At 40.0% G+C, this 57,671-nt stretch carries 38 protein-coding genes and 2 pseudogenes (2 of these 40 running past the window's edge); 13 read left to right on the top strand and 27 right to left on the bottom strand.

The annotated features are described in order from the left end of the window. A protein-coding gene (locus tag ACRWSG_RS15405) for a response regulator (protein ID WP_054553654.1) crosses the window boundary here: on the top strand, window positions 1–35 show its 3' end. The gene continues 955 nt to the left of window position 1, outside the view; the window shows 35 of its 990 coding nt (coding positions 956–990); the start codon falls outside the window, past its left edge; it ends in the stop codon at window positions 33–35. Window positions 36–67: 32 nt separating this feature from the next. On the opposite strand, the gene ACRWSG_RS15400 is transcribed toward ACRWSG_RS15405, so the two are convergent. The 3 genes from ACRWSG_RS15400 to ACRWSG_RS15390 all read right to left on the bottom strand — a co-directional run bounded on the left by ACRWSG_RS15400 (window position 68) and on the right by ACRWSG_RS15390 (window position 7,234). Further along, entirely contained in the window at window positions 68–1,381 is a 1,314-nt protein-coding gene (locus ACRWSG_RS15400; RefSeq protein WP_300544620.1) for a DUF3472 domain-containing protein, read from the bottom strand. A 57-nt stretch (window positions 1,382–1,438) separates the two neighbouring features. Continuing rightward, complete coding sequence (locus ACRWSG_RS15395) at window positions 1,439–4,315, bottom strand: discoidin domain-containing protein (protein WP_462166663.1); 2,877 nt, start codon at window positions 4,313–4,315, stop codon at window positions 1,439–1,441. A gap of 72 nt (window positions 4,316–4,387) precedes the next feature. After that, window positions 4,388–7,234 carry a TonB-dependent receptor gene (locus tag ACRWSG_RS15390; RefSeq protein ID WP_462166662.1) on the bottom strand — a complete coding sequence of 949 codons (2,847 nt, stop codon included), beginning with the start codon at window positions 7,232–7,234 and terminating at the stop codon, window positions 4,388–4,390. Window positions 7,235–7,668: 434 nt separating this feature from the next. Here ACRWSG_RS15390 and ACRWSG_RS15385 point away from each other — a divergent pair, with 434 nt between their 5' ends. Beyond that, a complete protein-coding gene (locus ACRWSG_RS15385) occupies window positions 7,669–8,142 on the top strand; it encodes a hypothetical protein (protein WP_462166661.1) in 474 nt (157 codons plus the stop codon). A gap of 5 nt (window positions 8,143–8,147) precedes the next feature. After that, on the top strand, window positions 8,148–10,796 hold the full coding sequence (locus tag ACRWSG_RS15380) for a glycoside hydrolase family 2 TIM barrel-domain containing protein (protein WP_462166963.1): 2,649 nt from the start codon (window positions 8,148–8,150) through the stop codon (window positions 10,794–10,796). A gap of 49 nt (window positions 10,797–10,845) precedes the next feature. Here ACRWSG_RS15380 and ACRWSG_RS15375 read toward each other — a convergent pair whose 3' ends face one another. The 3 genes from ACRWSG_RS15375 to ACRWSG_RS15365 all read right to left on the bottom strand — a co-directional run bounded on the left by ACRWSG_RS15375 (window position 10,846) and on the right by ACRWSG_RS15365 (window position 14,184). Next, a complete protein-coding gene (locus ACRWSG_RS15375; RefSeq protein ID WP_462166660.1) occupies window positions 10,846–12,840 on the bottom strand; it encodes a DUF3472 domain-containing protein in 1,995 nt (664 codons plus the stop codon). Between the two features lie 302 nt (window positions 12,841–13,142). Next, complete coding sequence (locus tag ACRWSG_RS15370; protein WP_054553660.1) at window positions 13,143–13,535, bottom strand: VOC family protein; 393 nt, start codon at window positions 13,533–13,535, stop codon at window positions 13,143–13,145. Between the two features lies 1 nt (window position 13,536). Next, a complete protein-coding gene (locus ACRWSG_RS15365; protein WP_054553661.1) occupies window positions 13,537–14,184 on the bottom strand; it encodes an HD domain-containing protein in 648 nt (215 codons plus the stop codon). A gap of 135 nt (window positions 14,185–14,319) precedes the next feature. On the opposite strand from ACRWSG_RS15365, the gene ACRWSG_RS15360 reads away from it, so the two are divergent. Beyond that, window positions 14,320–15,510: a class I SAM-dependent methyltransferase gene (locus ACRWSG_RS15360; RefSeq protein ID WP_339982077.1), complete on the top strand. Its 1,191-nt coding sequence runs from the start codon at window positions 14,320–14,322 to the stop codon at window positions 15,508–15,510. Here ACRWSG_RS15360 and ACRWSG_RS15355 read toward each other — a convergent pair. From ACRWSG_RS15355 to ACRWSG_RS15325, 7 genes and pseudogenes are all read right to left on the bottom strand, one after another. After that, the gene (locus tag ACRWSG_RS15355) at window positions 15,507–15,803 is read right to left on the bottom strand and encodes a PilZ domain-containing protein (RefSeq protein ID WP_054553663.1); all 297 of its coding nucleotides are present in this window, start codon (window positions 15,801–15,803) and stop codon (window positions 15,507–15,509) included. The genes ACRWSG_RS15360 and ACRWSG_RS15355 overlap by 4 nt on opposite strands. An 8-nt stretch (window positions 15,804–15,811) precedes the next feature. Next, entirely contained in the window at window positions 15,812–16,225 is a 414-nt protein-coding gene (locus ACRWSG_RS15350; RefSeq protein ID WP_283235040.1) for a response regulator, read from the bottom strand. A gap of 72 nt (window positions 16,226–16,297) precedes the next feature. Next, window positions 16,298–20,188 (bottom strand): ATP-dependent RNA helicase HrpA, encoded by a 3,891-nt coding sequence (hrpA, locus tag ACRWSG_RS15345; RefSeq protein WP_462166659.1) that lies wholly within the window; start codon window positions 20,186–20,188, stop codon window positions 16,298–16,300. A gap of 69 nt (window positions 20,189–20,257) precedes the next feature. Further along, a pseudogene (locus ACRWSG_RS15340) lies at window positions 20,258–21,135 on the bottom strand (peptidylprolyl isomerase). Window positions 21,136–21,226: 91 nt separating this feature from the next. Then, the gene (gene tamB, locus ACRWSG_RS15335; protein WP_462166658.1) at window positions 21,227–24,913 is read right to left on the bottom strand and encodes an autotransporter assembly complex protein TamB; all 3,687 of its coding nucleotides are present in this window, start codon (window positions 24,911–24,913) and stop codon (window positions 21,227–21,229) included. Between the two features lie 6 nt (window positions 24,914–24,919). Next, window positions 24,920–25,192, bottom strand: a complete 273-nt coding sequence (locus ACRWSG_RS15330) for a BamA/TamA family outer membrane protein (RefSeq protein WP_462166961.1) — start codon at window positions 25,190–25,192, stop codon at window positions 24,920–24,922. Next, window positions 25,162–26,640, bottom strand: coding sequence for an autotransporter assembly complex protein TamA (locus ACRWSG_RS15325; protein WP_462166656.1), 1,479 nt, complete (start codon window positions 26,638–26,640; stop codon window positions 25,162–25,164). Before ACRWSG_RS15325 ends, ACRWSG_RS15330 begins: the two co-directional genes overlap by 31 nt. A gap of 171 nt (window positions 26,641–26,811) precedes the next feature. Here ACRWSG_RS15325 and ACRWSG_RS15320 point away from each other — a divergent pair, with 171 nt between their 5' ends. After that, window positions 26,812–27,144: a ribonuclease E inhibitor RraB gene (locus ACRWSG_RS15320; RefSeq protein WP_054553668.1), complete on the top strand. Its 333-nt coding sequence runs from the start codon at window positions 26,812–26,814 to the stop codon at window positions 27,142–27,144. Between the two features lie 25 nt (window positions 27,145–27,169). On the opposite strand, the gene ACRWSG_RS15315 is transcribed toward ACRWSG_RS15320, so the two are convergent. The 10 genes from ACRWSG_RS15315 to ACRWSG_RS15270 all read right to left on the bottom strand — a co-directional run bounded on the left by ACRWSG_RS15315 (window position 27,170) and on the right by ACRWSG_RS15270 (window position 46,815). After that, entirely contained in the window at window positions 27,170–28,915 is a 1,746-nt protein-coding gene (locus ACRWSG_RS15315; RefSeq protein ID WP_462166654.1) for a DEAD/DEAH box helicase family protein, read from the bottom strand. 68 nt (window positions 28,916–28,983) lie between these two features. Continuing rightward, complete coding sequence (locus ACRWSG_RS15310) at window positions 28,984–29,289, bottom strand: H-NS family nucleoid-associated regulatory protein (RefSeq protein ID WP_462166652.1); 306 nt, start codon at window positions 29,287–29,289, stop codon at window positions 28,984–28,986. 110 nt (window positions 29,290–29,399) lie between these two features. Continuing rightward, a complete protein-coding gene (locus ACRWSG_RS15305) occupies window positions 29,400–30,344 on the bottom strand; it encodes an Hpt domain-containing response regulator (protein WP_462166651.1) in 945 nt (314 codons plus the stop codon). Between the two features lie 17 nt (window positions 30,345–30,361). Then, window positions 30,362–33,598 carry an ATP-binding protein gene (locus tag ACRWSG_RS15300; RefSeq protein WP_462166650.1) on the bottom strand — a complete coding sequence of 1,079 codons (3,237 nt, stop codon included), beginning with the start codon at window positions 33,596–33,598 and terminating at the stop codon, window positions 30,362–30,364. A 277-nt stretch (window positions 33,599–33,875) separates the two neighbouring features. Beyond that, window positions 33,876–36,698 (bottom strand): TonB-dependent receptor domain-containing protein, encoded by a 2,823-nt coding sequence (locus ACRWSG_RS15295; protein WP_054553672.1) that lies wholly within the window; start codon window positions 36,696–36,698, stop codon window positions 33,876–33,878. A 707-nt stretch (window positions 36,699–37,405) separates the two neighbouring features. Beyond that, complete coding sequence (locus tag ACRWSG_RS15290) at window positions 37,406–40,177, bottom strand: TonB-dependent receptor plug domain-containing protein (RefSeq protein WP_054553673.1); 2,772 nt, start codon at window positions 40,175–40,177, stop codon at window positions 37,406–37,408. A 397-nt stretch (window positions 40,178–40,574) separates the two neighbouring features. Then, entirely contained in the window at window positions 40,575–40,958 is a 384-nt protein-coding gene (locus ACRWSG_RS15285; protein WP_462166648.1) for a hypothetical protein, read from the bottom strand. A 19-nt stretch (window positions 40,959–40,977) separates the two neighbouring features. Then, on the bottom strand, window positions 40,978–41,460 hold the full coding sequence (locus tag ACRWSG_RS15280) for a class I SAM-dependent methyltransferase (protein ID WP_462166647.1): 483 nt from the start codon (window positions 41,458–41,460) through the stop codon (window positions 40,978–40,980). A 117-nt stretch (window positions 41,461–41,577) separates the two neighbouring features. Beyond that, complete coding sequence (locus ACRWSG_RS15275) at window positions 41,578–44,226, bottom strand: TonB-dependent receptor domain-containing protein (RefSeq protein WP_161804355.1); 2,649 nt, start codon at window positions 44,224–44,226, stop codon at window positions 41,578–41,580. 240 nt (window positions 44,227–44,466) lie between these two features. Next, entirely contained in the window at window positions 44,467–46,815 is a 2,349-nt protein-coding gene (locus tag ACRWSG_RS15270; RefSeq protein ID WP_462166646.1) for a DNA polymerase II, read from the bottom strand. Window positions 46,816–46,965: 150 nt separating this feature from the next. Between ACRWSG_RS15270 and dinG the strand changes: the two genes are divergently transcribed. The 8 genes and pseudogenes from dinG to ACRWSG_RS15230 all read left to right on the top strand — a co-directional run bounded on the left by dinG (window position 46,966) and on the right by ACRWSG_RS15230 (window position 53,065). After that, window positions 46,966–49,041 carry an ATP-dependent DNA helicase DinG gene (dinG, locus tag ACRWSG_RS15265; protein WP_462166645.1) on the top strand — a complete coding sequence of 692 codons (2,076 nt, stop codon included), beginning with the start codon at window positions 46,966–46,968 and terminating at the stop codon, window positions 49,039–49,041. Then, window positions 49,041–49,817: a TSUP family transporter gene (locus ACRWSG_RS15260; RefSeq protein WP_054553678.1), complete on the top strand. Its 777-nt coding sequence runs from the start codon at window positions 49,041–49,043 to the stop codon at window positions 49,815–49,817. Before dinG ends, ACRWSG_RS15260 begins: the two co-directional genes overlap by 1 nt. Next, window positions 49,818–50,426 (top strand): primosomal replication protein, encoded by a 609-nt coding sequence (locus tag ACRWSG_RS15255; protein WP_235374120.1) that lies wholly within the window; start codon window positions 49,818–49,820, stop codon window positions 50,424–50,426. Then, window positions 50,423–51,316 (top strand): histone deacetylase family protein, encoded by an 894-nt coding sequence (locus ACRWSG_RS15250; protein WP_462166960.1) that lies wholly within the window; start codon window positions 50,423–50,425, stop codon window positions 51,314–51,316. Before ACRWSG_RS15255 ends, ACRWSG_RS15250 begins: the two co-directional genes overlap by 4 nt. A 46-nt stretch (window positions 51,317–51,362) precedes the next feature. Further along, on the top strand, window positions 51,363–51,635 hold the full coding sequence (locus tag ACRWSG_RS15245) for a late competence development ComFB family protein (protein ID WP_138602087.1): 273 nt from the start codon (window positions 51,363–51,365) through the stop codon (window positions 51,633–51,635). Further along, entirely contained in the window at window positions 51,632–51,790 is a 159-nt protein-coding gene (locus tag ACRWSG_RS15240) for a YbaM family protein (protein WP_082389283.1), read from the top strand. Before ACRWSG_RS15245 ends, ACRWSG_RS15240 begins: the two co-directional genes overlap by 4 nt. Window positions 51,791–51,862: 72 nt before the next feature. Further along, window positions 51,863–52,751 (top strand): annotated as a pseudogene (locus ACRWSG_RS15235) (DMT family transporter). A 71-nt stretch (window positions 52,752–52,822) separates the two neighbouring features. Further along, window positions 52,823–53,065 carry a hypothetical protein gene (locus ACRWSG_RS15230; RefSeq protein ID WP_054553683.1) on the top strand — a complete coding sequence of 81 codons (243 nt, stop codon included), beginning with the start codon at window positions 52,823–52,825 and terminating at the stop codon, window positions 53,063–53,065. Between the two features lie 15 nt (window positions 53,066–53,080). Here ACRWSG_RS15230 and ACRWSG_RS15225 read toward each other — a convergent pair whose 3' ends face one another. The 4 genes in view from ACRWSG_RS15225 to ACRWSG_RS15210 are tightly spaced (at most 5 nt apart) and all read right to left on the bottom strand, a layout consistent with a single transcriptional unit that may run on beyond the window. Then, on the bottom strand, window positions 53,081–53,737 hold the full coding sequence (locus ACRWSG_RS15225; protein WP_199529077.1) for a tRNA (adenine(22)-N(1))-methyltransferase: 657 nt from the start codon (window positions 53,735–53,737) through the stop codon (window positions 53,081–53,083). Beyond that, the gene (locus ACRWSG_RS15220; RefSeq protein WP_462166959.1) at window positions 53,737–54,666 is read right to left on the bottom strand and encodes a class I SAM-dependent methyltransferase; all 930 of its coding nucleotides are present in this window, start codon (window positions 54,664–54,666) and stop codon (window positions 53,737–53,739) included. The genes ACRWSG_RS15225 and ACRWSG_RS15220 overlap by 1 nt, the downstream gene beginning before the upstream one ends. Before the next feature lie 5 nt (window positions 54,667–54,671). After that, window positions 54,672–56,666, bottom strand: coding sequence for an excinuclease ABC subunit UvrB (gene uvrB / locus ACRWSG_RS15215; protein ID WP_054553686.1), 1,995 nt, complete (start codon window positions 56,664–56,666; stop codon window positions 54,672–54,674). Then, on the bottom strand, window positions 56,663–57,671 hold the 3' portion of the coding sequence (locus tag ACRWSG_RS15210; RefSeq protein ID WP_462166641.1) for an MATE family efflux transporter. It continues 371 nt past the right edge of the window; the window shows 1,009 of its 1,380 coding nt (coding positions 372–1,380); its start codon lies off the right edge, out of view — the gene reads right to left on this strand; it ends in the stop codon at window positions 56,663–56,665. Before ACRWSG_RS15210 ends, uvrB begins: the two co-directional genes overlap by 4 nt.

The following is a 57,671-nucleotide window of genomic DNA, read 5'->3' as shown; positions in this document are numbered from 1 at the left end:
CAATTATAGAAATAAAAAATACATTCACTCGATAAATAGAGCCTCCTATCTGGAGGCTCTTTTATTACTAAGGTAAAGACTTAAGATCTATTTTAGGAATGTCTGTAGGGCTTCTTTCAAACTCGCTGCCATAAGCAGTGGGAGCGGAAAAAAAGCCTGTATTTTTTAGGTAAAACCCTTTCTCTGTCGTACCGCCTTGATAGTCAAAACGCGCATTTTTTTTGGCTGTGGCATCGTAAGTAAATTTAGCTTGGGTCACTTCTTGCCATTCCCCTCGCTCAGGTTTAGCCCATTGGTTTGTATAAATTGCACGACGTTCAAATTGCCCTGCCCCAGGTATGAAGTTCTCTAAAAATGAATAGGTGCCTTGATGATATATACTCGTCTTTGGGCGCCTGAAACTTGCAATTAACTGCCATTTTTCAACCATAGGATCATAAAAGTATGCCGTAAAATCAGTACTTTCAGTTCCTTCAACTGGCCTAATGTGAGTTAGAAAACCATATCGCGTGTCAGCTTTCCAATCGTATCGCATATAGCTTTGTCCGCCAGAGCCTTCATTGCCAAATTTACCTACATGCACATTTTTACCATGCTTTAAGGTCTGTATTCGGTACTCAGGTGGAATTAATGAAGGATCATCTGTTGAAAATGGACTCCAAATAGAAAATAACACTCTGCGCTCACTATCAGAGTTTACTTGTATACCAAAATAGCCCCCATCAAAACCATTCGCCATGTAATACGAGCCTATTGCATCGGCTCCTTTTGGCACTTCTATTTCACTATAAAACCACGGGTAATTCATCGTTTGAGAAGGCAACGAGTATTGCAAGTGAACCGAAGGACCTCGACGTCCCCAGTAAAAGTCATCTTTAACATAACTAACTTTACCTAAAGCCACTTCACCACCGATTTTAATCTCACTTATGGCTGGTAAAAGCGTTTCTGCTTGCTCTAATCCCGTGATGGTCAACTTTTGATAACCTAATTCATCAAGGTTAAATGTACCAACAGGTACGCTCATTGGTTGATTATTTTTTACTGTTACAATTTTGCTTTGCCCTGCTATCGAAACTTCAATTGTTGCAGGTTTGTCTTTCACAAAGGTTTGCAAAGAAACGGCTAACTCTCCTGTTTTAGATGTGTAAAAATAAGTGCTTAAACTGCCTTGTTCCGCAAACCAATGGGTCACACCACTCTTGTCTATCAGCTTATCTGACAGCTCAATATTATTATCAATCCAACTGTTTCCTGCCACTGGAATACTGAGCGTTGTTTCTATCTTTTTATCTTCTAACTGTAACTGCTGATTTCCACATGCGACCAAGGAGGTCAAAAAAAGCGATAAAACAGCCGTTTTTATTCTGTGATTGTTCATTTTCTTTCCCACAAAAAAGCACTATCCGTAATAACGAATAGTGCTCCTTAAAACAGTTTATGGATTTATACGAACAGAGAACTCTGCCGCAGATGCCCAAGCACCACCACCTTGCTCCTCAAGAGCAACAAATTTAACGTAACGCCCATTTGTCGCTGGAAGAATGGCTGATTTTACATCACCATTTGAAGCCCATTCACCTTGTGCAATAGGCTCACCAAATTCAGTTGCTGTTTCACTTACGTACACTTCATATTTAACTACAGTACCATTACCGCCACCTGGGCGAGGCGTGTAGTCAAATTGAGCAACCTCATAAGACTGCCCTAAATCAATAACAACGTCGTGTGGGTAAGTAACTGAACTGTCACTCCATGAGGTGTGCCAGTGCGTGTCAATATCACCATCGAATGCAAGCTCAAGTTCATTTCCAACCTCAGCAGCAGAACTTGATGTTGCAGAAACTGTGCTCATATCAATTGCTTGAGTTAAATTAACTCCCACATTTAATTCTCTTGCTGCCGCCCAAGGGTTACCACCGCGTTCTGCGAGTGCAACAAACTTAACAAAACGACCTGTTACATCATTAAACGTAACCGTTTTAACATCGCCATTATCAGCAAAGCTGCCACTTGATACAGGTTCGTCAGCAAAAGCCTGCTCATCTTCGCTTACATATAACTCATACTGCACAACTGTACCATTACCGCCACCATCTCGTGGCGCATAATCAAAGCGATTGACAGCATAATTCTCACCTAAGTCAATGACCACCTCATGTGGATAAACAACGGATGTATCATCCCAATTGGTATGCCAATGCGTGTCATCTTGGCCATCAAAAGCAAGCGCTAACTCATTGCCTGGTTGTGCAGGAGATGTTGATGAGTAGCTAAATGTCGTATTATCTAAAAGCGTACTATTTACTTCGACCGCTTCAGTAGCAGGCTCTTCAACAGGTTCATCTTCATCACCTGTGCCTGAGCCATCAATAGGTTCATATACGTTGCCATCATCAATGCCTACTCGCAGTTCAGCAGCTGAAGCCCATGCACCACCACCACGCTCTTCTAAAGCGATAAATTTAACAAATCGACCTGTTACTGGGCCAAAAACTTCTAGCTTCAAGTTAGTGTTATCAGCCCAGTTACCTGAATGAACCTTTTCACCATAATCAACTGACGACTCTGAAACATAAATTTCAAAGCTAACAATCGTTCCGTTGCGTCCGCCGTCTTGGCGTGGCGTGTATTCAAAGCGATTTACATCAACTGTTTCGCCTAAATCGATAACAACTTCATGAGGATACTCTTGCATATCATCACCCCAAGAGGTGTGCCACATGGTTGAATCATCGCCATCAAAGGCATATTTTAAGTCATTACCCGGTTGTGCAGGTGTGTTGCCCGTGACTACAAAATTAGCACTATTTAGCATACCATTTTCTTCGCCATCATGTGTAGCAGTTAAACTCAAACCCTCAACATCAGAGCGTGCAACAACAAGGATTGTATAAGGCGTCTCTTTACGTACATTTACAGCAACGATGCAAGTTTCATTGCTCGTGCCACCATAGCCGATACATTCTGCATTATCAGGGTTAGCAGCTTCTTTTGCAGTGACATAAATATCTGCATCACCAGCATTACCACTTAGTTCTACGGTTAGTTTATTTGCAGAATCTATAGCCATGACCTCATACAGACGCGTTTCTCCTTTACTCATTGCGTCAATTGTCATAGCTTCACCACTAATTAAAGGCTCTGATTCAGTATCAAAAAGTACTGTATCATCATTATTTGTAAGTCCAGACGCTACAGTGCCTGTATAACTAGTAACTTTGCCAAGAATGTTTTCAAGTTGTAACTCAACCACAGCATCTGTCGCAATCGCGCTGAAACTTGCTTCACGCGCTGATAAATCTTGCCCGCTACTAACTACCTCACCATTGACGATAACCGTGTATTTGTACATAGGCGTAGATGTTGCCGGAATTGACCAACTAATACTTTGAGTATCAATAGAGTCAATCGTTGCTGCCAAAGGGCTATTTTGCGGTGAGAAAGAAGAATAAGGACGAGATAAAACATCTGCTGCTTCAATTTCATCAGGAGAAATACTGCCGCCAGAGCTCATACGATAGTATTCACTCGTTGATGTCGCATCATAGCTTTCATTGTATGCTGCAGTTGCTTCCTCTTGAATGACATTAAAATCTGCTTTAGTAAACCCTGCCCAAGAACCATCCAACTGACGTTTATGACCAGCGGTAAATAATGCAGTGCGGGTTTGATCGCCCGTCCCCAGCCAATCCTCTACAAACGAGCCTGTATTGCTATTAAAGTAGACATTTTCAACTGGGTAATCCATGGTGACTATATGTGTCCAAATACCCGTTTCTTTATCCATTGACCAATAGCCAAATTGCATATGGCCATCTTTTTGCCAAACTTTAGCCACCAGCGTATACCAATGATCAGGCTGCCATCCAAGTTCAAAATTCCATGATTTTAACCCTGTACCTTCGCCACCAAAGTTTTCTACTTTAGTACCTGCACCTTGATATGGTGCAGTGATAAGTTCACCATTTGAAGGGTCCCACAAAGAAAATATAAAATTACGGCCATCGGGATGATCTTGTATGCCAGCATAACCGCCTCCTTCCATACCTGCGTTCCAATTTAGAACCGAATAGTATGTATATGGTGTTAAACCCTTTGCCGGAATATACACATCTTGCATGATGATGTCCCCAGCCGCGTTATCATTAAAGCGCAACCATACTGAAGGGGCTCGATCAATCGATCCCGGGGTTGCAACAACTTGCTTTCCTGTAGATCCAACTGAGCCTTCAGGCTCTTCGGTCCCGCAACCGAACAGTGTTGCTGTTATTACCGCAATACTGAGCACAGATAATTTATTTGTTAAGCTCATAAATTTACTCACTTATATTTATTCTTTTTAAATTAGGCAATACAACTATTGCCGTGAATTTATCTACTGCTATTAAAACCTGACATTAACCCCAAAGGTAAATAGGCGCCCAGCACTATCAAGTTTATGAACCTGATCAGAGCGAGAGATATAATGCCAGCCACGTTCATTGGTTAAGTTATTACCTGAAACATTTAAATTGATTGATTTAGTAATATCGTAACTAGCACTGAAGTCTAACTGGTCATAGTCTGCAACCCACTGCGGGCCACCCCATGCATCTGCATTTGCAACATATTCATCGCGCCAGTTATAGGCAAAACGTAATTGAAAGTCATCCGTCTCGTAGTACACGACTGCGTTATAAGAATGCTCGGACATTCCTTGATAAGGAAGGCCAAGGCTTCTAAAGTCGTATTCAGGATGATCTTGAGGAACCTGATCATACCCTGAGTCAACATAGGTGTAGTTAAGTTGCACCCCTAAATTATTAAATGGCGCTGGTAGTAATTCCGTAAAGGCATGCTGATAGGCAATCTCATAACCTTCAATGGTACCTCCACCGTCACCATTGATAGATGACTGTACTTTGAAGGTTTCTCCATTGATATCTATTGATCCATTTTCACCATTTATGACAAATGACTCGATATCTTTATAAAAATAAACAGCAGTGAGTGCACCATTCTCAGAAAAATACCACTCAAGAGCTAAATCTGCTTGATTAGCACGAAGCGGTTCGAGTCCAGGATTTGAGGCGTGATATTCCATTTTATTGAAGTTGATGTAACTCCAAGCCTTGAGTGATTGGATACTTGGGCGAGTAATTGCTTTTGAAGCTGTTGTTCTAAGTAATAAAGTATCTGTTAAATTTAGTTTTAGATTTAAACTTGGTAATACATCCGTATACGTATCCTCAAATTCCACAATATCTTGATAATCTTCAACTTTTCCTTCGTAGCTTGGATTACCTTGTTTATCAGGAACAAATACAACTTTGTCTAAATTAAGTGAATAACCTTGGCTACCTACAGTTGTTTCAATAGCCCGAACACCTAAATTTAAAGCATAAGGAAAGCCAAAAACTTTGTCTTCTATATTCACGGATGCGTAAATTGCATTGGTTTGCTCATTTACTTCATATGAGTCTTTAGGGCGCGGAAGCGCTTTAATTAACTGATTAGCAGCTTCCGGACTAATAGATTCATAAAATGCGAATAACTCATCGTAGTCAAAACGAGGCCACGGATTAGGGTGCTGACCGGGTTCACCTTTAAAGAAGTTCTCAAAGTCACCATCAATTAACACACTTTCAGGGAGTCTAAATAGGTCAAAGCCGTTAATATTTTCAACTGATGAGTAATCTACGCTGAAGTGATCATAACGTTCAGAATCAAGTTGCGCTCCAGCATTACTAAATGCACTGGCATTTTCTGACGAATTAACATTTGTGGTCTTCGTTTGATCACCAATATTTAAACCAAAATCGATTGATTTGATCCAATCAACATTTGGCATCCACTGTGCATCAATACGAAGTTCATTTACGACATCTTTAACACCTGTTCCACTGTTATAACTGTAGTGGGCGCCAAAAGGAGAGTTCGCAGTTAAGTTAGGAGAAATTGATACATCAGGTAAAAGGTTATTACCTGATTTATCTAACATAATTTCATCAACAAAACCACGTGCTACAATGTATCTATTGTGACCATCATTTTTATTTTCTGAACTCGAGTGCGCAACATCGAATGCAACACTAAAGTTATCAGCAACAAACCATTTTGCATTCACACCAACTTGATACGTTTCGGTAACTCGAGGCGACGATACATTAAGTATTTCAGCCATCGCTCCAGTACCAAATAAAGTCATTTTATTAACTAAACCCTCATCATTAAAACCAACATCTTTAACGCCAGGTATGCCTTCGGTCCAACTTTCATCATATGTAACAAACGAAATTTGCGACTCTGTTGCATCCGTTTTATATGATGAATAAATGCTATCAAAATTCATTTCAAAGTCAGAGTTCGGGATCCATTGTAATGCTAAACTTCCGCCAATACGTTCACGAGTATCTTCTTGGTTACCATAACGCATATAGCCCGGTATGATTGAGCCCCACTCGTTATCAACTAACGGATCAAATGCCCCATCACCATTCACATCTTGGCGAACCGTAATATCTGACTCCGTTGTTTCATTCCAAAAGCCTTCACCTTCATAACTGTCGATCCTTAAAGTTCGCTCAGAATAAACTGCAGTGAAAAGGGCACCAAATGTGTCGTCGAAAAACGTGTCGCTTAATAGAAATGAAGCTTGAGGTGTTACATCTTCGGTTCGATCTTCGTAAATACCTTTTATAGAACCTGATGCCGTGAAACCATCAAAACCCATCGGTCTACGTGTTTTGATATTAATAACAGATCCAATTCCCCCTTCTTGAGTGTGTGCAACGGGAGACTTATATACTTCAACGCCACCTAACAGCTCAGCTGCAATCAAGTCGTAATTAAAGTCACGGCTACTATGCTCTGAAGCCATACGTCGGCCATTTATGGTTGTAATGTTATAGTCCCCACCTAAACCACGCACTGTGACATTTTGCCCTTCTCCGGCATTACGCGTAATCGTAATACCCGAAATGCGTTGTAATGCTTCGGCTACGTTTTGGTCAGGGAACTTACCGATATCTTCAGCAACAATTGCATCAACAACCTGTATTGAGTTTTGCTTAATAAATAAAGATTCTTTCAAACTGTTACGAATACCGCGAACTTCAATTACCTCAACAGCATCATCGTCAGTCTCTTTTAGTTGTGGGTCTTGCTCATTTGCCGCTAATGCGACTGCTGAGGAGGTCGAAAGTATCGAACCTATGAGCAAGCTTAGGTACTTCTTATTGTAATTTACCATTGCACTTCTCCGAATTAGTTATTCCATGAAAGAACATCTGTAGATGTATAACAATTAATTTACACCTTTCGAAAGAAAGAAATCAATAGAAAACACAATAAAACTTTCATTTTCTTTTAATTTAACAGTCGCATTTTTATCGCTAGATAAAAAACTAGTTAAAAATCAACACTCAATCAATATGGAACCAAAGGGAAAATATTTGGACTTAAATCGAAAGTCTTCGAAAAAGGAACTACGTAAGTAAGGTACCTCACCAGAAGCAGGATAAGCATAAAGTAACAAAATTGAATCTATTATCAGCTGAAGCAGCCATTTTTGACTGATAAGAGTTGGACTTTCAACTTCAACATGATTCTTTTTAATTTTTACAAATAAAACAACAAAGTGAATTTGAAATATTTTGAAAGGCTGATAATCTAATTTGAAATATTATGAAACAAATTAAGGTGAATCAATTTATGATTAACTTAATAAATAACCGTGTTAGTTTAATCAAACGAATGTTAATCGTCTGTCTTTGGTCTAACTTTGCCTTTGCAGCACTTAGCAATGATTGGGAAAATCCAAAAGTTGTCGGAATAAATAAATTACCCGCTAGGGCAAGCTTTTTTCCCTACACCGTTGCAAATTTACAAGCGCCAGATCAAGCGCAAAACTATTTGAATTTAAATGGTATCTGGCGTTTTCATTTATCTAAGAACCCCGCATCAAGATTGAAAGACTTTGAGAGTCCTACTTTTAATGATAGTGATTGGTCAACAATCAAAGTGCCAGGAAATTGGGAGTTGCAAGGTTATGATCGGGCTATATACGTTAACCACCCCTACGCTTTTGCGAAAAACCCGCCTTTTATTCAACAACACGACAACCCAATTGGCGTCATTACCGTAGAACATTTAATTTAGATGAACTGTGGACTGATAAGCGAGTAATTCTACATTTTGGCGCCGTTAAATCAGCGTTCTACCTTTGGGTAAATGGACATAAGATAGGCTATAGCCAAGGAAGTAAAACCGCTGCAGAATTTGATATTTCTGATTATGTAAAGTCAGGGTCAAATACACTGGCAGTTCAGGTGTTTCGCTGGAGCGATGGTAGTTATTTAGAGGCTCAAGATTTTTGGCGGATCTCCGGCATTCAGCGTGATGTATACCTGTACTATACACCTAAAGATTATATTGAAGATGTGTTTGTAAATGCCGGCTTAGTTAATAACTACAAAGATGGAAATCTAAACCTTGCTGTTGATTTAAGCCCATCAAATAAAGAGCAGACACTGCAAATTCAGCTCAAAAATCCTAACCATGAAATCATTTTCGAAACCCAGCAAACTTTAGCCAAAAAAGAGCTCAGCCAAACAGTTCAATTCAACAAACAATTTAAAAATATAAAAGCCTGGTCTGCTGAATCGCCCACTCTTTACGAATTAAGCATATCACTTTTTGATAATAAGAAGCTGTTAAGTCAATACGTTAAGAAAAAGATTGGCTTTAGAACCTCAGAAATTAAAAATGGCCAACTGCTTATTAACGGCCAAGCTATTTTGATCAAAGGGGTCAACCGGCATGAGCATGACCCTATTACAGGGCATGCCGTTTCCCGAGAAAGCATGGAATTGGATATAAAACTATTCAAGCAATTCAATATTAATGCCGTGAGACTCGCTCACTATCCTAACGATCCTTACTGGTACGAATTATGCGATAAATACGGCATTTATGTGGTTGATGAAGCCAATATTGAATCACATGGCATGTATTATAATTTGGCAAAGGGCCACACATTAGGAAATAACCCCGACTGGAAAAAAGCCCATCTTGCACGAATTTCGGCCATGGTCGAACGTTCAAAAAACCATCCTTCAGTAATTATTTGGTCGCTTGGCAATGAAGCTGGTAATGGCTACAATTTTTATCATGGTTATGACTGGGTAAGATCTCGCGACCCATCTCGTCCTATCCAGTACGAACGCGCTGTTTTTGAATGGAATACCGATCTCTATGTCCCCCAATACCCTACTCCGCAATATCTAAAAGAATACGCCGAGTCAAACCCTGAGCGCAGTATGATCATGAGTGAGTATGCGCATGCTATGGGCAATAGTGTGGGTAACTTTGCTGACTTTTGGCATCAAATACGTAAGTACGACAAGTTACAAGGTGGCTTTATCTGGGACTGGGTTGATCAAGGTATACAAACCACCACCTCTGAAGGCAAAACTATCTATGCTTACGGTGGGGATTTTGGTGTTCCAGGCACTCCTTCAGATGGTAATTTTCTTTTAAATGGTATTGTTTTACCTGATCGCACACCGGAACCTGCTCTATATGAAATTAAAAAAGTTCATCAATCTGTTTTGTTTTCTTTCAATGACAAAGAGTTAACTGTATTTAATGAAAACTTTTTCAAAAACCTCAACCATTACCGTTTAAATTGGCAATTGATGAGCAATGGTAAGGTGTTTAAAGAAGGCCGAATCAATAAACTTGAAATACCACCACAGCAATCCGCTAACTTCACGCTTAACTATTCAATTCCAAAAGAAATCAATGATGAAGTATTTTTGAATGTAAGTGTAGTGACGCGGCTTGATGAGCCACTAATAGGAAAAAGTTTTGAAATCGCAAAAGAGCAATTTTTAGTACAAACAGCACGTGCGAAAGAACAACAAACTGATTTAAGAAAACTTAATGTTTATCGAACCGTTACCGATAGCGAGATTATTGGTAATAACTTTGTAGTAAGATTTAATCACGCGCGAGCAGAGTTAACAGGCTATCGCTTTAACGAGGTTGAATTAATTAAAACACCTGCCAGAGCCAACTTTTGGCGCGCTCCTACTGATAATGACTTCGGCGGAAATTGGCAAGATAAGTTAAGGGTTTGGAAATACGCCTCAGACCGTCAACAGCGTACAAAATTCACTTTAGTAGAAGCTGAAAACCAAGTTGTTGTTACCACTGAGTTTGATGTGCCAGATGTTTCTGGAAAATTAAATATTATTTATATCATCACAGCTGATGGCAAAGTAAAGGTCGATTACAAGTTCAGTTCATCTATGCAAGATATGCCTATGATCCCTCGCGTCGGTATGAACTTGGAATTATTTGCCGAGCTTAACAATATTACCTACTTTGTCCGGGGACCACAGGAAAATTATCGTGATCGACATACCGCAGCACATGTTGGTTTATATCACTCTAAAGTGTCACAGCAATATCACCCTTACATCAGACCGCAAGAAAGTGGCTATAAAACGCAAGTACGCTGGCTTCACTTGACCAATCAACAAGGTGTAGGATTAAAAATTACTGGTACACCTCATTTTGGTATGAGTGCTTTACACTACAGGATCAGTGATCTAGACCCCGGCATGCGACGAAGCCAAACACATTCCGGTGAACTTCAGCCTCGTCCACTCGTTTCACTGAATATTGATTATGGGCAAATGGGTGTTGGCGGCGTTAATAGTTGGCATACAACAGCACTGCCAGAATACACGCTGACAGCCTCAGAGTATGAATATAGCTTTACTCTGCAAGGAGTTAACATAAATTAAAATGTTGGATAAGGGCTCTTTTGAGCCCTTATCTCTTATATGGTATCAATTACTTATAAACAGCAATCTCTGCTGCACTTGCCCTAATGCGACCATTAATTTCACTTTGTGCGACTAAACGAATATACCGTGCAGTAACAGGTGCAAACTGTGTTTGCTTGATTTGCGTATTCGCAGCCCATGTACCAACAGCGATGGGTGAGCCAAAGTTGATACCATCGTCACTCACATACACCTCATAGTCTGCAATAGTGCCGTTTACGCCAATGGTTCTTGGTAGATATGTGATTTTTGAAAAGCTTTGCGAGTTACCTAAGTCTATATCAACCGAGTGAGGGTACTCAGGCACTGTGCTGCCAGACCAATTCGTGTGCCAAATGGTGGCTGGATTATTATCAAAGGCGTAGATAATTTCTTCGCCAAGCTCTGCCTGCGAGTCGCTACTCACAACAAAGCTCGAACTATCAAGTTTTCCTGTGTGATATAGCTCAATCTCTGCCGCACTAGCCCATACATTCTCGTTTACTTCTGACAAGCCAACCAATTTTATAAAGCGCGTTTGCGTATTATTAAGTGCAACCACTTTGCCTTGTTTGCTGGCATCCCAAGTACCCGCAGCAACTAATTCATCATAGGTTACACCATCATGACTTACATACACTTCATAGTCTGCAATTGATCCATTTTCGCCCACAGCGCGTGGCGTATAATGAAGCTCTGACAACTCATAGTGTTTACCAAGATCAATGATGACATCGTGAGGGTAACTAGGCACTTGTGGAGTTGACCAACTGGTGTGCCACAGCGTGGTTTTGTCTCCATCAAATGCGTTTGCCAATTCATGATAAGGCTCTGATTGCGAGTTAGAACTTACCGTCAATGTGGCGCTGTCGATCAGGTAGTGTTGTGCTGACGTATTATCAATCGTGACAGTCGCTGAGTGCGAAACTGTTCGACCGAAAATATCTTCGAGGGTAATGATAACGTTGTCATTTTCACTCGCCATAATATCTACTTGGCGCTTTTCTGGTTGGCTTGCTGATGCAACGAGTACGTTGTTTATCATCACAGAATAGCTAAATTGAGGGGTGCTCGTTTGCGGCACTTGCCAACTTACGCTTCGCGTAGTGGCATCAGTGATGGTGAACTCAATATTAGGTTGATTGGGGGTATCCGCTACATTGTTTCTTGTTAACGGAAAAAGTGAATTTCTCCCGCAAAACGCTGTCAAGTTACCATATGCATCCGTACAGGTTTGATTGCTAATACTTAACGTAGGTGAGGTTGTCCCGCCAGTTGTCATAGTAAAATAACTTGGGTTTGCGCTTGCATCATAGTTATTGTCGTAATTACGTTTTGGTTGGTGTTGGACAACACTAAAATTTGCAGAATCAAAGCCAATCCAGCTACCATTTTCGAGCTTTTTATGGCCATTTTTGAGCCTCACAGTTCTCGCGTTTTCGCCGCTATACCACCAATCTTCAACAAATGACCCTGTTGTCGTTTCAAAACGTACATCAGCTACAGGGTAATCCATGGTCACCAAGTGCGACCATTCTCCAGCAGCCTGATCATGCACCCAATAGCCGAAATGAGCATGTGAACCTACCGGCCATGCCTTTGCCACTAAGGTATACCATTGGTTAGCTTGCCACCCTAAATCAAAGTTCCATGTTTTTAGCCCTGTTCCCTCACCGCCAAAATTTTCAGATTCCGTACCATGACCAAGATAACGGGCTACAATTGGCTTTGAAGAGCTGCGCGGATCCCATATGGAAAATATGTAATTGCGGCCATCAGGGTGATCTTGTATGCCAGCATAGCCCCCACCTTCCATGCCCGCATTCCAGTTAAGCACTGAATAGTAGGTGTACTTAGTAAGTCCATTGCTAGGCACATACACATCCTGCATGATCGTGTTACCGCGACCTACATCATTAAAGTTAAACCAAATCGACGCGATCCTGTCTTCAACCGTATTAGCTTGGGCACTCCAACTACTCAACATACCGACTACTGCCAATTTTATTGTCATTTTTCTCATGCTAGCTCCTGTAAGTAATAAAAGTTAATTTCTAGATTCTGTGGACTTATCCTTTAGTAGCAATAAAGAACCAAAAAATATAAACCACCGAGTAATTAAGGTTCAAAAACGAAAGAATCGCAAATAAAAAACATAAAATGAAAAATATCGAATAAAAATGAAACTAATTGAAAGTTAATAACAACGTAAAAATGAGTGAAAAAGCCGTATGAAGGATAGTGAAAAATGTATTGCTTGATTTTTATAAGGCGAAGTGGCATGAAGGTTAAAATACACTATGAAAAGTGCATTTATTAAAACCTTTAGGTAAGAGCTGATTTTATAGCTTCATAATCATGAGAGGTTATTTCATGGCTGTTACCAGCACAATCTTTAAAGTACATTGAGTAAGTAACACCATGATCGGCAACAACAGTTTTAATCTCAAGCTGAGCTAGATGCTCAAGCCATGCTAAAAACTGTGTTGCATTTGCGCCAAAAGCAATACCTTTGCTTCTACCGTCAGCTTCAAACAGTGCCAAACGAATTGTTTTTGCTTGATCTTCTAAGGTTAAAGGGCCTTTTCCCTCATCCCAAAATGCAAGTTCCGGTATCACATTAAAACCAAGTACTTGTTGATACCATTTTACAGCAGCCGCTAAGTCATCAACATTTAAGTGGCAATGATCAACACCACACAAAGCTGGAATAGCCATGTTACTCACCTATTTCTGTTTTTAACTGCTCTAAAAAATCGAGCATGTAATCTGTACGTCGTTTGGCTTCATCTTTTGCTGATGGCGTGTTCATACTCTCACCAATGTGTAACAGCTTAATAAAAAAGTGATCGAGGGTGTATTTTGTATCGTCAGGTTCGCGGTTTAAACAAAATGGATCGTCTTTATGATACAGATAGCGACCAATTGAGCCCCCTACTTTCATGCAGCGGCTCACCCCGATTGCACCTAATGCATCCATTCGGTCTGCATCTTGCACAATTTGCGCTTCGACACTTTGTACTTTGATATTGGCACTAAAGCTATGTGCGGCAATAGCATGATGAATAGCACTAAAATACTGCTCAGGATAATTAATTGAGGCTAAAAAACTTAGCGCTTTGTCTGCGGCCATGGTCGATGCTTTTGCCCGATCTGGGTGGTTCTTTGCAACCGCAACACAATCATGTAACCAAGCTGCGGGTAACACCACGGCCATTTCTGCCTGCTCGGCAATACATAATTGTTTTGCAACCCTCACTACTCGTTCGATATGACTAATATCGTGTGCGACATCGGCATGGAGTAAAGACAAAATAAAGTCTCGACATTGAGTTTCTAACGCTGCAAAGTCTATTTTTGGCTGCATATACTGGCTATCACCATTTACTGATTGAAATTATGCTTACTTTAGCGTGGTTGCTAGATTTGTTCAAAACATTCATTGTATGTTTGCCAGTGCTTCATTAAACTATGCCCCCTTTTGTTTGGCGCGAGAATCCCTATGTCATCTGCTATTTACCTGCAAGCTGGACGAGAAAAATCATTAAAAAGAAAACACCCATGGGTGTTCTCAAAAGCCATTAAAAAAGTAAAAGGTAAGCCAGGACTAGGTGATACTGTCACTATCTATGACAATGACGGCAAGTTTTTAGCCATTGCAGCTTACAGCCCGCAATCGCAAATTCGCGCTCGCGTATGGAGCTTCGATCAAAACGAAGTAATTGACCAAGCTTTTTTTGAAAAGCGTTTACGCCGTGCCTATGATGCGCGCGAACAGGTGATCAGCGAAGGTGGTTTGACGGGCTTTCGTTTAAGCGCTGCAGAGTCTGACTACTTACCAGGCATCACTATCGATAAATTTGATAACGTACTGGTGTGCCAACTACTTAGTGCCGGTGCAGAGCGCCATAAAGGTGAAATTGTTGCTGCATTAATGACTATTTTTCCAGGCTGCGATATTTATGAACGTTCAGACGTTGATGTACGCACTAAAGAAGGCCTTGAGCCAATCAAGGGAATACTTTGGGGCAAGGAACCAATTGAGCCAGTCATCATTGAAGAAAATGGCTTAAAACTCGAAGTAGACATTCTTGAAGGCCACAAAACTGGCTTTTACTTAGACCAACGTGATAGCCGTGCAGCCCTTGAGCGCTTTGTTAAAGACAAAACGGTATTAAACTGCTTTAGCTACACAGGTACATTCTCGCTATATGCTTTGCGTGGTGGTTGTAAGCACGTGACTAACGTTGATGTATCACAGCCAGCGCTCGATACAGCAAAGCGTAACGTTGAACATAACAACCTTGATTTATCGAAAGTTGATTTCGTAAAACAAGATGTTTTTAAGTTGTTGCGCCAATACCGTGATGAAGGTGTGCAATTTGATACTATCGTTATGGATCCACCAAAATTTGCTGACAACAAAGCGCAATTAACTGGTGCTTGCCGTGGTTATAAAGATATTAATATGATTGCGATGCAAATCTTAAAACCAGGTGGAACCTTACTTACCTTCTCGTGCTCTGGATTAATGGAACAAAATTTATTTCAAAAAGTGGTTGCGGATGCAGCCCTTGATGCAGGTAAAGACTTGTTGATCATGGAACGACTAAATCAAGCTGCCGACCACCCGATTGCTGGCAGCTACCCAGAAGGCTTTTATCTGAAAGGCCTAATCTGTAAGGTTTACTAATTAAAACTTACAATTTCTAACCCGGCACTCAAGGAGCCATCTTGCTCCTTGGTTGCCCGAATTACACGGGCTGTTGCATCAAATGAAGTAATCGCCGTGCTAGTCGAAGCAATTAGCACCCGATAAAGACTACCAATTTCTAAGACTTCATCAAGGTGTATTGCCAACCCTGTTGCACTTAAGTCAGTACACGTAACCTGAATTTCTTCGCCATTAACTGCATCTAATGGGATCAGTTTTGCAGGGGTATGAATTTGCATGCGGCGAAAATCGCGTTTCTCCTCATGAAACATATGGCCTCCTATACCAGTGTTTTTATTTTCTCTATTAATGTTTTAACAGAAAAAGGCTTCACTACATAGGCGTCACATCCAGCATCAAACCCCGCTTTTTGTTCAAGCTCGGTTTCAAGACCAGACACCATGACAACAGGAATTTGCGCTGTTTCTGGGGTGTTTTTTAGTAAGCGGCACGTATCATAGCCATCTAAGCCTGGCATACAAACATCTAATAGTATGGCATCTGGCAACTCTGCAATGGCAGACGTTAAACACGATGCGCCTGAGTTTGCATAACTTAACGAAAACTCATTTCCAAGGCTTGCTTTGAGCATTTCAAAATTAAAATATTCATCATCGACGACCAAAATAGTTGGTCGCGGTCGATTTACCGCCCGTTCAGGAACTGAGATTGGTCTTTCCTTTTCAATGCCCACATAACCTCCTTTTAGCATCTGTGTTTTAGCGTCAAGCAAGGAGGTTACACCTCCACTGCTCATTCCTTAGTATTATAACTCAGATTCTTTAATTGCGTTTAAAACACGTTTAGCAGATACAGGATAAGGTGTCCCTAGTGTTTGTGCAAATAAAGAAACACGTAACTCCTGTTGCATCCAAAATATCGCACTAATCTCTTCAGGAATTGGCATTCCCTTAGGGATTTTGTTCGCTAGTTTTTGATATTGCTCGGCTACTTTTTCAAGCTCAAGTACACACAACCTATCGCGGTTAGGGTCAACAGGTAGCTTTTCTAAGCGGCGTTCAATGGCTTTTAAGTAACGAATTAAATCCGTCATCTTTGCTGCCCCATGCTGGCTAACAAAGCCTTTGAACACTAAGCTTTGTAACTGTGATTTAATATCACCGTGCGCTGTTATCATGGTTAGATCAACGCGTCCTTTCATCCGTTTATTTAAGCCATGTGCAATACTTAGCACTTGCTCTACTTGGGTGGCAATCTCAACCACCGTGTCACCAAGCTCACCACGAATTTGCTCTTTCGCTTTTTCAAACGCATCTGCAGTGCGGATGTTGCCATATTTAGTTAGTAGGCTATCGACGGCTGCAGCGATACAGTCATCAATTAAGTCATTGACCTTACCAAACGGATTAAAGTACAAACCTAATTTAGATTTATTCGGTAAATTTTGCTGTAAATACTTAATCGGTGATGGCACATTTAATAACACTAAGCGACGTAAACCTTGTTGGTGCGCCTGTTGAGCTTTGTGTTCATTATCAAATAACTCAACCGCTGCTGAGTCTTTTTTATCCACCAGCGCTGGAAACGCTTTGATTTCGTATTGACCTTGCTTTTTCACGTAAGAACTTGGTAACTCACCAAAACTCCACTCGGTCAAATCAGCTTTCTCTATGCCCTTGTCGGCTACTTTCGATAAGGTATCCGTTACCTTACCTTGTAACTGAGCTTTTAGTTTAGATAAATTTAAACCGCGAGCGAGTAACTTATCGTGTTCATCGCGTACTTCAAACTGTAAGCGTAAATGCGGAGCAAGGGTTGATAAATCCCATGCATCTGGCTCAACACGCACACCTGTCATACGTAATAAGCGCGTGCTAATTGCATCAATTAAGTTGCCTTGCATCGGCTCGATTGCAGCAAGTACCGCATCGGCGTAGTTTGGCGCAGGCACAAAGTTGCGACGGATCGTTTTTGGTAGCGACTTGATAAGCGCACAAATTAATTCATGTCTAAATGCAGGAATATGCCAATCAAAGCCAGTTTCTTGCACTTGGTTTAACAGTGCTACCGGAATTTGTACCGCAACACCATCAACGGCTTGCCCTGGATCAAAATGATAAGCCAGTGGTAATAACAAGTTCTCTTGCTGCCATGTATCTGGGTAATCGAACTCGGTGACATGATCGGCACCATGCTGCATTAATTCTTCTCGAGACATATGCAAAAAGCGCTTATCTTTTTGTTTTTGTCCCTTCCACCACTTATTAAACGCAGCACGATTATTTACATCTTGCGGAATTTTCTTGTCGTAGAATTCAAATAAGGTTTGTTCATCAACCAAGATATCACGGCGGCGAGATTTATTTTCAAGAACCTGAATATCTTCAATTAACTCTTGGTTATAGTGTAAAAACCCTTCATTTTGACCCAGCTCTTGCTCTACCAACGCCGAGCGAATAAACAACTCGCGACTTACTTTTGGATCAATATTGCTATAAACACAGCGGCGCTTATTAACAATTAATAGGCCATACAGGGTTTGCTGTTCAAACGCGATAACTGCACCCGGCTTTTTCTCCCAATGCGGTTCGCTGTAGCTGCGCTTTACTAAGTGCTGTGCAAAGCCTTCAACCCATTTTAGGTCTATGCGTGCGTTGATCCGCGCATAAAGTTTGCTGGTTTCAACAAGCTCAGCCGACATAATCCATTTTGGGCTCTTTTTAAATAATCCTGAGCCTGGAAAAATATGAAACTGGCTATTGCGTGCGCCTTTATAAATTTGTTTTTCATCTTTAAAACCAATATGACTTAGCATACCGCTTAATAAAGATTGATGGATTCGTTCGCTATCAGCAACATTGGTAGTGGCATTCATGCCCATTTCATTACACACCGTTGATAGCTGATAAACAATATCTTGCCATTCGCGGATCCGCATATAGGCTAAAAAGTCTTTTTGGCATAACTTTCTAAATTGGCTATTGCTCAATTCAGATTGCTGCTCTTCAAGGTAATTCCATAAATTTAAAAAGGCGATAAAATCTGAATCTGGATCGTCAAAACGGCCGTGCTTTTCATCCGCTGCACCGCGTTTTTCTTGTGGTCGCTCTCGTGGATCTTGAATCGACAATGCCGCAACAATAATGATCACTTCACGCAGTGCACCTAAGCCATCGGCAGTCAGCACCATTTTCGCTAAACGTGGATCAACCGGTAAACGGCTTAAACTTCTGCCTGATTTAGTAAGCTCAGTCTTTTTATGACGTTTAGCTGGCTTAATGGCTTCGAGTTCTTCAAGTAGCGTTAAACCATCGTTGATATTTCGGCTATCTGGCGCTTGCACGAACGGGAACTGTTGCATGTCGCCAAGCCCTAAACCAAGCATTTGCAAAATAACAGAGGCTAAGTTGGTGCGTAAAATTTCAGGATCAGTAAACTCTGGACGCGAATTAAAGTCTTCTTCGCTATATAAACGAATACAGATACCCGCTTCAATACGACCACAGCGGCCTTTTCGCTGATTGGCACTAGCTTGTGAAATTGGCTCAATCGGTAATCGTTGTACCTTGGTACGATAGCTATAACGGCTGATACGCGCGGTACCTGGGTCGATAACATAGCGAATACCCGGCACCGTTAGTGATGTTTCAGCCACGTTGGTGGCTAAAATAATATGACGGCGGCTATGCGGCGCAAAAATTCGGTTCTGTTCAGCGTTTGATAAACGCGAATATAGCGGTAAAACATCGGTGCCTTTGAGGTTTCGCTTTGATAACGCATCGGCGGTATCACGTATTTCTCGTTCACCGTTCATGAAAATTAGAATATCGCCGGGACCTTCATCACACAACTCATCAACGGCATCAAAAATACCCTGTAATTGGTCACCATCAGCTTCCATCTCGTCTTTATTGATTTCAGTGGTTGGTCTGTAACGAACCTCTACTGGGAAAGTACGACCTGATACTTCAATGATGGGTGCATCGTCAAAATGTTTAGAAAAGCGCTCAGGGTCAATTGTTGCTGAGGTAATAATAACTTTTAAGTCAGGACGTTTTGGCAGTAAATTTTTTAAATAGCCTAAGATGAAATCGATATTCAGACTACGTTCGTGGGCTTCATCGATGATGATGGTATCGTACTGGTTTAGGTATCTGTCTTGTTGAATTTCAGCCAACAGAATACCGTCTGTCATCAATTTAATGTAGCTATTGTCAGAAACTTGGTCACTAAAGCGAATTTTAAAGCCCACTTGTTGACCTAGCTCGCATTGCATTTCTTCTGCAATACGATTCGCGACACTTCGAGCCGCGAGTCGACGAGGCTGCGTGTGGCCAATGTATCCATCAACACCGCGGCCAAGCTCTAAACACATTTTTGGGATCTGTGTCGTTTTACCAGAACCTGTTTCACCGGCAATGATCACCACTTGGTTATTGGCAATCGCCTGTTTAATATCATCTTTCTTTTGGCTAACAGGAAGTTGCTCTGGGTAGGTCACTTTAGGTAAGGCAGTCAAACGTTGCTCGCGCAATTGCTGCGAACGGCTAATATCTTCAGCTATTTTTTGCGCTATGCTCGCTTGCTTAGTTTCATCGTTGATTTTTTTGATGCCATGAAGGCGTTTTTTGAAGATGAATTGATCTTTGCGTAAACACGTTTTTAATTCGCCAAACAGCGGACCTAGGTTAACCACCCGATACCCTTATATTTCTTAACCAATAGACTGATATTGTATCAAATAATCTATCAGGTGGTCATGGCTTTATTTAATCCGTTCGGTTGGAATTGGCATTGCACACACATCGATAAAATTGGGGCTTTCAACAAACCACGCTTCTACTCGGTTTTTACGTGCTTCAATGAGGGCTTTAAATGCATTTGAGTCTGTTTTCATCACCCGAAATTCACTGTTATCAGTGTCTTTAATATCTGCTAATACTTGCATATCGGTGATGGGATTAAATGCCTCACCTTCAGTGGCTGTACGCTGCAATAAATTAAAGTGTTCCATGCCTTCTAAAACACGACCAAACACGGTGATATTACGGTCTAAATAGCGCTGGCTATTGCCAATGGTTACATAAAATTCGGTACCACCCGAATTGATATCATTATCGCGGTCATGGCAAAAATGCCTGGGCAATGTACTTGCCATGTTTCTGTTTGGCTTTGGTTTTGTGCCACAGCAAAGCCATTTAAAAAGCCCGTTTTAGTGGCATAGCCATCAGGCCCTTTAAGCTCTGTAATCGCTAAAGGCGTCTTTGTGCGTAGATAAAACTCAGCAGGTAACCCTTTTTTGGCATTTTTAACGGGTTTACTTTCGCTAGCATCCCCGCCCTGCGCGACAAACCCTTCAACAAATCGATACACACTTAGGCCTTGATAAAACCCTTCTTTGGCAAGCTGTCGCATGTTATTTGCGTGAATGGGCGCTAATTCATCGTTTAGTTCGATATAAGCCGCACCCGTAGGTAAGGTTAATTTAATGACGTTTTCGGCACTGACTTCTCGCCACTCACTGCTACTTGCGGTCATAATGATTTCGCCAGCAGAACGTTTTTGACTAGTTTCTTTTGCATCAACATCAATTGGTGCAGCTAAGAAGGCACCAAGGCATAAGGTTAATAGACTTAATTTCATTGTTATTATCTTTTAAGTAATTGACAATTCAGCCTATTAACTTAAACCTAAATAAGCAAGTAAAAGCGATGTTTGATCACAAGCGTAGGTATTAATCCCAATCAAACTTATAAAGAATATCAACATTTTGATTCAAACCACTGGTCACCTCAATATACAGTTGCGACAGCAGTTGATAGCGAACCGCCACTTCACTTAATGAATCAAAAATACCGACACTGTATTTAACTTGAATACCTGGAGTAACATAGCCAGATATTTCAACTTTAGTGTCATCGCCACTACCACTTGAACTTAAACTGACATCTGACAAACCAAAGCTTTCGCCAATCTTAGAAACCATTCCTTCACTACGGTTAACACCTTGGGCAAGCAATAATTGAGTGAGCATCGCATCGGTCGAGCTATCTCCTTCATCAAGAGGTTGCCCATTTAATAAATAAGCCAATGCTTGTGCTTGATCCATCGCAGGCTCTGAGAATACTTTTAACGAAGGTTGTTCAACATTACCTGTTAAGGTAATACCTGCAATCACGCCATTCGAGGTGTTATCAGGGTTACGAATTGCCTTAATATTTAGGTAAGGCTTCTCAATTGAGCCGCTAAAACCAACTTGTCCAGTTCGGATTATCAAATCTTGACCAAAAGCGCGATAGGTACCTTGAACAAGGTTCAATTCACCCGTTGCTATCATCGGTGTAACTTGGTCCATGCTGATGTTTATGTCGCCTTCAACTTTCGACTGTAAGCCAAACGAGTCAACGCGCACATCATTTTCAACCAACACCTTTAAGTTAATAGCATAATCAAAAGGGACTTTTTCTGACTGTTGCTGCTCAATATCAACAATGACTTCATCATCGCTGACTTGCACAGCACCTTCTGGCAGCTCTTCAATGGCGATACGCCCCCATGGCACGACGACTTGGCCATCAAGATTAAACGCATTATCTTTCAACGACATAGTTAAATCTGGAGACACTTTAAAGGTAACATCTTGCTGAGCACGAACAAAAAACTCTTTACCATTTAACTTCACATCAACGTCTGGTAGTTCTTGCTGCCAATCAATCCCACCTGACAAATCGAGCGCGCCTCCTTCAGCATCTTTGAGCTCCCCCTTGAGCGTTGCACTTTGATTATTAAAGGCAATGTTCACATAAGAGTTTTGCAGCGATACAGGCAAGGTTGCCCCTTCAAGATTGATTTTTTCGACATCAAAGTCACCATTGAGTAATGGTTCTTTCAAGGTGCCTGCAATAGCTAATCGGCCTTTAATGTCGCCTGTTAATTGCTCAAGTGACGAAATAAAAGGCCGTAAGTTTGTTAACTCAATTTTCTCAATAACCAAGTCGCCCGCTAAGTTCTGCTGATTTTGAATATCATCAATGTTGAGCTCGGACGTCACTTTACCTAACACAGAGGAGTCAAGGGTAGCATTAAGTTTACCAACTTGCGCGTCACTCATTGCCGAGACCTCTAAAACCTCGACTGGTAATTTATAAACATTTGCCCCATCAATTAAAGATGCTTCTAGCTGCTGAGTTTTGATATTGGCACGGATGGTTTTTAATGCGCCATTATTCCAATTAGCAACAAACTCCCCGTTTGCATCGCCAGTTACTTTTAAGTTATCGGGTAAGAAGTGTTTAAATTCAGAAATAGATAACGCAGCAAGCTGTGCATTTAACTGACCTAATTGTTTAGTTTGCTGCAAGGTCTCAAAGCATAGTTTTGAGTTATCGCTTTGCCAGCAATGCGCGCCTACATTAAAGTCAAAGGTTTTGGTATTCACTTGAATATTAACTGGCTTATTAGTGCCAAAACGCACCTGATTATCAGTAACAAGAATTTGACTTAATGCACCTTGCCAAGTTTCTTTATTAAATTTACCGTCAACATCGAATGATGCCTTGCCTTGATCTGCATCGAGTAAAAAAGTTAAATGGTGATCTGTTTTATCGCCACTGGCATCTAACTCAATTTGATTAATTTTGTGCTCTGCGATCGATGCGGAATCAAGCACCAGTGATACATCCGTTTGCCAGTTTGCGGCGTAATCAAATTGCCCTTTTAATGTTAAACCGTCAACCTGAATATCTTGATAACTCAAGGTATTCAGGACTAAACTTAAATCAACAGTAGGCTCAAGACGCTCTCCACGCAAACTCAGATCAGCAAAGCCCTTGCCTTGCATAGGCAAAACATCTTGATCACTTGCATCTAAACGCAATTTACCGTCGACACGCCATACTTTATCCACCAGTCCCGATAACGCAATTTCATTTTTACCGCTTTTTATTTCAAGTTTTTTAAAACTTGCATGCAAGCTACTATCAAGCTCAAAATCCGACAACAAAGTCACTGGAATTTGATTCACAGAGCCATTTAATTGCGTGTTATCTAACGCAAGCTGCCACTCACCTGCCTGTAAGTTAAATGAACCATTGAATTCACCAGATAAATCACTACTAAGAGCATCCGTTAAATATTGGGCTTTTAAGTGGCTTAAAGCCCCTTTAAATTCGCTTTTTACCCCATTCGACCAATCAACAGATGCGTTAATATCTGCTTTACTGTCATTAGCATTGAGGCTTAATTGCTCAAGTTTTGCATTTGTTAAACTACCCTGTAATTTTGATTTCACAGTCATCGCAGGTAATGCGTCTAGTTGCGTGACTAAACTCAAATCGACAGCATAAGCATCGGCATGGCCTTTGGCTTTTAAATCAAAGTCCGATAATTGCAGCTGCTGTGTGTCTGTGGCAATTTGCCACTTTGCTATCTGGCCTGTTAAATCAAATGGGTAATTTGTTTGTTTTAGATTCACAGCCCCTTTTAACTGTGCAGGGTATGTTCCTTGCGTTACTAAACTTAACTTTAAATCCGCAAGCGGGCCTGAAAGCGACAAATTAGCTTGATGTTCAGTGCTTTTTACAGACACGGCCCCCTCAATAGTGTTTTCACCAGAAAGCTCAGCCGTTAAATTAGTATGCAATTGCCATTGCTGATAGCTTGCAGCAAGCTTTTTAAGATTAATATCGCTCTCTTTGGCTGAGGCAACCAATTCAATATTTTCAATAAGCTGAGCCTGTTCTGCGCCATAAGGGGTAATGGCAACTTTACTTATTTGAAATTGCTTTAGCTCAACATCAATCGGGACCCTAATATCAATTGCGGGCAATGCTGGCAACTCAGTTAATGGGGCTGATTTAGGCTGCTCTTTTGTTTCGTGCAGCATTACAGCAACATCAGCAATAGTCAGTGTATCCACTGTTAAATCCGATGCTTCGCCGCGAGCACTTAAGTTTAGTTTGTTGACTGTTACATCGGCACTCGGGTGCGCTAGATTAAAGCGATTAATTGCAACACGCTTAACAACAACCTTCATAGGTAAACTAATTTGTGTGACTTGCTCAACATTAGGTTCTGTTTCAGTGCTCTGCTCAGTTGATGCAGCCTGATTTTTAATATTTAAATCAATCGACTGGGCGCTTAAATTATCAAGACAAACCCCATCACAACGCCACCAAAATAAATCAATTTTTAGCTGCTTTGCATCAAACTTGATGCTTTGATTTTCAAAGTGAACATCAAACGCATCGTTATATAGAAAACGACCAGATGGCAACTTGATTGATAAGCCATCAACTAACTTATTCGCCGTGAATGCAATAAAGTGATTACCAGGCGCGGTGAATAACAAACAAAACACAATAACTAGCAAACTTGCCAGCGTAATTAAAAGAACCTTGGTTATCTTTTTTAACATCTTCATTAGATTTCAGGTACCTATGGTAATACTTAATCGGGTACTTTTACTTTCTTTTGTTAAACCCCAAGCATGGTCGATACGTACAGGACCAACCGGTGTTAAATACCGAAAACCAAAGCCAGCACCTACTTCGACGCGGTCGCTAAAATCATTTGTTGCGGTACCACTATCGACAAATAAAGCTGCTCGCCAATGCTCGGCAAATTGATAGTTATACTCAATTGTACCGCTTATTAAGTATTTACCACCAATTAAACGACCTTGTTCATCTTCAGGTGAAATAGATTCATAAGCAAAACCACGGACACTTTGATCCCCCCCGCATAGAAACGAAGCGATAACGGTACGTCATTAATATCTTCAACCAGCATGGCACCTAAATTAGCTCTTAAGTACAGTAAATGACGATCGGCGAAGGTATTCAACCATGCGTTTTGCAGTTGTAAACGTAGGATATTAGTTGAAGACATCATGTCCTCTAACCCAAATTCAGCTGACAGCAGCCATTGGTACCCCTCGTAAGGAGTCGTTCCGCCCTCAGTGTCTTTTTTGGCGTAGCTGATACCCGGCATCAACATTTTTGCACTTTGTTCTTCTTCTCCTATTCGGTAGGTTTCGTAATCACGGCGGATAAATGCGGTTCGAACCCAATCATCTTCGGTTAACCACTGGCGCTGTAATTGGCCAGTTAAAATTTTACTGTAAAGGTCATTTGTTACACCATCTTCGAGTTTATAGCCTAACGAAAAACGCCAAAGATCATCATTAGGGTCGTCTACTGGGACGGTATAACCTAGCGAAATATCTTGCTGCCTCTCTGACACATTTAAGTTGCTTTCAAGATAATGACCGTCTTCCGTTATCCATGGCTTAGTCCATTTAAAGCGAACTTTTGGGCCAAAATCAGTATTAAAACCGCCACCCACTTCATAGCTATTGGCTGGTTTATGTAATACATCAACATTAACAGGCACTTGGTTGTTTTTACGTTTTGCAATGTCTGCATACACACGGACACTGGCAAAATAAGGGGTGCTCGACAGTGCTAAGTTGTAATCAGAAATGTCAGTCGCTTTATATGGCTGACCTTGTTTAAATTCAGCCAGCGAGCGAATGTATTTTTCAGCCGGGGTCTCAGTACCAATAGTGATATCACCAAACTGATAACGAGGCCCAGTATCGACATTAAAAATAATCTTTGCGCTATTATTTTTTAGCGATACCGCCAATTTATGCTCATGCCATTTTGCATCAAAATAACCTAAGTCTAATAGTTGGCTTTCGATGCGCTTTCTCGCGGCCTCATATTTGCCGTGATTTAAAAAGTCACCTTGTTTGATTTTGATGCTGTTGACGGCAGACATAAATTCGGCGTCATCTTTACCGGCACCTGTAATGGTTACATTGATATCTGCGATTCGAGTAACAGGACCACGCTCAACATCGACAATTAATAGCTGTTGTGCGTTATCAAAACTAATTTTGATAGTCGGCTTATAATAACCAAGCGCTTTTAAACTCATTTCTACTTGGCTTTTAGCATGACGCTTTAATGCCTTTGAGGTTTTTTCATCAATTAGTTGCTTAATATAAAGCTCAACGTTTTTTTCGAGCTCACCACTGATCCCCTGAATTTTGTAATCTTTAATAACAGTTGAGGCACTAATCGCGTGCTGGCTGTATGAAAAGCAGAAAAACACAAAGACAAAAAAGAAATGCCGAGTATACAAAAAATATCCTTACTTTTTTGGAAGAGTCATAATCTAAAATGAGTACAAAAAGATACTAGCACAGTGCCATAGCCACTGACATAATTGAAATGTTAAAATTAGTACGCGTTAAACAATTATTTTCGCTACAATAGCGGACAATACCTAGATTTATAATGAACGAGCGACTAAATGCACTTCCCTGATGACGAAAACGGTCAATTATTAGCTGAAATTGCTGACGCTGGTGTTGATTTAACCAGTATGCAAACTATCGATTTCTATATTCTTTTTGAACAAAAGCCTGAAGCAGAGAAATTTGCTAAAGCGATAACAAGTGATGAGCTTGCCCCTTCAACAGAATTAACCAAGTGCCCAGATACAGGGGTGTGGGAAGTAATTACCCGTGTGAAGATGGTGCCAGAACACACCTTACTTAGCCAAACAGAACAATACTTAGAAAGCATCGCTAATGGCCATAATGGATATGGCGATGGCTGGGGTTTAATGGCCGAAGAAGAATAAGCCACTCCTACATCTCGTAAGGGGATCAACTTAGTTGATTCGCCTTACGAAAACTGCCCTGATAATCAAAAAGCTTTTCTGCCACTTTCCAACCGTATTTTTTATTTTTACGCGCAATCACAAAATCGGGTGCAAGTAGTTGTTGTTGTAAATTAACAACCTGCTCCGCGCTTTGCCAATCTATTGGGGTAAAACCGGGTGCTGCTCGTTTTCCAAACTGCTTATTAAAAATAAATCGCCCAGTGTCATTTGCTAAGTTAAAAACCTCATCACAACTAGCTCCATCTTCATCATAGTAGCTAATTTTAAGTAAACCTTTTGCGAGCAACTGTGCCGACAAACCACTACACCTTAATACCAAAGCATCTTTTAAATTAAGCGCTTCCCGCAGTTTATCATCAGGGTCTGCCATAATGGCACCACAAGACTGACACTGCCTTGCTGCAATGTCATTTTGCTCACCACACTGCTCACATTCTTTAAAACGAAAACGATAATCACACTGTATTTGCTCTTCACCATCGTCCAGCAAGCCTTGGCAGCGCCTACCAAAATGCTCAATCACCTTGCCTTCGCCATCAGTTTTACCCCAAAAAATATTCGCAAATCCACAGCCAGGGCATAGCACTTGAACTGGCTCATTATCACTTTGCGCTTTTTTACTCCCTACCTCTGGGTAGAACAAATCAAAGCCATTACCAGCATAATCAATAACTAAGCAGTCTTTTTTTCCTTCGCTTAAACGAAGGCCTCGACCCACTATTTGTTGATATAAACTGACAGATTCGGTGGGCCGTAAAATCGCAATATAATCAACGTGAGGGGCATCAAAGCCCGTCGTGAGTACGGATACATTAACCAAATACTTTATTTTTTTGGCTTTAAATTGATTAATAATTCGATCACGCTCGTTATTATCAGTATCACCGGTGATAAGTGCCGTACTATCCTCAGGTAAGTAGCCAGTAATTTCTTTGGCATGCATCACGGTTGCAGCGAAGATCATCACACCATGACGCTGTTCACTGTATTCTATAACTTGCTTGATAATCGCTTTTGTTGCGCGTGTATTATCTTTCAATAACGCATTCATATTCTCAATACTATACCGACCAAATGAATCACTCGGTAATGATGAAAAGTCATAATGGCTAATGGCTGCATCGACTTCATGGGGCGGCGTTAAATAGCCGTTCTTGATCATATAGCGCAGTGGTAACTCAAAAATACACTTTTTAAACGGTGCATCTTTATCACCTCTAACAAAACCATGATAGTGATGATGGTAAACCCAACCCATCCCCATACGAAATGGTGTTGCAGTTAAACCAAGTACTTTAAGATTGGGGTTTTGTTTTTTTAGACTCGCTATCACCAGCCCGTACTGGCTTTGTTCATCACCGCTTACACGGTGGCATTCATCAATGATCAACAAAGAGTAAGCATCAGTGAGCTTTTCTGTATTGCGTGCCAGTGATTGCACACTTGCAAAGGTGACTTGCTCTGTTAAAGACTTTTGCTTTAACCCCGCAGAAAAAATACTCGCCTTAAAACCAAAGCTAATATATTTCTCGGCGTTTTGCTCTACTAATTCTTTAACATGCGCAAGCACCATAATTTTTTGTTTGGCAATGCGTGCAAGTTCAGCAATAACAAGGCTTTTTCCAGCCCCTGTTGGTAAAACAATCAGTGCGGCGTCATCTGTTTGCCGAAAGTGAGCAACCGTGCGTGCTACGGCCTCTTGTTGGTAGGGTCTGAGTACGTACTTCATGTTATCGGACTATAATCGACATAAAAAAGGGAAGCATACGCTTCCCCTGGTATTCTTTAAAGCAAAAATTAAGCGAGGTGTTTTGTTAAATCGACACCTTGGAATGCTTTAGGACGTTTGCCACGGCCTGTCCATTCAACAATTTCGCCATTAAATTCGATGCGGTACTTTGGTTTAACCTTAGTACGTTTATCTGTTGTTGCTACATCCTGTAAATATTCTAATGTAAGTCCTTTTTCTTTTAGTAAATCGAGTACCTCTTTTTTAGCTTCTTGCTGTTGAGTATATTTCTCGATAGCTGTGTCGATTAGCTGTTTTGCTTTTTCTAATTCAGATAATGACGCAGATTTTACAAAAGATCGGATTTCTTTCATTGAGAGCTCTCTTTAATATTAAAGTTAAGTAAAATGTATAAACATGAGTTAGTATATGCCCTATTCATAAAATAATCTATTCGACTCTAATTCTTTATCCTAACTTTTTATTATACCCATGCTCTGATCTGAACAATGACGTCTTTTAACTCAGTAATTAAATCAATAACAATGGCAGTATCATGATTATCAATAAACGTCTTTTCCGTATCTACAATTAGTTTTGAGATAGGTGGATATTGAAGCATGACAAGCGCTCCTTTCAGTTTATGAATAGCAGCAGACACTTTATCCAACTCATCACTATTGAGGTGACCTTCTAACGTACTCAAATCATCCTGCAAACTATTTATAAATACCTCTGCCAACATTTTTGCATCACTTTCGTTACCAAAAACATTAAGCCAATGCTGTATATCTTTGATCCCTTGCAAACTTACATTCTTACTATCTGTAATAATGTTTTCATCGTCTTTATTAAGATCAATAAATTCTGCAAGCCGATTATACAATTCATTAAGTTTATACGGCTTAAACAAAACACTGTTCATGCCTGAGCTGAGAGCTTTATTTAAGCAAGTCTTAGAGTCATCTGCAGTAAAACCGATAATTGGCAAGTTCTGGAATTTTTCTATCGTCCTGATCTGTTCGGCTAACTTAAAACCATCTAAGTGAGGCATATGGCAATCTGTTAAGAGTAGATCAAAGTCCCCTTCTTCAAGCGCCCTTAAAGCAGCTAATCCATCCTCGACCATTACAGCTTTTATACCTAATTTTTGACATTGTTTTTCAAGTAATAATTGATTAGTTTTATTATCTTCAGCAATTAAAATCTGGCCATATAAATGCGCTTTATCTGGGCTAATTATATCTAAGGTGGTATGAATATTATTAAGTAGCTCTCGTAATGAATCGGGATAAAGTGGTTCGATAGGTAGTAAATGACAATTACAATCATTTACTTGTTGAGTATTTCGGCTTGATGGCACAATAGTATACTTAGCAGAAATGCCTGCTTTTTTAGCACGCCACTGCTCTCCTAGTAACTCAACCATGTATTGCTCATCAATAATTAAATTTTCAGTCTGACTAAGTTCAGATAACTCCAGGGCCAATCAAGTATGGTATGTTTGACTGCCATGGTTCCAAGCAGCCGGACCAGCTCTTCACTTTTACTACAAACAATCCAATACCCAGATGATGTGCTTAATTGAGGCTTTTTAGTATGTTGCAATGGGATAGATAAATAAACATGCGTCCCCTTGCCGTATGTGCTAGACAAAGTGATACTGCCTTGCATCGCGTCAACCAGCTGTTTTACTAGCGCTAAGCCTAAGCCTGTTCCGCCAAATTGGCGTTGAAAAGAGTTATCGGCTTGCTCAAATGGTTTATAGATTTGAGCAAGCTCTTCAGTTGTCATCCCCTTACCGGTATCTGTAATTGTGATATTTAACAACTGTTTCTCAAACTTTACCTCGCAAGTTATTGAGCCCTGACTTGTGAATTTAACTGCATTACTTAGTAGGTGTGATAAAACATGCATTAAATGATTAATATCAACCGATGTCGATGTGTAAGCAGCAGTCAGCCAATTTAAATTGAAATGAAGTCCCTTCTGTTTAGCCTGATGTTCATGTGCTCGTAGAATGCGACACAAATGAGTTTCCAAATCAACATTCTCAACCACTACTTCGATGTTACCCGTACTAGTGTCTGCAAAATATAGAATATCATCAACTAAACCTTGTAGTTTAGTTACTGAAACCTCAATGTGTTCGATTAAAGTAGATTGCTCACTGTCTACTTGTGATGATTTTAAAAGCTCAATAAAACCATTTACCCCAGATAAAGGCGTCCTTAATTCATGACTCATCGTCGCAATAAAACGACTTTTAACTAAATCAGCTTGAAGCGCCTGTTGGTTGGCCTTATTTAATTCAACTTGATGATGTTTGAGTAAGCTAATATCTAATAAGATACCATTCCACCTAACCCCTTGTTGTATATCATTGCCTTTTGTTTGTGCATTGGCAATATAACGACACCAAACTTTTTGGCCAAGATTATTAATTCTAAACTCAATATCAATCATGCCTTTGCGCTTACTTGCTTGCTTAAAGGCTTTAGCTATTTGCACCCGGTCTTCATCAACAATACAAGGGGAAATACATCCGGTCATACCGCGGCTATTGAGTTGTCTTGATGTTACTCCCAATAAACTTTGCGCCCCTTTGCTAATATAGGTATAACACCCTTCACCATTATCATAATATTCATACTGAAATACCCCGCCAGGGATAGTATCAGTAATCGTTTGTAATAATTGTTGAACCGCTTGGTTTTCCCTTTGAAGGTTATGATGTTCAGTCAAATCAGTGATGACGGTCATAATCCCAGCCAACTGACCATCAACTCCAAGATATGGCTTTTTAGTGTAGAGAAGCTCAAGCTTCTTTCCTACTTTATTGGTAAAGTTCATTTGACGATTAAAAACTTTTCCAGAGTGCAAGCTTTGCTTATTCTGCGTCAATAACTGGCTAACTTGTGCTAACTCGTCACGTAAATACCGTTTTTTTTCGTCCCATAAATGAGCAAAATTATCCTTATAGGCTTTGTTCCACATTATCCTTTTTTGCTCAGAATCTTGTATCACTACCATTGTAGGTAAATCGTCGATGAGCTTTTGAGTGAAGTTCAATTTACTTAACGCAACTTGCTCAGCCTCTTTTCGTTTTGAAATCTCACGGTTTATGGTAATCCGCCAGCTAACAAAATAAATAATCGAAATACAGATAAGAATTAAGGTTAAAATTGCAGTTGTATTAACGGTGGTTTTGTCATATCCACGCTCGATATTAAAAATACCATGGCGATTGACAATATGATTGAAGTCATTGCTCGTTAGTGTTTTGAAAAGGCTTTCAAGTAAACTGACTAATTCAGTAAAGTTTTTATTCACAAGGAAATAGATCGGCTGATTATATCGGTATTTAGGGTTGATATAAAATTCGCCTATGTAAAACTGATTCAATTGATATGCCGCAATGCTTTGCGGTAAGATAACACTATCAATCGTGTCGTTCCTCAAAGCATAAAAAAGTGTCACAATTGAGCTAAATGACACCGTTTCTAAATTCTCAGCACTTGGCAGCTTCTTTTTTGGATCTGCAAACAGATCTATATAACCAATACGCTGAGTTTTACTCGAACGTTTAGAAATTAAAACCATTTCTACGCTTACGTGCGGCGGTAAAGCAATCAAAACACCTTCATTAATTCTTGTTGGTGTCATCGTCGGAATGAGATCGATCTTATTCGCTAAAAATAATCTTTCTAATTCTTTGGAATTTGCAGCTGGGATATATTTAAACTGGAACCCACTTCGTTCAGATAGTAACTCAAGGGTATCATTTAAATTGCCTGTAGCTTCGCCAATTTGATTTGTGTCATTAATAGGAAACAAACCATCAATAAACGAGAACGTAAGTAAATAATTATTGTTGCCTTTCACACTTACTTTATTGAATTCACGCTTGAATTGACTATAGGCTTTTGCGGCCAAATATTCTTCACTTGCCGAACTTTCCCATAATTGTTTCGTGGTTGGAGAGATAGATGCTAAAAAAGAATTAACTTGATTACGTAAAGCCGTCTTCTGTTGGTTGAACATGACATGAAATGTTTCACTAGAAAGCCAGATAGGACTTACAACTTTAAGACCGTCTTTACCACGATTTTTTAACTGATGAGACAAAACTGAATAATCACCTAAAAAAGCATCAAATGAGCCATCCGCCACTTTTTTAAACGCATCATCTGGTTTTATAAACCGATTTATATAAAGCGCCCCATTTTCTGCTAGATATTCGCAATGCGAACTCCCAGTGATACAAACCCATCGTAAACTAGCAAAGTTCTTTAAGGCACTATTCGCAATAGATTGATTTACATCTATTCCTCGAGGACCTTCCATAAAGGGTGTTGAAAATAAATAATGTTTTTTACGTTGCGTGGTTTTATTCAATCCAACCGCAAAGTCTATTTCACCAGCTTTAAGTCCGTCCAGAAGCTCGTCAAGACTGTCGTAAACTCGGTACTCTAAATCGGCACCAGCTAAACGCGCTATTTCGTTACTGTAACCAACAATTACACCAGTATATTGACCATTTGCGTCTTGGGTGTGATAAGGAAAAAAATTATAACTTACGATACCCGCTTTGAGTTGCGTCGCAGAAGCAATACAAGAGAATAAAAGCGTAATAGCATAAAGGTAAAAGAGAAATCGTCGTTTCAGAACTAAACCAAGCAAAAGTAAATAACTAGCTACATTCTAGCAGTGAAATTTAAATACTCAATTTTTGTTTAAATCTAGCTACTATAAAAATTAACAAATAGATGATTCGATACAGACGTACAGTCGCCATTCGCATAAAAATTGCGTTATTTATTTAAAAATAGCATGCGCATATTTTCCACCTCTAAACTATTGCAAAAGCCAATGGGTATGAAGTAAGAAATAATCAAGAGCAGTTAATTAAACTAAAAAAACCCACTTTAGTCAGTGGGTTTTTATTTTTATTTACACATTAAAAGCTTTGTGAGTATCGGAAGTACAATTGACGACCAATATCAAAGCCACCGTAATATGAATAAGTAGAACTTGGACCTGAGTACATAATAGGACCACGTTTATCAAATACATTGTTAGCACCAATAGAAAGCTTAGATTCCCATGGCGTATTATAAGTGAACTGTAGATCGTTAAATGTAGTAGAGCCTACTTTATTTTTAGGCACAACTACACCATTAGTCCAATCACGTTGGAAGTTTGGATCACTACAACGGTCTTCAAAATAACAGTCCTCACGCATTGAAGAGAAGTAACGCATCGCCCAGTTTGCACTGAAATCTCCATACGTCCAATTCAAGCCAAAGTTAGCACGTGTTCTAAATGTATCTCCATGACCTACATCTGATTCAACTTTAGTTGTTGGATCATTTGTCGATTTTGAATCATATTTTAGTAAGTATGTGCTATCTAGAGTTGCACGGAAGTCACCAAAACCAGTTTCAAATGCATATGCTAATGATAGATCAATACCTGATGTTTCAGTGAAACCAGCATTGCGCGTACCATATGTTAAATCGTTAACAATTGAGTTGTTCGGATCACGTGAAAACATTGCACATCGTGATTCATCACCGCCAATATAACAATCTTTTAAGATCTCATTTGGTGAGTCAGAAACTACCGTGTCAGTGATTTTAATACTCCACCAATCAAGGATGATATCAAGGTTTTCAACATAACTTGGGTTGTAAACAAAACCAACGGTTTTACTGACAGACTCTTCTGGTTGTAACAGTGGATTTGAACCACTATTGAATGGCACTGGTGTTTGAGCTGCAGGGCCAGTCGTCGGCACAAAGCCTTGTTGTAACTGACGGTAATCAGCTGGTACATCTTGTAAACAGCGCGCAGAGCCAGCTGCTGTACCATAAACTGAATCACATGGATCGATAAAGCCTGTTGTAAAAGTTTGAGAACCACCACCATACAAGTTACTAATTGTTGGAGCTCGGAAGCCTTCAGCCCAAGTACCGCGAACCAATAAATCATCAGTTGGACGCCACTCAATGCCTACTTTACTGTTCGTTGTATCACCAAAAGTACTGTAATCTGAGTAACGAGTCGCAAGACTAACGTTTAGAGACTTAGCACCAACAACATCAGATAAAATAGGAACATTTAACTCTGCGTAACCTTCAGTAACATCGTAACCGCCACCCGTTGCACCAGATGCAAGAGTAGTACTTTGACCGAGTTGCGCTAGTGCATCAGGATTATACTCACCCGACTCTTTACGATACTCAGTACCAACAGCGAAAGTTAATGAACCTGCAGGTAACTCTGCAAGTAAACCACTTATGTTAGCAAAGTACATTGTTGTTTGAGTTTCACCACGATAATGCAGTGTAGGATACAAGAAGTCTTGTACATCAGGATCTGCTAGCGAGTTTTCAACAGGCCCTGCACCGAAGCCTGCTAAAGGATTCCACGCTACACACTCAGCTGATGAAATTGGATCATCTTCAGTACCACACTGAACTTCTCCCGATGCGTTTAAAAATGAAGGACCAGTAGCGGCTTCAATAGCAGGCTTATAGAAGTTACCGTTGTCTACTTGAACAGTTGTGCTCTTGCTGTAAACACCACCAACATCCCAGTCAAAATAACGATTAGCTAACTCGAAAGAGCCTTCTAGTGCGGCAGTAAAACGTAAAGTATCTTGATTACTTTCAGTTGTACGTGGAACTTCCCAACCACGACGAGTAAATGAAACATCTTCGCCAACTGGGTTAAAATAGCTATCACCACTTAACACAAAGCCATCTGACGCTGATTGATATGGATAACCTGCTACCTGACGTAACGCTTCACGTTCACTATATCCGATATCACTTGTAAAACTAACACTATCAGTAATATCGTAGTTAGAGCTGATATAAAGAGAGCGTGCACTTAAAGGCGTTTCTAAATGCATTTGGTCAATTGAATTACTTGAACCATTTTCATAAGTTTGCGGTTCAAAATCGTCAAAAGATGAAGCATTGCCTGGGCGCTTAGCAACCCACCATTGATCATTATAATAAAAACGACCATATTGACCCACTAAAGTACGGTTATTTGGAATATCATAACCTGGATATGACACTTCTGAGAAAGAACGGTCTCTCGCCCATACATCACTTTCATCACGCCACTCAGCACCTAAAGTAATTGAACCCTTTTCTCCCGAAAAGCCAGTGACCATACTAATGTTTTTCTTCTCACCATCACCATCGTCATAGCCACCGCCGTATACTGTGAACTCAAGACCTTCATAGTTTTTACGAGTGATAATATTAACAACACCAGCCATTGCATCTGAACCGTACATTGCAGACGCGCCATCTTTTAACACATCAATACGTTCAACCATTCCCATTGGAATAGCCGAGATATCTTGATAACCAGAGGTAGTAATACCCAAACGCTTACCATTGATTAAAACTAAAGTACGGCTGGCGCCTAAGTTACGAAGGTTGACGTAGTTACCACCCACATTCTCACCAGACACTAATGGCTCAGAACGACTGATTGGCGGTGAACCAGCTGCAGACATATTTTCAATCAAATCAATAACAGATGTGAAACCTTGATTAGCAATATCTTCACGACTTATTGTTTGGATTGGTTGTGCTGTTTCAAGGTCAGTAGAGCGAATACGTGACCCCGTTACTTCGATACGCTCTACTTTTTCTGCACCTTCATCTGCAGCCACTGCAGAAACTGAAAATGCTGACGTTGATGCTGCGCCAAAAGCAATTGCTAAACGCACTGCTTTTGAAACTTTATTATTTAACATTTGAATCTCCCTGGTCATATCCATGTTATGACTCTATTAATTTATTTAAACCCATAAAAGGTACTAGTACCCTTTAAGGGAATTAAATACTAATAGTATGGAGAGTTTTTGGTCAACAGCTTTTTAACTCATTATTTTCAATGTAAATTTTTTAAACAAACAACATCCCACAATTAGAGATAATAAGTTTACATAATTTAAAACCACTCATTAACAAATAAAATTAAAAGCATAAAAAGCAGGTGAAAATGGTTTTTTTATAGATATAAAATAAAATTTTTAGATTTACTATTCATGTGAAGAATTAACAAAAAAGACTTTATCGCATTAAAAAAATTAAAAAATAATTACCAAATTGTTTAAACCCAGAAAAGGCAATTACAAACTTAAAAGTGGTTGCAAAAAACCGTAAATTGTAAACAAAAAGAAAAGGGGGTAACAGCAATGTGTTTTTTTAAATCTACTGATAAATGAGCTTTTGTCAGTATGATTATTTCAAGTGACTTTCGAGTTATAAAAACTTACATACTCCTAAAATCAAGAGAGCAACAGTTAAGAAAGCAACCACATGGATAGGAAGGAAAAAATCTCATAAGATTTATGTGGTGAGCAAATGAAACAACCATTTAAAAATTCATCATACTGGTATTTAAAAAGTAAAAAAAAGCCACTCTAAGAGCGGCTTTTAAATCGTTTAAGTTACTAAATTAGAACTTGAATGTTGCACGTAAATAAACAAAGCGATCCATGTTAACGTCATACTCTGTTACAGAGAAGTTGTTAGTTGAGATAGCTAAGTCATTATTTAGGTACTCAGGAGATGGCTCTTTTGCAAATAAGTTTTCAATACCTAAAGTAAACTTAGTATTATACGCATCCATCGAGTAACCTACTGAAACATCGTGTACTGTGTATGAACCGATTTCTGCCGCCATACCTGGGTAGAAAGGTGTGTAGCCTAAAACGTCATAGTAGTTTTGCATACGATCTACATAGCGAGTTTGCCAATGAGCATCAAAGTCACCTAGTGCCCAATCAAGTGCGAAAGTACCTTTATACTCTGGGTAACCAGCATCACCATATTGGATACCAACTTGGTCTTCACCATCAAACTCATTTGTCATTACGTAAGAAACGTCTAATGAAGTACGGAAACTACCATATTCAGTTTCGAATTTATACGCAGTATAGAAATCGATACCTTCAACATTGTAAGTACCAGAGTTTTGCAGGAAGTTACGTAAGTCAGTTACGTTACCATTAGCATCACGGTCGATGTAGTCACAAGATGCTTCATTATCACCTGTAGCACATTCATTAAGAATACGTGAAGCACCATATCGACCGATAGAGTTAGTTACTTCGATGTCATAATAATCAACAGTAAATTCTAAACCTTCAATTGCGCTTGGGTTATAAACAAAACCGAATGTTTTAGACTCTGATTCTTCCGGTTTTAGATCCGGTGAAGAAACATTCGTGATACGGATTTGAGTATTAGCTTGGGCGTAACCATTTGGTACACCAGCACAGCCAGGTAAATCAGGAGTAGACCCATCTACTGAGTTACACGGGTCAGTAAGTGTAGGATATGAATCCGAGTTACCAGCGTATAAATCAGAGATAGATGGAGCACGATAACCTTCAGCCCATGTACCGCGTAACAATAGATCATCGATAGGACGATATTCAACACCAACTTTAGCTGTTGAGTTGCTACCGTATGCACTATGGTCTGAGAAACGAATTGCAGGAGAAATTGATAAGCCATCGATTACAGGAATTGAAAGCTCCACATATGCTTCATCAAGACGGAAGCCACCAGAAGTTGCATCACGTTGGTTACCTGAAGTTTCACCGCTTTGTGTTAATGGATCTGGAGTGTCATAGCCAGATTCTTCACGGCGCTCAAAACCAACAGCCATACCAACAACACCTGCTGGAAGCTCAAAAGCATCGCCTGCAAAGTTTAATGTGTAATCTTTCAGTTCAAGACCTTCACGAGAAACACTATCAAAAGTAACATAATCGATCATTTCTTGAGTTAGTGAACCTGCTCCGCCAAATAGATTTAGAGGCACACAAGAAGTCGCAGCATTACAGTTATCGCCTAAAGCTTGGTTGATACGAGTCAGGTTTAATAAACCTGTAGTATATACATCTTGGCTATTCTTACCATAGATGTAAGATGCATCCCAAACCCAAGAAGTGTCGCCGATACCACCTTCAAGACCGACCATTGCACGGTATGTAGTATCATTTTGACGATAAATACGGTTACCAGCTTCAACAAAACGACGTTGACCAGCAAACGGGACATAACCTTCTACACCAGAGCGCGCAGCATCACCATAAAGTGTTTCACCGAATGGGTTATAAATGTTGTTTTCATGAATATCAACACGGCTGGCAGCTGCACCAAAAGATGCACCTATAGTCAAAGGCATTGCCGCAAGTAATTGAGATGATTCACGATTAGTCATCATGAAATCTGAAACAAAGCGAACATCGTCGCTGATGTCATAGAAAGCTTGAACGTAGAAACTATTACGCTCTTGCGGTGTAACTAAATAGTTTTCTGGAGCGTAGTTGTATACATCACCGTCACGATCACGGAATGAATCAAGACCAACAGATGAACCGGCACCATTAGGTACTAGATCAAAACCTGCATTTGATTCACCAGCATTGTTCTCAGTGTAGCCTTGTGCAATTAATTGATTACGAAGATCAGAGCTAATAGAGTTAGAGTTCAGGCGAAGGCGGCCTTTTTCTGTAGTAGAGCTGTTACCCATAGAAGAAATGTCACGGTCACCTGCCCAGATTTCTTGTTGAGTTACGTGGCTTAGATTTAGCATTAAACCACCACGTTCAGAAGTAGTACCAACAGTCAAATCAGCAGAGTACTGACGACCATCGTTGTACTTCATATTTTCACCGCCATAAAGAGATAGCTCAACACCATCGAAATCACGGCGCGTGATGATATTTACAACACCAGCAATTGCATCTGAGCCGTAAATAGCTGAAGCACCATCTTTAACTACCTCAACACGCTCTATTGAGGCAGCAGGGATTGAGTTTAAGTCAACAGTTGAGCCTAAAGAAGAAACCCAGCGCTTGCCGTTAACTAATACTAATAAACGTTGCGCACCTAAATTTCTAAGGTCCATATTGGTAGCACCATTACCACCGTTATTGAACGCTGTGTTTAACGCAGCACCAGCTGCAGGAATTTGTTGAAGAATATCACCAATGCTTAATTCACCGGTTGCTGCAAGATCTTCACGGCCAATTACTAAAACAGGGCTCGCACTTTCTAAATCGGTTCTTTTAATACGTGAGCCAGTTACTTGAATACGTTCTACTTTTTCAGCGCCTTCTTCAGCAGCAATCGTGCTTGCTGAAAATGAAGCGGCTGAAGCTGCACCAAAAGCAATCGCTAAGCGAACTGCTTTCGAAACTTGATTATTTAACATTTGATTCTCCCTGGTCATATTCATGTTATGACTTTATTAATTTATTTTTAACTCTAATGGGCCACAAATAACCCTTTAGAGGTAACAAATACTAATAGCAGGCAGAACTTTTGGTCAACTTTTTTTTAACCTTTGTTTATAAAGAAATTTTATAAAATTCACATTTAAAAAACAATCCAAAAAACTTGTAACTTTAATGCTTTCAATAATTGCAAAAAGCAAGACAATAACCACTCAAAAAGCAATTAAACTGAAAAAAAGATGCAAAAAACACAACCATCCTAAATAATTAATTTCATTTTCTAGAACAAAATAATTATACAAAAAAAGAATACACTGAACTAGAAAAGTAACATTGGTTTTCTAAACACGCTGTTTATTTTGTCTTTAAGGATTATCATGAATTACATTTACTTCCATGAATATAAGTAGCGAGAATGTTGCAACTTTCATAACCAAGAAGCTGACCATCCTCCACTTCGATACTTAAAGCTTTTAATTGTTCTAAAATATTTTTTGTGTTTTTAGCAGCTGCAACTAACTCAGAAAGTCTTTTAATTAACAAATCAAGTTCTTCCATAAATAAACGATACGCTTCTTCAAAGTCTAAATTCCCGTGTATATTTTGAAGTAAGAATTCTATAAAAGCTGGAAGGTTTGTACCTTTCAACGCTTCTTGCTCATACTTAAAATGAGTGATTACCTTAGCTTCAATCTCTTCAACAATTTGCTTTGATAGTAAAAGATTAGAAGAACGAACCGATTTGACGAGCCTTATCAAGTGATTTTCAATATCACTTTTAATGAAGTTTGCGACCTTTTAAAATTTTTTTGTTTGGTTTAACAATTATAGACTCTGGATGATGACAAACAAATGTGAAAAATCCACCACTTGAAAGTACACGATAGATTTCATCAATACTTTGACTAACTTGACTATACTCTAATGAAAATTGCGCTATTACATTGGAAAATGCATTATCATTGAATGGTAAGCACTCGACCGAAGTCTTAGCTAAAAAGGTACCATTAATGCTTTGGGTGACACCTTTGTGCATCTCAGCTTTGTCTATTCCATAACAATTAAACTGATTATTATTTTGAATCAATTCTATCAAAGCGCCATTTCCAGTACCGACATCAAGAACAGTTGAATTTTCTCCAAATTTTTTAGCTGTAGCCTCCCAAAACTCCTTTAACTCACCTTCATAATTCTTTTTAAACCCACTCCCGAAAGACGTTAAGTGACCTCCGCTCCAATACTCGGACCAATGACTACTCATTATTCACCCAACTTTAGCTGTAATTTTTTATATATGGTCATTTTATAAACTTACTAATAAAGGCCTTAGGGTACTTAAAAAGCCCCTAACGGGGCTTAAAATTTAAAGTGATTAGTATTAGAAGCTTATGCTATAACCAGCAAATACTTCACGACCAATATGACCTGCATAATATAAAGTATCGTCATTCCAAAACCCGTCATCATCTTTAACAACACCTTTGTCGAACAAATTACGTGCGCCTAAAGTAAATGTGCCAAATGATTCTGTGTAATACTTAATATTGATATTATGTGTTACATATGTTGGATCGTGATTCTCACCTTTGTAACGGAAGTTTTCAGGGTTACCGTCACCTAGGTCAAGATACTGATCTTCATATACCGATGAAATCAGGTCAGTTGTCCATGCAACAGATAAGTTATCCATCGAATAATTAATGTTAAACTGCGAGCGCCAATCAGGTGTACCTGGCATACCTATGAAGTCTTGAGAAGGTCCTGAAAAGTAAACATCCCCAGCAGATTCAAGCAAGTAAGTTGTTGTATTTCCGAAGGTAAAGTCACCAAAACCTGTTTCAAGTTTATACTCTAAATTTAAGTCTAAACCTTTTCTAGACATATATGCGCCATTTTCAGAACGTGTAATCACGTCACCTAAAACAGCACCATTTTCGTCACGCTCTAACTTAACACCTGGGTATTTAGCCATCAGGTCATCAAGTTGACCCCCAACTTCAGCATTAATTAAAGACTGTACAGTAATAGATGAGATTACGTTTTCAACCTCTAAAGAGAAGTAATCTAGTTTTACTGCAAAGTTCTCAATACCTGAATAAACAATACCCGCATTGATATATTCTGATTCTTCAGGACCTAACTCGTCATTACTTTGAATTAAGTTATCAAACTGACGAGATTTACATTCTGAGGCAGAAATTCCTTGAGCTTCACAAGCTACATAATCTGTAGCACTTGTTGCACTAAACGAAGTTGCGGCTAGCAATTCATCAAGAGATGGAGCGCGGAAACCTTCTGAATATGAAGCACGTAATAAGATGTCATCTGTTGGGCGATACTCTAACTTAACGCTTGGATTAGTTACTGAACCAAAATCGCTGTAGTCATCGCGACGCAAAGCTGCGCTAACGATTAAATTATCAGTGAATGGCATTGAAATTTCATAGAAGAAAGCTGTTGTGTCACGCTCACCCATTGCTGAGTTACCTGCTGAACCACCTATAAGACCAGCTTCAGATTGTGCATCATACTGCGAATCAAACTGTTGATCGAAATACTCACCACCAAAGTAGTGCTGGATCTCACCGCCTGCTAATTCACCTAAAGCAAAACCAACACCAAAGAAGTAATGATCCATTTCGTTTTGGTTTTCTGTATAAGTTGTTGAACGAAGATTATTAATACCTTCTTCAGAACCTAAATCAATGCCATATTTCTCATTGTAAGCTAAACCTGAATAGCTCAAGTAGTAACGACCTACTGAACGGTAGTCTAATTTAGCTTTATGATATGCGAATTCCCAATCTATTGAGTCACCTGCGATACCTTTTAAACCAATCATATAGTCTTGCTGGTAATCTGTAACAAGACCATCGCGATTACCGATACCGTACCAGCGGAAGTAGCCAGTTACTTCTTCATCATATGGATTGTGCTCATTTCCAGCAGCCATATTATTCCATTTAGCTGCAGGCGGAGCGTAACGACCAAATGAGTCATTTCGGCTAAGCATAGCACGCGCATATAACTCAATATCGTCCGTTATATTATAGTTTGAGCTAACCATAATTGAGTCTTTGTTAGTCGAGGCCATGTTAGCTGACACATTAGCGTATGCATAGCCACACACCTCACCGCCACCAACACCACCAAGAAGTGAGCCTTGGTCTAATACCCCAACAAAACCAGGTACAGAACTTGCTAACTCATCACATTTCGCTGAAGCAACAAAGCCGTCAGGGCCTAAAATAGTTGCGCCATAATAACTTACACCAACTGTTTCATCATAAATTGAAACTAGGCCATCACCATTAGTATCTTCCCAAGAAGCAGCTGTATACTCACGATCTTTATCGAATATTGCGCCTTGCTCTTGATGGTCATAGACAAATGTAATGTTACCCTTTTCAGAGCTTACACCAAACGAAACTGACATTTGTTTAGTATCGGCACCTTCATTTGATGGACGACCGAATTGAACATCAAAAGATGCACCTTCAAAGTCTTTTTTAAGAATGATGTTGATAACACCCGCAATTGCGTCTGAACCATAAATAGCAGAAGCACCATCTTTTAGAATTTCGATGCGTTCAACTGCAGCCATTGGAATCGAGCTCAAGTTAGCTGCTGAACCACCTAGAGAAGGTGAACCGGCAACACGTTTACCATCAACAAGTACAAGAGTACGATCACTACCAGCACCTAATAGACTAACTGTTGATTGCGACTGAGCTGAAGAGCCTGAGCTTGGAACAAATGAGCCGAAGCTGTTAGAAGTTACACTGCGTAGAGCATCCGCAACTGAGATACGCCCCTGCTCTTCAAATTGAGCTGTTGTAATCACTTCAACTGGGCTAGCGCCCTCAAGGTCTGTTCTTTTGATACGTGAGCCAGTAACTTCAATTCGCTCAACCTTTTCAACCTCATTTTCATCAGCAGCAACAGATGATGCAGAAAATGCAGCTGTCGATGCAGCACTAAAAGCAATCGCTAAGCGAACAGCCTTAGAAACTTTATTATTTAACATTTGATTCTCCCTGGGCCACATAGTGTGGCTTTTTTTAGCATAAGCTTGTTTATTATTTGTTACCGCAACTGTGCTACGGCCAACAAATAATAAACAAATCAAAATAAATTTCCAGAGTTTTATTAATAAAAACACAACAAAAAACACAACAAAAACCCAAAAATTAACAAAAAAGAATTTGTTAAACTGAAACAACTACAACATAAACATGAGGTTAAGGAAGAAGATACAAAAAGAATATCAAATGAGAATTATCTGACCATTGGGCTGAAAGGGATTGTTACAAACTAAATCATTAACAATTACTCTCACAATTGGTAATAACTGCTTATTGACATAAACTAAATAGTCATAATTATGTTTACCCATGTAGTACTCGACACCCTGAGTTGTATAAACATATTCAATTATTTGACCACGCTGAAATGCAAAATGTGGGTTTTCAGCTAAATACTGCTTAGCTGCTTTTGCATGAGGAGGGATGTTTTTTTGATAATCAGCTAGGTGCCGGCCTAATCGTTTGCGATACACGAGTAATGAGTCAAACTCTCCCGCATAGAGTTTTTTAACGTACCTATCAAAGGCTTGTATTATTAATTCTTGACTGTAATTTTCGGAGAATAAAATCTCAAATAATTCTATTTGAAACTTGTGGGCAAGCTCTGTCCAATCACTCCTAACGGTTTCCATACCTTTGAAGACTAATTTTGAGGTGCCATCTTTTTCGACTTTTCCTACATAGCGCTTTTTAGACCCTGTTGTTTTTCCTCTAATTGTGGGCATAAAAAATGGGCTATAATGGGTTTCGTACTCGATCTCTAAGAAACTGTCTATTCTATAATCTTGCTGTAATACACGCTGCCAGCGTCTGTTAATTTTTCTTGCCAGTACCGTACCAATTTCATTACAGTTTAGTGAATTTAGATCATCATCAAGCTTAACAAAAGTCGAATCTGTATCACCATAAATGACTTCATAACCCCACTCTTCAATCCATTGCTTGGTTGTTTGCATAATTTCATGGCCGCGCAAAGTAATTGAACTCGACAATCGCGGGTCATAAAAGCGACAACCTTTCGAGCCAAGTACACCATATAAACTATTCATGATGATTTTGATTGCTTGAGAGAGCATAGGTTGTTTTTTGTCTTTTGCTATTTGTCTGGTCACTGACAGCTCACGAATAAGCTCAGGTAAATGATGAGCAGTGCGTGAAAAGTGCGCCTGATTAAATCCTTCGATTGCATTATCTGGACTTTTTAAACCTTCAATAAGACCGAGAGGGTCTATGCAAAATGTTCGCATTATTGACGGATAGAGACTTTTGTAATCAAGCACCAAGATATTCTTATATAGGCCAGGCTGCGATGACATGACATAACCACCAGGGCTATCAAAACTTAAGCCATGATCGCCTAAATTAGGGGCTACATAGCCACTTCTATGCAGTAACGGCAGATAAAGGTTAGTGAAGGCTGCAACTGAGCCGCCCATTCGTTCTAATTCAAGCCCTGTAAGCTGGCTTCTTACAACTGCAAAATCAAGTAACTTAAGTTTCTCAAAGATCCTCATCACTAAAATACAATCTTGCCTGTTGTAGTTAGCAAGAGACAGTTTGTCTTCATTAAACTGGCGAATAATTTCTTCAAGACGATTATCTGTATTTATTAGCTTCTCTTCGCCAAGCTCAATACTCGCTACATTGGCAAGACTAAAACTATCGTAATGATAAGTAGCGTTTTTTAAGGTATCAATACCATCAACAACTACGCGTCCTGGTATTGTAATACGGGTAAAATTACCTTGCCTCAGATGCATTTTTTCTTTATTGCGGCCAAGCGGCAATTCGACACCGAGTGCTTCAGCACGGGCATGTAACACGCTGAAGTCAAACTCAATCACATTCCAGCCAATAATCACATCAGGGTCGACAGTTTCAATATGTATACAAAGCTGATTGAGTAAATCAATTTCATCTACACACCAATGAAGATTAAATTCAAGTTCACTGGTATCTTGTGGCTGACCTATCATCAATACGGTATCTATATTTGCCCCAACTAGACCTATTGAAAATAGCACTCCTTCACCATTACATTCTATATCGAGTGACAAACTTGAAAAGTGCGGTGTAAAATCGCTATTTTTTTTGAACTTAGTATCCGTTAAAACAGGATATGGGTGGCTTTTTATTTGTCTTCCTTGAGCCCAAACTGACCCTTTAATGAAACGTTCCATTAAAAATCTATCTATAGGACGAATATCATCTTCATATACTTTTATATGCTGTGCTTTGAGTCGTTTCGCAGCATTGTAATAGTGCTTTAAAGAAGAAAAATAACAAGAAACAACTTGTTCCTGCATAAAGCTCTTCAGTGCCACAGGTTTCATTTCACAAAAAATACCATGCTCTGAGAACACTCTATTCGCAGCGTCTATTTGTGATTTATTAATAAAGAACACTGCTTTTTGTGGCGTGCTTATTAATTTAACTGGCCCTTGCTTAGATAAAATCCACACCACAATCGAAATACCCTTAGCACTATCGTAGCATTGCGTGGAGAGAATAAAGCCGGAGGCTAACTGCATGTAATTAAACCTTTTTAATATAATTTAGGCATATCAGTTAAGCAAAGCTAAGTTGATTAACTAATTAAAGTAACAAGTCGCTTGTAGTTGCCCAGTTAAATCTCTAAAATTCATTACTGTAATTATATACATACTTTAGGTTTTCTGGGCATGCTTTCTGACTCTTTAAAAAAAACAATTCGGCAAATTCATAAGCATGTTGCTGATAACCTCACCGATTATCGCCCTCGAAGCAGTCAAAACTATTTAGTTGCCGAAATAGCAAAAACTCTAGCTGGCGAATATCACAAGAGCCAACGAATTTGCGTTATTGAGGCAGGCACCGGGACCGGTAAGTCGCTAGCGTATTGTTTAGGGGCATTGCCTTTAGCGATGGCCAAGAAAAAGAAATTAGTGATTTCGACGGCAACCGTTGCTCTACAAGAACAGTTAATTAGTAAGGAGCTGCCTTTTTTTAAAGAGCACTCTGGCCTCGACATCAAGTTTGATTTAGTGAAAGGTCGACAGCGTTATATCTGTGCACAAAAACTGAGTGCCGCCGTCAATGGCGACAGTCAAACGCAAATGGAGTTTATGCCGACCCTATCATCGCCCCTTTCAGATATGGAAACCAAATGCTTAAAGCAACTTTATGATGCTTATTCAAAAAAGCAATGGCAAGGCGACCGCGATAGCTGGGCTGATACAATTCCTGATAAAGTGTGGAATTTAATTGCTTGTGATAAGCATTCATGCCAACGACAAATGCGCGCTCATCAGCTCTGCCCTTTTCATATGTCACGTCAGCGTCTGATGCAAATGGATGTGCTAGTGATCAACCATTCTCTATTACTGGCTGATCTTGATTTAGGTGGCGGTAAGATTCTACCAGAACCTGACGATACGATTTATGTTATCGATGAAGCACACCATTTAGCGCACATCACCCGCGACTTCTCTTCTGCCGCAGCAACCATTAAAGGCACCATAGACTGGCTCGACAAGCTGGTTAAATTTGCCGGCAAAATGGCCAATGTGCTCGTAGGTCAAAAAGCGATTGGGCAAAATTTTAAGCTCAGTGACAGTATCAATGATGCCGGTAAAAACTTAAAAGTAGTGCGTGATATTCTTGATAACGCAGACTTTAATTATAACAGTGATGACACCTATCGTTTTGAACATGGTGAAATCCCAGCATCTTTACATGCCAAAGCAAAAGATATTAGCGATGCCACCCTTGATGCCCTAAGAGCACTCAACAAGATGCACGATACCTTAGTGCAAGACGTAAGTGATGGCGATGTAAAACCTTATGTGATCGATCCAATCTTGGCTGAAAGTGGTCAGTACATTAATCGTCTAGAGTTATTAAACAAGCTGTGGTTTAGTTACGCCACAAAAGGCGAAGGTATTCCCCATGCGCGCTGGATCAAACGCTTAGAATATAAGAACCATCACGACCATTTACTTAGTGATTGCCCTATTGAGGTTGGCTATTACCTTAAAGATAAATTATGGAATCAATGTGCAGGTGCCGTGCTTTGTTCAGCCACCTTAACTGCATTGGGTTCATTTGATCACTTTGCTTATGAATGCGGTCTTGCCAAAGAAGAAGGTGTAAAATACATAAAAGTCCCTTCTCCATTTGATTACCCTAAACAAGCGACGCTGCATATTCCTGCAAGTCATATTGAGCCAACCGATAAAGCGTTTAGTGATCACTTAGCTGAGCAATTGCCCAAATTCCTTGATGATAAAAAAGCAAATTTAGTGTTATTTGCCTCTTATTGGCAGATGGATCATGTTGTTAAAGCATTACGTAACAAAGGAATTGAGGTCTTAGTGCAAGGAGAAATGTCTCGTGAAGCCCTGCTTAAAAAACATAAAGCCAATGTGGATTTAGGCCGTGCTAGCTATTTATTTGGCACTCAAAGTTTATCTGAGGGTCTTGATTTACCAGGTAAATACTTAGAAAACCTAGTAATTACAAAAATTCCATTTGCGGTGCCTACCTCACCAATAGAAGAAGCGCAGGCCGAGTTTGTGCAAAGTAAAGGTGGGAACCCGTTTCTTTCGATAACCGTACCTGATGCGGCAAAGAAATTAGTACAAAGCTGTGGTAGACTGCTGCGCAAAGAAAATGATCAGGGTCGCATTACTATCCTTGATCGCCGACTAGTGACCAAGCGATATGGCAAAGCCATGCTCGATACCTTGCCACCTTTTAAAAGACAAATTGATTATTAATGTTTGAATTAGCTTTAGACCCAACAACCTGGGCACTATTATGTGCAGTTGCACTAGCAGCCGGCTTTATTGACGCAATTGCAGGCGGCGGTGGCATGTTAACGGTACCTGCACTATTAACCGCAGGTTTGCCGCCTCACCTCACATTAGGTACCAATAAACTTGCAGCAAGTTTTGGTTCATTGACAGCCAGCGTAACGTATTTTCGTAAAAAGTTGTTCAACCCACGGTTTTGGGCTGCGTCCATTTTAGCAACAGCCATTGGGGCGCTCGTAGGTACTTTAGTGGTAGATTACTTAAGTATTGAATTTTTAAATAAATTACTACCGGTGGTGATTATTTTAGTCGCTTGTTACAGCTTATTTGGCAGTTTAAGTACAACTGAGCATAACGAGTTACCAGAGCTTGATAGTAAAACTAAAGTTAAACAGTGGCTGCAAGGGCTTGGACTTGGGTTTTTTGATGGTTTAGCAGGCCCCGGCACTGGCACATTTTGGACCGCATCAAATAGCCTTTTATATAAAATGAGCTTATTGCTTAACTGTGGTCTTGCCCGCTCAATGAATTTTGTTTCAAACTTTATTTCATTGATCACTTTCGTTGCACTTGGCCATGTAAACTTTCTACTTGGTATCACAATGGGTTTTTTCTTGATGCTTGGAGCATGGTTAGGAGCACATTCTGCAATAAAGTTTGGTAGTAAAATGATCCGCCCAGTGTTTAACACTGTGGTTATAGTGTTAGCATTAAAGTTAATCTATGAGGCTTATTTATAAATGCAATCTACTGCTTTTGATAAACTACGTTCACAAATTGAAAGGCTCAAACAATTGGCCACACAATTTGATAAGGGTAATTTATTTGCTAAAAATCGCTATATGCAAGCCCAGCCAAGTTTGTTTGATAAAGCCGTGTTTAGCACAAAAAGTATGAAGTTAGCCGACTATGTAACCGAAATCGAAGATGAGCTTAACAGCCTGCCGCCAGCTGAGCATCGCCATGCTTATCAATATGCGCTTGAGCGTATTGCCATTCAAGTCGAAGCGGTATTCAATGTAATCAAATCAACCCCAGTATGGGCTAAAGAAAATAAATACAGCTTTAAGCCGAAAGCTAAGCCACAAGTTTATAAGCAAGCAGTAAAAAAAATCATGCAGTCATCCCATGAGCTGTATGACGAACTAAAACAAACCCATGAGTTTGAACGCCGCTTAGTTTTGATGATCGAAGAGCGAAAACTTAAGCTCGACGCTGCAAATGCACAGCAAGCAACCGAAATTAATAAAGAAATATTAGCTTTACATGCAAGACTTGGCCGTTGTCGAAAGGCTATTTCAGCCACTGAAGACAAAATTCAGCAAGTCGAAAAGCAACAGCTGAGATAATGTTTTACTATCATCCAAGTTATTCAGCGTTAACTTTACCCGAGCGTCACCGCTTTCCCATTGATAAATACCGCATGTTAAAACAGCTTGTTAGCAATTTTATTGATGAGCAGCATTTTATTACCCCACAACAAGCCACTAGAGCGCAGCTTGCTATGTGCCATAACCCCGAGTATGTCGACGCTTTTTTAACTGGTAGCCTTGATAGCAAAGCAATTAAAAAAATGGGCTTTCCTTGGTCCACTGAGTTGGTTGAGCGAACACTTTACTCTGTTGGCGCAAGTATTCAAGGCGCTGAGTTTGCTTTGCAACAGGGTGCTGCTTTTAACCTAAGTGGTGGTTATCATCATGCTTTTACGAGCTATGGTAGTGGTTTTTGTATTTTTAATGACTTAGCGATAGCCGCAGCACACTTAATTGATTCAGAGCAAGCCGACACCGTATTAATTTTTGACTGTGACGTCCACCAAGGGGATGGCACAGCCGAAGTTACACAAGCACATCCCCAGATCATTAGCTGCTCTATTCATTGTCAGCAAAACTTCCCGCGTATTAAACAGCAATCAAACTACGATTTTGCGTTAGAGCATGGCACTACAGATGCTGAATACCTAGAGACAGTCAAACAAGCTTTAGCCTTAACAATTAGACTCCACCAGCCAGATATCATTTTGTATAACGCCGGCGCAGACATCGCAACAGATGACGAATTAGGACACTTTCAAGTGAGTTTAGAAGGCGTGTATCAGCGTGACCATTTTGTATTAAACCAAGCCAAGGAAGCAAAAATCCCAGTGTTTTCAGCCATGGGCGGTGGCTACCAACGAAATGTAAGCCGTTTGGTTGAAGTTCATAGCCAGCTTTATAGGGCAGCTGTCGATTTATTTTAAAGCTTGGTATACACTAAAAGTGACTTTTAAATAAGGCTAACTTTGTATGAAATTGCATGACGACATTCATAATTACTATGAAAAATTGGTTGTCGAAGACATCTCAAAACGAAACTTAGAAGCGACCTATAGTGATGATGTTATGGCAGATTTATGCTGCACAGTATTAAATCAACTGCCTGCTCGTTACATTCGCTACGATGTCGATATGGAATTTTATTTACCGCAAAAAGAACGTATTAGAATGGAGCAACAAGTGCAAACAGCTATTGATGTAGCGATCAGCCAAGTCGCTAAGAAAAAGGAATTGCAAAAATGAGCAGTGAGTTAGAAGGTGCGCCTAACTATATTAAAATTGCTGTTGACCTTATTATGCTATTAGAGCAAAACGATGTCCCCGCCGAAGATGTATTAGCAGCTTTAGAAATCGTTAAGTCTGATTTCGAAAAGAAACTTCCAAAATCAACCGATTAATAGTCCGAAAATGGCGAGTATTAGAGCAGAAATTTGTTATGCTCAGGTTTTATAATTCAAGAATGTAAAACCATGTCATTGCCAAGTTTATTACGCTTATTCATCCTTGCTGCTATTTGGGGCGCTTCCTTCTTATTTATGCGCATGGCAGCGAATAGCTTAGATTCCTGCAGTATTAATTGAGTTAAGAGTTGGCTTTGCTGCAATTACACTGTTTATTTTTGCGATGTACTTACGAAAGCAACTCGCTTTCACGACCCACAAAAAGCATTTTTTCATTATTGGCGCACTTAATTCCGCCCTTCCCTTTTTATTGTTTGCCTATGCAGCGCAGACAATTAATGCCTCAACCTTATCCATATTAAATTCAACGACCCCTATTTGGGGTGCCATCGTTGGTATTGTATGGAGTAAAACGAAACCCACCAAAAGTATGTTACTTGGCTTGCTATTAGGTTTAACGGGCGTAGCCATTTTAGTAGGGCAAAATAGCCTGATTATCGACACGCAAGCAATCACAGCAATTGTAGCTGCATTGTGTGCCTCGCTCAGCTATGCCATTGCATCTCATTACACAAAACATGCACCTAAGTTATCTGCTTTTGATAATGCCCATGGCAGTATGTGGGCGGCAAGTATTATGGTTCTACCACTTATTTTTGTTATTCCTGCCAGAGAAATTCCAAGTAATGAGGTGATGCTTGGTGTGGTGGCACTCGGTGTGCTATGTACTGCGGTGGCATATATCCTGTTTTTCCGTTTGATTGATGACATTGGCCCAACCTCTGCGTTGACTGTTACCTTTTTAATTCCATTATTTGGCATTGTTTGGGGCAATTTAATTTTAGATGAGCAAATTGGACCTAATACCTTGCTTGGCGCATTGTGTGTTATCGCGGGTACCATGCTGGTCACCGGCTTTATTCGTATCAAGCCATTTTTAAAACGAAACACCTTGTAACAGAATCACCTTTGCAATTAAAAAATCAGGCTATAATCTATACATAATTTTTAAATAATAAGGAGAGTGCTATGTCAGGGACAACCATGGTGGTATTGATTGTCTTGATTTCTGTGGGTTCAGGTGTGATTTATGATATGTATAAAAAACATTTAGAATTTAAATCTCGAACATTAAAAGACAGCAAAGAAGCGAACGAACATGTCGCTGCAGTAACAAAAGAGCTTGTAGAGCTAAAAGAGCGTGTGCAAACGCTCGAAGCCATTGTTACTGATTCAAGCTACAGCGTAAAACAAGAAATTAATAAACTCTAATTAAGTTAGCTCTTATTAAGTTAATAATGCACTGTATTGTTCAAGCACAGGCTGATAGTAATCGGCGTCTTGATTTAACATACGTTGGTAATGAGCACATAATTGCTTCAGATAAGCTTGGTGCTCTTTACTTGTTAGCTGCCACATTTGCTGGCCAACTCGAGTGATCGACTGCGAAGCAGACGCACTCATGGCAATAACTTCATAAAATCGTTTGTTTTCACACACCAACTGCTCAGATACGAGCCCCAATGGCAGTGTCTGCAAATAGCTGCGAACTTGATAACTGTGATGTACAGGGCACACAATAAAGTCAATATGCGTATTTGGTTGTTGACTAACAATCCGCGCTAAAAATCGCACTAATAACTCACCTCCCACCCCAGCAATAATAACAAGGTGACGCTTTTTAGGATCTGGTGAAATCATTGCCACATCTTGACAATGTACCTGCCAACGGCCGCGTTGCTCACTTGTGGCAAAACGTTCGAGTTTCTCACTTAGTACCTGCATCAGCTCAGGCACAATATCAACGAAATGTATAAGCTGGGCTTTATTTTGCTGTAATAGCTCAATCCCTAACAAACCGTGATCGCAGCAACAATCCCAGATTTCGTCATACCCAGAATCAACCACATCTACAATGGCTGAAAGTCGTTTACTCAGTGCCATTAGTTTGCTGTTTTATAGACTAACGCTTTTAAGCTGCGATCACTGTCAACCTCAATAAAGCCATCAGTAGGAGTTAGTCGCTCAACAAAACTAATTGTCCCTTGGGTATGCTCAGCAATTAACTCTTTAAACGCCTGCTCTGAAAGCTCAGGGCTATTTGCACACAGTAACAACTGGGTGTTTTCATTTAGCAGCTCAGGTAAACGACGTAGGATTTTTTGATAATCCTTAGTCAATATAAAGCTGCCTTTTTGAAAACTCGGTGGGTCTACGATGATCAATTCATACGGTGCTGATTTTTTAAGCTTACCAAATGATTTTAAAATATCATGCGGGAAATAACTCACACCTTGATCAAAACCATTTAGCTGATGGTTTTGTTTACCTGTTCGCAACACCCCTTTATTCATGTCCATATTAATAACTTGGTCTGCCCCACCCTGCATTGCTGCAACAGAGAAGCCACACGTGTATGAAAATAAGTTGAGCACTTTTGCATTTTTACTATTAGCTTGAACAAACTCTCGGCCACGGCGCATATCAGGGAAAATCCCAGTATTTTGGCGACTCAATAAATCGACTTTAAACTTAATACCATTTTCACTGACATGGTGCTCTTGGGGTAATTCACCATACATAAGCGCGTTGCGGGTGTTAATACCGCTACGTTGTTGGTAAACCAATGCACTGACAAGCGCTGGCGCATTCTGTTGTGCCCATTGCCACAGGGTATCAGTTAATTGCGCAAGTACTTGTTCATCTATCTCTTGATATGAAACTAAAAAGAGTGCTGGCGGATAAAAGTCTAAGTTTATGTGGCTCAGCTCAGCGACTGAGTGACCACGGCCATGGAATACACGACATAATTCATTAGCAGCAAGTGGCGCCTCTGCTAAAGCATTTAAAATGGCAGAAAAATCGTTTGTCATCATCTTTAGTTAATTAACTGTTGTTGTAATTCGTGAATTTCATCACGCACAGACGCCGCTTTTTCAAACTCAAGATCGCTAGCATAAGCATGCATTTTCGCTTCAAGAGCTTTGATTTGGCTGGCAATATCTTTCGCGCTGAGCACTTGTTTAGACTCTTTACGCACTAACTTAAGGTTGTCTTTCGGGCTTGCTTCTTCGCCCACATCCATAATGTCGGTAATACTTTTAACCAGTGCTTGTGGCTCAATACCATGTTCAAGGTTATAAGCTTGTTGTTTTTCACGGCGGCGGTCTGTTTCATCAATGGCTTGTCGCATTGAATTAGTGATGCGGTCGCCATACAGAATTGCTTTACCATTTAAGTGACGCGCAGCACGCCCTATGGTTTGAATAAGTGAACGAGTCGAACGTAAGAAACCTTCTTTATCGGCATCAAGTATCGCCACCAGTGAAACTTCTGGCATGTCGAGACCTTCTCGCAATAAGTTAATGCCCACTAACACATCAAATACGCCAGCACGTAAATCACGGATAATTTCAACCCGTTCAACAGTGTCGATGTCTGAGTGCAAATAGCGTACTTTTACGTCATGGTCATTGAGATAGTCAGTTAAATCTTCTGCCATACGCTTAGTTAACGTGGTCACAAGTACCCGTTCGTTCACTTCAACTCGTTTATATATTTCTGATAGCAAATCATCAACCTGGGTGCCCACAGGGCGTACCTCAATTTCTGGATCAATAAGCCCGGTTGGACGAATGACCTGCTCTGCAACCTCCCCTGATGAGCGCTCAAGCTCAAAGTCACCAGGTGTTGCCGACACATAAATAGTTTGCGGCGCAATGGCTTCAAATTCTTCAAAGCGTAATGGGCGGTTATCTAACGCCGATGGCAAGCGAAAGCCATACTCAACAAGATTTTCTTTACGGCTTCTATCGCCTTTATACATAGCACCAATTTGCGACACAGTAACGTGTGATTCATCAATAATCATCAATGCATCATCAGGTAAGTAATCTAATAATGTCGGCGGTGGATCGCCCGGTGTTCTGCCAGATAAGTATCGCGAATAGTTTTCGATGCCAGAGCAATAACCAAGCTCGGTCATCATTTCAATATCGTACTGGGTGCGCTGAGCAATACGTTGCTCTTCCACAAGTTTGTTGGCACTGAGTAACTGAGCTCGGCGGTCTTTAAGCTCATCTTTAATTTTATCAATGGCATCAAGAATTTTTTCACGGGGTGTTACATAGTGGGTTTTTGGATAAATAGTCGCACGTACAATATGCTTTTCAACTGCTCCTGTAAGCGGGTCAAAAATACTTAAGCGCTCAATTTCATCGTCAAACATCTCCACACGCACAGCGTAAGTATCCGATTCAGCAGGAAATATATCGACCACTTCGCCACGTACGCGATAAGTACCGCGGCTAAATTCAATATCATTGCGTGTATATTGCAATTCAGCAAGCCGACGCAGCATATCGCGCTGATCGACGGTTTCACCTACTTTTAGTAAAAGCATCATCTTCATGTATGAGTCAGGGTCGCCCAAACCATAAATAGCAGACACCGAAGCCACAATAATGGTATCACGTCGTTCAAGCAGCGCTTTGGTGGCACTTAAACGCATTTGTTCAATGTGCTCATTAATGGACGCGTCTTTTTCAATAAAGGTATCGCTGGCAACAACGTAGGCTTCTGGCTGGTAATAATCATAATAAGATACAAAATACTCAACCGCATTATGAGGGAAAAACTCTTTCATTTCACCGTAAAGCTGTGCAGCGAGTGTTTTGTTGTGTGCCATAATAATGGTTGGCCGATTCAAATCATTAATGATATTGGCCATGGTGAAGGTTTTACCCGTTCCTGTAGCCCCTAATAATGTTTGATGTGCAAGCCCAGCCTCTAGGCCATCTTTTAACTGTGCAATGGCCGTTGGTTGGTCACCACTTGGCTGAAACTTAGAAACTAATTGGAAATGGTCGCTCATGAATGACACTCCTTCATATATGACTCACTTAACCCATCAACTTCTTTGATAAACCATTTATAGGCAACCATTGCAGTAAATAAGTTACCAATCGCGGCACCAATAAATAAACCAGTTAAACCTGCAATTTCGCTGCCTATATAAGCAAAAGGTACATAAAAAACAAACAGACGTACCACACTTAAAATCAGGGCATTCATTGGTTTATGCAAGGCATTAAATGAAGAGTTAGATAAAATAATCACCCCCTGCAGGCCATAACTCAGTGGTAAGATATAAATGAATAACTTAATCACATCCATTACCGCTTGCTCTTTACCAAATACATCCGCGATAAAGCCAGAGGTTAACAGCAGTAAAATATAAATAGCGAACTGCCAAATCATCACGAATTTCAAGGTTTTTGAGTAAGCTTCTTTAACACGTTCAAACTTACCTGCCCCAAAGTTTTGACTTACAAATGGTGGTAAGGTCATTGATAAAGCAAGCACCACAAGGCTTGCGATAGATTCAATGCGACTGCCTACACCAAACGCTGCAACCGCCTCAGGGTCATGCTTAGCTACTAATGCCGTCATGACCGCCATCGCTATTGGCGTCAACATATTTGCGCCTGCCGCCGGTAAACCTATTTTAAGAATTTTACGAACTGAACTAACTGCTGTTTGCTGACCAGCATGCAGGCTCAACAAACCGTTCTTAATTGCCAGAATATATAAAATAATAATTACTGCAACCGCCCAAGCAATAACACTCGCAATAGCAGCCCCTTGTATACCTAAGGCTGGAATTGGCCCAAAACCAAAAATTAGTACCGGATCTAAAATAGCATTTATCAGCCCCGCTCCACCCATAACAATACTTGGCGTTTTGGTGTCGCCGCTGGCTCTAAGCACTGAATTGCCAACCATAGGGGTAATTAAAAATACACTGCCGATGAACCACACGCTCATGTAGTCATGAATAAGTGGCAAGACTTGCTCACCTGCGCCTAATAATTTAAAG

The organism is Pseudoalteromonas sp. GB43 (assembly GCF_054923805.1).
The sequence above is the reverse complement of the archived record's forward strand: the minus strand, read 5'-3'. Positions and strand labels throughout refer to the sequence as shown.

What these genes read in the sequence shown, in the direction of transcription:
- ACRWSG_RS15245 (WP_138602087.1), top strand. Translation starts at nt 51,363, where the DNA reads ATGAAATTGCATGACGACATTCATAATTACTATGAAAAATTGGTTGTC.
- ACRWSG_RS15395 (WP_462166663.1), bottom strand. Translation starts at nt 4,315, where the DNA reads ATGAGCTTAACAAATAAATTATCTGTGCTCAGTATTGCGGTAATAACA.
- ACRWSG_RS15360 (WP_339982077.1), top strand. Translation starts at nt 14,320, where the DNA reads ATGTCATCTGCTATTTACCTGCAAGCTGGACGAGAAAAATCATTAAAA.
- ACRWSG_RS15230 (WP_054553683.1), top strand. Translation starts at nt 52,823, where the DNA reads ATGTCAGGGACAACCATGGTGGTATTGATTGTCTTGATTTCTGTGGGT.
- ACRWSG_RS15365 (WP_054553661.1), bottom strand. Translation starts at nt 14,184, where the DNA reads ATGCAGCCAAAAATAGACTTTGCAGCGTTAGAAACTCAATGTCGAGAC.
- ACRWSG_RS15315 (WP_462166654.1), bottom strand. Translation starts at nt 28,915, where the DNA reads ATGAAGTACGTACTCAGACCCTACCAACAAGAGGCCGTAGCACGCACG.
- ACRWSG_RS15295 (WP_054553672.1), bottom strand. Translation starts at nt 36,698, where the DNA reads ATGTTAAATAATAAAGTTTCAAAAGCAGTGCGTTTAGCAATTGCTTTT.
- uvrB (WP_054553686.1), bottom strand. Translation starts at nt 56,666, where the DNA reads ATGAGCGACCATTTCCAATTAGTTTCTAAGTTTCAGCCAAGTGGTGAC.
- ACRWSG_RS15355 (WP_054553663.1), bottom strand. Translation starts at nt 15,803, where the DNA reads ATGTTTCATGAGGAGAAACGCGATTTTCGCCGCATGCAAATTCATACC.
- tamB (WP_462166658.1), bottom strand. Translation starts at nt 24,913, where the DNA reads ATGAAGATGTTAAAAAAGATAACCAAGGTTCTTTTAATTACGCTGGCA.
- ACRWSG_RS15240 (WP_082389283.1), top strand. Translation starts at nt 51,632, where the DNA reads ATGAGCAGTGAGTTAGAAGGTGCGCCTAACTATATTAAAATTGCTGTT.
- ACRWSG_RS15370 (WP_054553660.1), bottom strand. Translation starts at nt 13,535, where the DNA reads ATGGCTATTCCAGCTTTGTGTGGTGTTGATCATTGCCACTTAAATGTT.
- ACRWSG_RS15290 (WP_054553673.1), bottom strand. Translation starts at nt 40,177, where the DNA reads ATGTTAAATAATCAAGTTTCGAAAGCAGTTCGCTTAGCGATTGCTTTT.
- ACRWSG_RS15310 (WP_462166652.1), bottom strand. Translation starts at nt 29,289, where the DNA reads ATGAAAGAAATCCGATCTTTTGTAAAATCTGCGTCATTATCTGAATTA.
- ACRWSG_RS15275 (WP_161804355.1), bottom strand. Translation starts at nt 44,226, where the DNA reads ATGTTAAATAATAAAGTTTCTAAGGCTGTTCGCTTAGCGATTGCTTTT.
- ACRWSG_RS15280 (WP_462166647.1), bottom strand. Translation starts at nt 41,460, where the DNA reads ATGAGTAGTCATTGGTCCGAGTATTGGAGCGGAGGTCACTTAACGTCT.
- ACRWSG_RS15260 (WP_054553678.1), top strand. Translation starts at nt 49,041, where the DNA reads ATGTTTGAATTAGCTTTAGACCCAACAACCTGGGCACTATTATGTGCA.
- ACRWSG_RS15270 (WP_462166646.1), bottom strand. Translation starts at nt 46,815, where the DNA reads ATGCAGTTAGCCTCCGGCTTTATTCTCTCCACGCAATGCTACGATAGT.
- ACRWSG_RS15225 (WP_199529077.1), bottom strand. Translation starts at nt 53,737, where the DNA reads ATGGCACTGAGTAAACGACTTTCAGCCATTGTAGATGTGGTTGATTCT.
- ACRWSG_RS15375 (WP_462166660.1), bottom strand. Translation starts at nt 12,840, where the DNA reads ATGAGAAAAATGACAATAAAATTGGCAGTAGTCGGTATGTTGAGTAGT.
- ACRWSG_RS15220 (WP_462166959.1), bottom strand. Translation starts at nt 54,666, where the DNA reads ATGACAAACGATTTTTCTGCCATTTTAAATGCTTTAGCAGAGGCGCCA.
- ACRWSG_RS15385 (WP_462166661.1), top strand. Translation starts at nt 7,669, where the DNA reads ATGAAACAAATTAAGGTGAATCAATTTATGATTAACTTAATAAATAAC.
- ACRWSG_RS15390 (WP_462166662.1), bottom strand. Translation starts at nt 7,234, where the DNA reads ATGGTAAATTACAATAAGAAGTACCTAAGCTTGCTCATAGGTTCGATA.
- ACRWSG_RS15400 (WP_300544620.1), bottom strand. Translation starts at nt 1,381, where the DNA reads ATGAACAATCACAGAATAAAAACGGCTGTTTTATCGCTTTTTTTGACC.
- dinG (WP_462166645.1), top strand. Translation starts at nt 46,966, where the DNA reads ATGCTTTCTGACTCTTTAAAAAAAACAATTCGGCAAATTCATAAGCAT.
- ACRWSG_RS15305 (WP_462166651.1), bottom strand. Translation starts at nt 30,344, where the DNA reads ATGGTTGAGTTACTAGGAGAGCAGTGGCGTGCTAAAAAAGCAGGCATT.
- ACRWSG_RS15255 (WP_235374120.1), top strand. Translation starts at nt 49,818, where the DNA reads ATGCAATCTACTGCTTTTGATAAACTACGTTCACAAATTGAAAGGCTC.
- ACRWSG_RS15320 (WP_054553668.1), top strand. Translation starts at nt 26,812, where the DNA reads ATGCACTTCCCTGATGACGAAAACGGTCAATTATTAGCTGAAATTGCT.